This window comes from Mesorhizobium sp. WSM4819, assembly GCF_055811215.1.
The window spans coordinates 122,175-179,482 of the sequence record NZ_JBVVQO010000004.1 but is presented as its reverse complement, the minus strand read 5'-3'; the positions used below and the strand labels follow the sequence as shown (position 1 = coordinate 179,482).

Sequence of the window (57,308 nt, the reverse complement as noted above, 5' to 3'; positions counted from 1 at the left end):
CTCGGCGGCCTGGCCGTGGTCGGCGGCCTCGCTTACAAGGCCTACCAGAACTACAAGAACGGCAAGGCGCCGGCTGAAACGCAAGTTGCCGGTGAACCGGAATTGCTGCCGCCGCCCGCCGACACCAGCTTTCATCCCTCGCAGGCGCCGCAAGGCGAGGACGAATTCACCCTGACCCTGGTGCGCGCGATGATTTCGGCGGCGAAGGCCGACGGCCATATCGACGACGACGAACGGCAAAAGATCGCCGGCAAGCTCAGCCTCGCGGGCATCGACGCCGACGCGGAGAAATTCCTGTTGTCGGAACTGGAAAGGCCGCTCGACCTGGATACGCTGGTCGCCGGCGCCCAAACCGACGCCCAGAAGCTCGAGCTCTACACCGCCTCGCGCCTCGCCATCGATCCGAATACACGTGCCGAACGCGGCTATCTCGATCTGCTCGCCGGCCGCCTAAGCTTGCCCGATGCCCTGCTCGACCATGTCGAGGCGACAGTGTCGGCGGCAAAAGTGCCGGCGCCAGAGGTGCCGGGATCGGGCAAGGCAACCGCCAATTCGCGCTGGTAGGCTTCAGGGCCGCGGAGAGCGGGAATCCGGCGTCCATTCGCGTTAATGTCTCGTTTACCCAGGAAGCGCATGATTTTAAGCAGTCGGATCGGCTTTCCTCCTCCCAGCCGGTTCAGATCAGGGCGGCCGCCAATGGCCGCCCTTTTTGTCGCAGCCGGTTAGCGCATGAGCCGAAATCGGAATCGATTTTTGCAGGCGATCATGCGCAAATTCAAAATTGCTCAAAATCATGGTGCTATAGCGTCCTTGCGGGCATGCGGCGCTATAGGAGGACAGTTATGACAGACTACAAAACAGCCATCGTCACTGGCGCCGGCACGGGCATCGGTAAAGCCGTCGCCACGGCGCTGCTCAGGGCCGGCTGGAATACGGTGTTCTGCGGACGCCGCAAGCCGGTGCTGAACAAGGCAATCGCTGATGCCGGATCGACACAAGCCAAGGCGCTGGCGGTCGCCTGCGACATCAGCAAGGCCGACCAGGTCGACGATCTGTTCGAGACGGTGGCGGCGGCTTTCGGTCGTGTCGACCTGCTCTTCAACAATGCCGGCACGGGCTACAAGTCGACATTGATCGACGAGATCCCCGTCGAGGTGTGGGACGAAATTGTCGGGGTCAATCTCACCGGCTCGTTCCTGTGCGCCCGCGCCGCCTTCGGCGCCATGCGCAGGCAACAGCCGATGGGCGGCCGCATCATCAACAACGGCTCGGTGTCTGCCTACGCACCGCGTCCGGGTTCAGTGCCCTACACCGCGACCAAGCACGCCATTACCGGGCTGACCAAGACGCTGGCCCTGGACGGCCGGCCTTATGACATCGCCTGCGGCCAGATCGACATCGGCAACGCCTTGACCGACATGGCGCAGGCGATGACGGTCGGAGTACCGCAAGCCAATGGCTCCATCGCCGCCGAAGCGGTGATGGATGTCCAGCAGGTCGCCAATGCCGTCCTCCATATGGCCAGCCTGCCGCTCGACGCCAACGTGCTGTTCATGACCGTGATGGCGACGAAGATGCCGTATGTCGGGCGAGGGTGAGCGGCCGGTTCGCGTCAGCGAATTCATCGTTGCCAGTGGCACGATGAAAGGCCGGCGAACGCCGGGCGGACCCGGCCGGACGGCGTTCAATTTTGGCTAATGCATGTCGCGCAAAAGTGCGCAGCGGTTTTGCGATAACGACATGCATAAAACAAGAACTAAAGCGCGTCGCATCCTTCAAACGCGATGCGCTTTAGGACTGCGTCACCGAAAGCGGCACGCCCGGAAGATATAACGAAATAGGGCGGATTTCGTAGACGGCCGTCGGATTGACACGGCGAAAGTCGCGCGCGATCGCGATCGCGGCGTCGCGCGTGGCGCAGTCGACGACGTATAGTCCCAACAATTGCTCCTTGGTCTCGGCGAAGGGTCCGTCAATGACCATTCCGGCGCCTGGCCCGCGCAAGGTGCACGCGTCTTGGGTCGCCCCGAGCCGCGCCGCCGGGCCGAGGCTGCCATCCCGGTAAAGCCGTTCGTGGATATTGAGCAGGTCGGCCATCAGCGCCGCGTCCTCCTCCGGCGTCAGCGCCGTGATCACTTCTTCCACGTGATAGGCAAGGATGGCATAGAACATCTGACATCTCCTTTCGTCGGTCGCGTACCCGCCCTCACTTGCCCAGAAACGCCTTGATCCGTTCCAGCGCGCGCAGGATGTTCTCTTCGGAATTGGCGTAGGACAGCCTGATATAGCCTTCACCGAGAACGCCGAAATCAGGTCCGCCGATCAGCGCCACGCCGGCATCCTCAAGCAAAGCCGAGGCGAGTTTCTTGGCCTTCCAATCAGTTTTTGAGACATTAGGGAAGGCATAGAAAGCGCCTTTCGGCGTGATGCAGGAAACGCCCGGCAAAGCGTTCAGCCCTTCGACCACGACCTTCCTGCGGCGGTCGAAGGCGCGCATCATCTTGTCGACGTCGTCCTGCGGACCGTCGATGGCCGCGATGCCGGCATACTGGCTCGGCGCATTGACGCAGGACCAGCAATTGACCGCCAGCTTGCGCACCTTGTCGTAGAGGTGGGCGCCCTTGTCGCCGTTCGGCCAGATCGACCAGCCCATGCGCCAGCCGGTCATCGCCCAGGTCTTCGACCAGCCGTTGAGCACGATCAGTCGGTCGCGGATTTCGGGGAAATTGAGCAGCGAAAAGTGCGTCTCGCCGTCATAGGTCATCACGTCGTAGATCTCGTCGGAGAGGATGGCGACGTCCGGGTGCGCTTCCAGCCCCTTGACCAGCTTCTCGATCTCGGCGCGCGGGGTGACCCCGCCGGTCGGGTTGGCCGGCGAGTTGAGGATGAGCAGCCTGGTCTTCGGCGTGATCAGCGCCAGCGTCTCCTGCGCCGAGAAGGCAAAGCCGTTCTCCTCGCGCATCGGCACCGGTATCGGAGCAGCACCGGTGAACTCGATCATCGAGCGATAGATGGGAAAGCCGGGATCGGGATAGAGGATCTCGGCGTCCGGTTCGCCGAACATCAGGATCGCGGCGAACATGGTCGGCTTGCCGCCGGGCAGGATCATCACCGCCTCGGGCGACACCTCCACACCGGTTGTGGTCAGCGTGCGGCGCACCACCGCCTCGCGTGTCGCCAGCAGGCCGTTGGCCGGCGTATAGCCGTGGTGGCCGTCACGCAGCGCCTTGATCGCGGCCTCGACGATGTGCTGCGGCGTCTTGAAGTCGGGCTGGCCGATGCCGAGATTGACGATATCGCGGCCCTGATGGGCGAGCGCGGTGGCACGAGCCAGCACCGCAAAGGCGTTTTCCTCGCCGAGACGATCGAAGGCCGAAATCGTGTGGAGCATTTTTCCCGTCCCTGTGGTTCTTTCACCGAGCGAGCGTTTTTGTGAGCGTCCTTTCGCAAAGTCAAACGGATTGGAGCTTTGGGTGTCGGAAAATCTCAAGAATTGGCAACCGCGCCCGCGGCCGGAACGCAAGGTGCTGGAGGGGCGCACTGTCAGGCTTGAGCCGCTGACCTCCGAAAAGCATGGCGACGGCCTGTTCGAGGCGTCGTCGGTGCCTGATGTCGACGGCCGCTTCGCTTGGCTGCCCGATTATCCGCCGCAGACCCGCGCCGCCTTCCAGCCGTGGCTGGACAAGGCCGAAGCCAGCGAGGACCCGCTGTTCTTCACCGTCATCGACAAGGCCAGCGGCAAGGTCGCCGGACGCCAGACGCTGATGCGCATCGACCCTGCCTATGGCGTGATCGAGATCGGCAACATCTATTGGGGTCCGCTGATCTCGCGCAAGCCGGCGGCGACTGAAGCGCAATTCCTGTTCATGAAATACATCTTCGACGAGCTTGGCTATCGCCGCTACGAATGGAAATGCAACAACCGCAACGAGCCGTCGAAGCGCGCGGCGGAGCGTTTCGGCTTCAAGTTCGAGGGCATTTTCCGCCAGCATCTTGTGGTCAAGGGCGAAAACCGCGATACCGCGTGGTACTCGATCATCGACAAGGAGTGGCGGGCACTGCGCAGAGCCTATGAGGCATGGCTCGATCCGGGCAATTTCGATGGCGACGGCCGGCAGAAGCGACGGCTCGAGGACTTCCGCGCCGAGTTCGGCGCCTGACCATGATCCAGGACCACGATCCCGAAAAGTGAAGGCCGAGTTTTCGGGCAAGATCGTGGTCAAACAGGAAGAACCATGATCCCGAAAAGTGGAAGCCGGTGTTCGGGCAAGATCATGGGCAAACAGGAACACAGAGCCTCCCCACGGATTCTGCCGGGATGGATCAGCTCTGACAGGAGTTCGCAGATGGCGCATGGTACGCAAGGGCATGGTCACAGCCACGGCGCCGGTCATGTGCACGGCTCGACCGACAAGAAACGCGTGCTGATCGCGGCCTGCCTGACCGCCGGCTTCATGGTCGTGGAAGCGCTTGGCGGTCTCTTGACGGGATCACTGGCGCTGCTGGCGGATGCCGGCCACATGCTTGCCGACAGTATCGCGCTCGGCCTTGCCTGGTATGCTTTTCATCTGGCTGGCCGGCCGGCCACCGTTCGCCTCACCTACGGGTTCGGCCGGGTCAAGACGCTGGTCGCCTATACCAACGGCATCGCCATCTTCGCCATTGCGCTGTGGATCATCTATGAGGCCTGGGAACGCCTGCTGACGCCTGCGCCCGTGCTCGGCGGGCCGATGCTGGTCGTCGCGATCGCGGGTCTGCTGGTCAATATCGGCTGCTTCTTCGTGCTGCATGGCGGCGACCGCGACAGCCTGAACATGCGCGGTGCCATCCTGCACGTGCTCGGCGATCTGCTTGGCTCGGCGGCGGCGATCATCGCTGCGCTGATCATCCTGGCGAGCGGCTGGACGCCTATCGATCCGATCCTGTCCGTCCTTGTCTCGCTGCTGATCCTGTCCACCGCCTGGTCGCTGATGCGTGAAGCGGCCCATGTCCTGCTCGAAGGCGTGCCGGCGAGCCTCGATCGCGACCTGATCGCCAGGGACATAGAAGGGACGGTGAACGGCGTGCGCGAGGTGCATCACATGCATGTCTGGTCGCTTGACGGGTCAAGCAACATGGCGACCTTGCATGCTTGCCTCAACGATGGCGTCGATGCCCACAAAGCGGTCAGTGCCATCAAGAAGCGGCTTGCCGCGCATGGCATTGCCCACGCCACCGTAGAACCGGAATTCGGCCATTGCGCCGATGATAAGCATGATGGCGAGCACGACCATGCGCATGATGCGGGTCCGCATCATCGCCACTATCACTGATCCCAGGAGTTCCATGGCATGGTAACGAAGTTGACGAATCCCCGCCGTGTCAGGGCCGCGTGATGGATCGTGACACGCGCAATGCGGCGATCGGCGCGCTGTGGGTGCTGCTGCTGTTCGGCATCGCCGCCTACTATTTGCCAACCGTGATGCTGGCGGTCGGCCGCGTGTCGACCATTCTTGCCGCTATTATTGCCGCTGTCTTCATGGTGGCCATTTTCGTCGTGTTTTGGTTGCGTGGCCGCAGCCAGCGCAAAAAGGATCATTGATATGCGTGTTTTGATTACCGGCGCGGCAGGCATGGTCGGCCGCAAGCTCATCGCCCGGCTGGCGAAGGATGGAACGCTCAGCGGCCGGAAGGTCGCCGCGCTCGACCTTCACGACATCGTGCCGCCGCAGGCGCCGACACTGGATGGCGTCGACGTCACCATCCATACAGGCGATCTCGCCGCGGCGAGCGCGATGGAACGGCTGGTCGCGTCGCGCCCAGACGTGATCTTTCATCTCGCCGGCGTCGTGTCGGGCGAGGCGGAGGCCAATTTCGATCTCGGCTATCGCGTCAATCTCGACGGCACAAGGGCGCTGTTCGATGCCGTAAGACTGGCGGGGTTTGCGCCGCGCGTCGTCTTCACCTCGTCGATCGCCGTGTTCGGCGCACCGTTTCCGAACATTATATCAGACGAATTCCACCCGACGCCATTGACCTCCTACGGCACGCAGAAGCTGATGGGAGAAGCGCTGCTCGCCGATTATACGCGGCGCGGCTTCTTCGACGGCATCGGCATCAGGCTGCCGACCATCTGCGTCAGGCCGGGCAAGCCCAACAAGGCGGCTTCAGGCTTTTTCTCCGGCATCATCCGCGAGCCGTTGAACGGCCAGGAGGCGATATTGCCGGTGCCGCGCTCTGTCGTACACACCCACGCCAGCCCGCGCTCGGCGGTGAATTTTCTGATCCACGCCGCAGCGATCGACGGCGACGCCGTCGGGCCGCGCCGCAATCTGACGATGCCCGGCGTCGCCGTCACGGTCGGCGAGCAGATCGAGGCCCTGGAACGCATGGCCGGCGCCAAGGCGGTGAAACTGATCCGCGAGGAGCCCGACGAAACGATCTGGGCGATCGTCAAGGGCTGGCCGACACGGTTCGAGGCGCGGCGGTCGAGGGAGCTTGGCTTTGCCGCCGAAACCAGCTTCGACGACATCATCCGCGCGCATATCGAGGACGAGTTGGACGGGAAGTTTTAATTTGCGTTGATATTCGGGTCTTTCCAGTACTACGCCAATTGTCGACCTCGGCGCCGCCCCTCATCCGCCTGCCGGCACCTTCTCCCCGTATAGTGACGGGGAGGGGGCTGGCCGCACCCTCGGCGCTTTTTTGCAGCGCTGGATATTGGCGAAATCCTCTGCGAAGGCGCCCTTCTCCCCGTCACTATACGGGGAGAAGTGCCCGGCAGGGCGATGAGGGGCGGCGCCAACACCAACAGTTTTGCCCGTCCGATCGAGGCGCTATCCGCCAGTCAGGCTCGCCGACAACAACAGCAACCCAAACAAAAAGACGAAGGCTGCGCCGCCGATCTCGACGATTGAATGGATGCGGTTGCCCATGCGGCCGTCACCGGCGAAATACACCGCCCAGTTCTTGGCCGTCACCGCCAGCGTCGCCAGGATCGAGACGGTGATCGCGGTGCCGAGTGCCATCGCCAGCACCGACAGGATGCCGCCGAACCACAGCCCGTTGAGCATGGCAAAGCTCAGCACGATCAGCGCGCCCGAACACGGCCGGATACCGACCGCGGCCACCGCAGACCAGGCAGTGCGCCAGTCGAAGCGGTCGCCGGAAAGCAGCGCCGGGTCGGGCGCGTGTGAATGTCCGCACGTCGCGCAGACTTCGCCCGCCGCATGGTGATGGTGCCCGCCATGGTCATCGTGTCCGCCATGGTCATGGTGATGGTCGTGTGCGCCATGATCCTGGTTATCGTGGCCGTCATGGCCATGTGCGTGAAGCGCATGCACCGAATGCGCATGTGCAGGATGGCCCGTTTGCGAATGGCCGGCATGGGCCGCCGAAAGACTATAGGCAGGGTTTGCACCGAACAGGCGAAGGATGGCAGGGCCGGCCTTGCGCCACAAAAGCCAGGCGCCGAACAGGGTGACAAAGACAAAACTCGTGACTTCGAGGAACCATGCCGCGTCGGTCATCGATATGGTGGTGCCGCGCAGGACGAAGTAGGCGAGCATCATCACCAGGATCGCCGTCACCGCCTGCAGCAGGGCCGAGACGAAGGACAGCATGATGCCGCGCCTGAGCGCGACTTCGTTCGCGACCATGTAGGACGAGATCACCGCCTTGCCGTGACCGGGGCCGGCGGCATGGAAAATACCGTAGGCGAAGGACAGGCCGATAAGCAGCCACAGCTTGCTGCCGTCCTCACGCATCGCCTTCATCGCACCGGCAAGCGCGCGGTAGAATTCCTGCTGACGCAGATTGATCCACATCAGGATCTGGGCGAACGGGCCGGTGGTGGGAGCCATCCCGTCATTGGTGCCGATGCCGAGCGAGCTCTGGGCGTGGGCGGAGCCGAGGACGTGCGTCATGACAAGGGCGGCGGCCAAGAGGCCGAAAGCCAAACGCAGGGACGGTTTCGTCACCGGATTATCCTTTTGGCTGACAGTTCAGTTCAAGCTTGGTCGCAAAGATCTTGCTCATATCGGTGCCTGTCGGATCATTGAAGAAGGCGTCCGTCAGGTTCTTCTGGTTCGCGGCGATCGCCTCGTCGGGGTTCGGACGAACGACCTGGCTCGTGCATGTCGACGGCAAGTCGGCGACCTGCATATTGGCATCCTCGGTGAAATCGATCGCCGTGTAGAAGGTCGGGTCATAGACGCCGATATCGATCTTGCCGGCCAGCCTGGTTGGCGCCTTGGGTTCGGATTCGAACAGGATAATGAGCTGGTCGTTGTCGAAATTCGCCATCAGCTGCGGCGGCGGGCTCATCGCCTCATCCTTGCCGTCGACGGTGACGAGCTGGAAGTAATTGAACTCCGCCAGCGAAGCGTGGACGGTGTCGGCGACTTCCTTCAGCTCCTTGTCGTCAAGCTTCAGGTCGGAATTCTTGTCGAACTCCATCATCACCGTGCTCGAAAACAAATCGTCGAAGCGCCAGACATGACGCAAGGCCTTCACGCTTTGGTGATCCGGGCTGAGGATCACTTCGAGGCGAGCCTCGGCGAAGACGTGGGGATGCACGTCGGCTGGCCCGACCGTGGCAAAAGTCGCCGCCATGGCCGAAGCCATCATGATTGCTTGCCGCTTCAGGTTCATTCTGGGTGGTGATTCCATCGACTTGGGTGACTGTCGAGAGTTACCAGAAAGCGGGCGAAAATGGGACCCCCGGCGGCCAAAAGCTCATGCATAGTCAATCGTCTTGAACCACAGCACCAGGAAATCGACAAAGACGCGAACTTTCGCAGGCAAATAGCGCCGGTGCGGATAGACGGCGAAAATCCCGCCACCCGGCAGGATGCGGTCATCCAGCGCGGTCACCAGCCGGCCACTTTCGATATCGGGCGCTGCGATGAAATCCGGCAGGATGGAAAATCCCAATCCCGCCACCGCGGCGGCCCTTGCCGCCATCGGACTGTTGACCTCGATCGGACCCGAGACCGAAACGGTCACCGTGTCGCCGCTGTCGCCCTTGAACGGCCAGTTGGTCAGCCAGCGGCCATTGGTGTCGATGATGCAGGGCATGCGGCCAAGGTCCTGCGGCCGCGCCGGCATGCCGTGCCTGGCGATCAGGTCGGGAGATGCGCACAGCCGCACCGAGAACGGCGCCAGGCGCCTGGCGATCAGCGAGGAGCTTTCCAGCCGCGAAATGCGCACGGCGAGATCGAAACCTTCCTCGACCAGATCGACGAAGCGGTCGTCGAGATGAATGTCGAGCACGATGTCGGGATGCTGCTTGGCGAAGTCGATCAGCGATTGGCCGATCGGCGCATCGGCAAAGGTGCGCGGCGCCGACAGCTTGATCCTGCCGCGCACGTCGCCGGAGGATTCGCGCACCGCATCGGCCAGGCTGTCGACCTCGCGGACGATTTCCGAGGCGCGGCGGTAATAGGTGTGGCCGGCCTCGGTCAGTGAGAACTGCCGGGTGGTGCGGTTGAGCAGCAGCGCGCCGAGCTCATCCTCCAACTCGCGCACATATTTCGACAGCAGCGCCTTGGAGCGGCCGATCTTGCGCGCCGCTGCCGAAAATCCTTCGGCCTCGACGACGTCGATGAAGGCGCGCATGCGGGTCAGCGTATCCATGTCATGCGCTCCTCTGGTGGGCTGAAAGGATGCGCGCGGCAAGCGCCATCAGCTGCCGGTCGCTGTTTTTGGGTCCGAGCAGCGAGAGGCCGAACGGGGCGCCGTCGACCAGGCCCAGCGGCAGGGTGATCTGCGGAAAGCCGGACAGACCGGAAAGACACAACAGTCTCAGCGCGCGTTCGCGATAGGTCTGCAAATCGTCGAATGAGGCGGCCTTGAGCGGCGCGGCACCCGGAGCGGTCGGCAGCACAAGGACGCCGTCCTCGCCAAGCAGGTCGGCAAGCTCAAGACGAAACGAAACGCGACGTTCCGTTTCGAATTGCGCGGTTGCCGCGTCGATGGCTGCGCCATGCTCGAAGCGCTCCTTGACGCCGGGGCCGAGCATCCGATCGCCGCCGGCGATCCAGGCACCATGATTTTGCCACGCCTCGTACCCCTGCAGCTTGCGGAAGCACCAATAGATATCGTCGGTGGAATGCGACAGCGGGGCAACGGTGCGCGGTGCGCCCAGCACCGATGCGACAGCGCGGACCATGGCGCGATACTCGTCGGCTTCCTGCGGGCCGAGCACGAGCCCGTCCAGCGCATCCAGCGCGAGGGGGCGCTGCAATTCGTGGGTGTGCGGATCGTCGCCGAGCAGCACCGCGCCGACCTTGTCATAGGTGGCCGTGTCCCTGGCGAACCAGCCGAACGTGTCAAGTGAAGGGGCCAGCGGCATGGCGCCTTCGAGCGAGATGCGGCCATGCGTGGTCCTCAGGCCGATCAGCCCACAAAAGCTTGCCGGGGCGCGAATCGAGCCGCCGGTATCGGATCCGGCGGCGATGTCGGCCAGCCCGCCGGCGACCGCGGCGGCGGAACCGGAGGACGAGCCGCCGGTGACGCGATCAGGTGCTGCCGGATTGACCGGCGACGGGAAATGCGCGTTCAGCCCCATCAGCGAGAAGGCCAGTTCGTCGGTCTGCGTCTTGCCGACGAAGCGCGCGCCCGAATCAAGCAGCGCCTGGACGGCCGGCGCCGTCGCCGGGGCGGGTGAAGCCTGCTGGTATTTTTGCGGATTGCCGCAGCCGGTGCGGTAGCCGGCGACGTCGTAAATATCCTTGACGGCCAGTCGCAGGCCGGCAAGCGGGCCGGACTGCGCATTGGATACAGGTATACCATCGAGGTCGAGAAAAGCGTTCAGAGGGCCGCGAGTGCCTGCCATGCGTTCGATATCCGGATACAGTTGTTGCAACATTGTTCGACGCCAGGAATTTTACAACCTGGCGTACGATTTTTATTGATTGTGAAATCCATCGACCTTATATCGCGCTTGCCCAAAGTCGCACGTGCCTGTGGGTGTCCGCCGATCCTCAAAATGGTGAGGGATATCGGTAAGGTAACTGGAGCTAACCCCTCCAGTCGGTTTAGCGGCCAACTGCCAGACCGAGGACACCTTGAAGCAACGACGGTGCGGGCCTTTCTGGTGTTCTGCCGGTCGTCCAAAGACCGGGGTTACTGAAGAGGCACACCTTCATTGCCGGCAGTGCGGAACGGGTTCTCCCAATCCAAGCCAAGGCAGACAAAGCGAACCGAGGCCGGGCAAGGCCAAGGTTCACCGCCGCGAGACGGCGCTTCATGGTTCCGGGGTCTCCACCGGCTGGTTCCATGGATTGACGTCCCGCCTTTGTCCACCGCGTGTTCGCGAGGTCGATGACCCGCGTCCGCAGCCTTTGTGCGCGCCGAAAGGCGCTATGGAGAGACCCCGATGGCTACCCAGCGCATCCTTGACTTCCTCGCCACCCGACGTCCGAACGGCCCTTGCCTCGTCGTCGATCTCGATGTCGTGCGCGACAATTTCCGCGCCTTCGAGAAGGCGCTTCCCGATTCGAAAATCTACTATGCGGTGAAAGCAAATCCGGCGCCGGAAATCCTGCGCCTGCTTGCTGCGATGGGCTCGTCCTTCGATACCGCTTCCGTTGCCGAAGTCGAGATGGCGATGGACGCCGGCGCGCCGGCGGACCGCATCTCCTTCGGCAACACCATCAAGAAGGAGCGCGACATCCAGCGCGCCTATCAACTCGGCATCCGGCTGTTCGCGGTGGACTGCGTCGAGGAGGTCGAGAAGATCGCCCGCGTTGCACCCGGCGCCCGTGTGTTCTGCCGCGTGCTGACCGACGGCGAAGGCGCCGAATGGCCGCTGTCGCGCAAGTTCGGCTGCGTGCCGGCGATGGCGGTCGACGTGCTGCGCCACGCGAGGGCGCTCGGGCTGGACGCCTATGGCGTGTCGTTCCATGTCGGCTCGCAGCAGACCGACCTGACCGCCTGGGACCGCGCGCTCGGCGACGCCAAAAAGGTGTTCGCTACGCTCGCTGACGAAGGCATTGTGCTCAAGATGGTCAATATGGGCGGCGGTTTCCCGACCCGTTACCTCAGGGACGTGCCGGTGGCACAGGCCTATGGCCAGGCGATCTTCTCGGCGCTGCGCAAGCATTTCGGCAACGCGATTCCCGAGACCATCATCGAACCGGGCCGCGGCATGGTCGGCAATGCCGGCGTCATCAAGTCGGAAGTCGTGCTGATCTCGAAGAAGGCCGACAACGACAATGTCCGCTGGGTCTTCCTCGACATCGGCAAGTTCGGCGGTCTCGCCGAGACGATGGACGAGGCGATCCGCTACCCGATCGTCACCGCGCATGACGGCACCGAGACCGCGCCGTGCGTGCTCGCCGGCCCGACCTGCGATTCGGCCGACGTGATGTACGAGAAGACGCCGTATCCGCTGCCCCTGTCGCTGACCATCGGCGACGAGGTGCTGATCGAGGGCACCGGCGCCTACACGACGACCTACGCCTCGGTCGCCTTCAACGGCTTCGAGCCTCTCCGATCCTACGTGATCTGACGGCTCGCAAGAGCCGGTCAGATCACCCCGAGGTGGGCGCCTGTCGCCCGCCCGGGCTCGCCTGTGGAACAATCCGCTCGTGAAGGATCGCGGAAATGGAAATTGTGGATTTCATCGTTGAGGGCGCCGCGCGCGGAATCTCCCCCCTTGAGGGGGAGATGGCCACGAAGTGGCCAGAGGGGGTCGTCTCGCGTGAAGCGCCGACGTCCTTCGCCCACGACAGGGTGTCGCGTCAGGACGTGCCGCCCCCCTCTGTCGGCTTCGGCGACATCTCCGCCTCGAGGGGGGAGATTGCCAGCGCTTTCGTCATCACCGCCGAAACCGCTGCCGACGCCCCGGCGCGCGAAGCCTTGCTCGACCGCGCCATGGGGCCGAAGCGCCGGAGAAAATCGTCGGAAAAGCTGCGGCGCGGCCGCCGGCCTTCGGAAGGCCTTGCCTTTGTCGCACGTGACGCGTCGGGCGCTGTCACCGGCACCGTGCGGCTCTGGGATGTCGTGCTGGGCGAGGGCGGTAGGTCCGCCCTTCTGCTTGGCCCGCTCGCCGTCGATCCCACAATCAAGAATGCCGGCATCGGCTCGGCGCTGATGCGCCATGCAATCGCTGAAGCCGCGCGCCTCGGCCATGCGGCGATCCTGCTGGTCGGCGATGCGCCCTATTACGAGCGCTTCGGGTTCTCGGCCGATAAAACCGGCTCGCTGGCCATGCCGGGACCTTATGAGCGGCACCGCCTGCTGGCGCTGGAACTGGTGGAAGGCGTGCTCGCCGGCGCACAGGGCACGCTGAAGGCGGCCGGGCGCAAGCTGAAGGCACAGCGGCTGTCGCTCGCTGCCTGACGGATCGGAAACAAGCCGCTGCCATCGGGCGGCGGCTTGTTTCCATCCAGGATTGGAATGGGTCAGCCGATCAACTGGCTCAGCGCCATGGCGACGCTCATGTCGCCTTCGACCTTTATCTTGCCGGACATGAACGCCATGGTCGGGTTGAGATCGCCTGATATCAGCGATTCCAGATCGTCGAGCGAGAGCTTTATCGTGCAGTCGGCCGGCGCGTCGGTGGTCGATACAGCAGCGCCGTCGATGACGATGACGCCGTCGCCTCCGGTGTCGAATTTCACGGAACGATCGAACCCGGCACTCGCCACGCGCGCGCTGATCTTGTCGGCAATTTCCTGAACGCCCATGGCCGTTCTCCTCGTCTCGTTGCGTTTGTCGCACCCCATTGCACTTCGGTCTGGGGCACTTCGGTCTGGGGCACTTCGGTCCGGCCGAAGTCGCCATCTTGCGCATTTCGCGATCAAGGTCGCCGGCGCATATAGCTTCGGGTTGACGTATACGTCAACGCGGTTCCCGATATGATGATGGTTTTATCGCCGCAGTGAAGCTGGGTTGTCGGCGAGGGCAGCCCAGAGGGGGATGGCGGTCCCATTGCATTTAGCTGGACACCGCCGGCAAATGACGGCTACCATCGCTGTGTGCACCAGATTTCAGCTGGAGCCAGGTTTCACCTGGAGATCGAGTGCTCGATGAACCGAACAGAAATCCCGGATCCCATCGTTATGGGAAGCCGAGCTTGTGGTGGCCACCACCTCTGGGTTGATGGCTTGCGGGCCCGATCCAATCTGAAGATTTAATTTCGTGTTCAGAGAGACACAATCATGAATACCATGCTTTCCGTGGAAGCCCGGGAGACCGAGCTTGCCGTGACGTTCTCGTCAGGCGAAACAGTCTGCTATCCCTGGCTTTGGCTAAAGGATAATGCGCCATCGGCGTTTCACCCACAGACCCAAGAACGAATATTCGACCTGACCAGCGTTGACGCCTCGCTCAGACCCCTCAACGTCCAGGACAGACGCGGCGCTGTGAGCATTGTCTGGCCGAACGGCCTGGCTGAGGAGGAAATCCCGGGCCATTTCTTTGAATCCTACCGCCCAGGCAGAAAGCGGGACGATCCGGCCGAGATCGCTCCGAAACTCTGGGACGGCTCGATCGATCTTGAAACCATACCGCGCTACTCTGCCGGGGGCCTTTTTCAAAGCGATGCCGATCTGCTTGCCTGGCTGAGGGCGACGGCTGCATACGGGCTCTCCATCGTCGAGGGGCTTGGCGATGATCCCGACGCCGGGCGGCGTGCGGCCGAGCGGGTAGGTTTCCTGCGCCAGACAAATTTCGGCACTATGTTCGAAGTCGTGTCGATGCCGAACCCGAACAACTTGGCCTACACCCCTGTCGCCTTGCCGTTACACACCGATCTCGCGAACCAGGAGGTGCCGCCCGGCTATCAATTCCTGCATTGTATCGCGAATGAAGCTGAGGGCGGTGGATCGGTCTTTGCCGACGGGTTTGCGGTTGTGGCCGCATTACAGGCGGAAGATCCGCAAGCATACCGTCTCTTGTGCGAGGTCGATATCCCCTATCGTTTTCACGACGAAAACTACGATCTGCGCGGTCGGTTTCCTGTGATCGTAACTCGACGCAATGGAGACGTGACAGAGTTGCGGTTCAACGCCCATCTTGTCGATGTCATCGACCTTCCCTCCGAGATATGCACCCCCTTCTATGCGGCTTATCGCAAGCTGATGATGATGATCCGCAGCTCGCGTTTTCAAATAGCCTACCGCCTCAAGGCCGGCGAAATGGCGGTCTTCGATAATCGCCGGGTGCTTCACGGCCGCCAATCGTTCAACCCAAATACGGGGCTGAGACATCTGCGGGGATGCTATGTCGATCGGGGTGAGTTTCAGAGCCGCATTCGCGTCCTCTCCCGATAGCGGCACGACGATGATCGCTGACGTACGGTCAGTTGCTGTCGGTGCAAGGCCTCCGGCGGACGTTCCGACGGTGGTTGTTTGCCCGAAAGCCGGCGGCAATCAGGGCAGTTCCAAGGTTTGCATCATTCAAACAGACGAGGACAGTGGCCAAGCCTGTCCCTAGCGTGGGCTCGCCTCATGCGCCACCGCGCGATCAGGGGGAGGGGTAACCCGTGTCCGGGAGGCGAGGATCGAGACCCCAGATGGCGTTACAGTAGGGGATGTTCAGTCATGAAAATCAGAAGTCTGATCAAGCGTGCCGAGACGGTGGACAGAGCATTCAAGGAACTCGAAGCCGATTTGGCGGATGCGTTCGATGAGTGTCTCAACCTGGACGACCAATCGCCGTTGGACAACGTTCCGGATGAGAATCTCGCGGCAAGGAATGACAACTCTCAGCCCGAGGACGATGCCGACGCTCCCGAGATCGCACGGCGGCTGACCTCCCACACACAAACCCGCCTGGCTGCGCTAGATGCCGTTGAGGGGCTGTTTGACGATGCGCGCGAGTATCTGCAGGAGATCAACACGAAACTGTCGGAGATCGCGACCTCGCATCACCTGACAGGCGAATTCCTGAAGCTGCTTCACGGGGACATTCTTCGCGCCAACGAACTGGAACTGGCAAATGGCAGCCTGACCACGCAGCAAAGAGTGCTATCGGAGCAGTTCCACGATGCGACCAGAAAGCAGCGCGAGCGCGAAAGCGCCGTCGAGGCCCTGCAGCAGCGCGAGATAAGCCTGGCCGAGGACAAGGAGGCACTTCGCAGTGCCCTTGCTGCAGCAAAGCTGGAACTCGTCGTGGCAGGCAATGCGAGCGCAGAGCGCGAAGCGGAGTTCGGCGACCTCGTCAAAACGCTTTCGGCCAGAACGGCCGAGGCCAACCGATGCGCGCGCGAGAACGAGATATTGCGGGAAAAGCATGTCAGCCTGTCGATCGACTTCGACAAGGCGCTGAAGCGGGAAGCTGAGGCGCGGCACCGGCTGGACGAGCTCTCGACGACTCATGCCAGTGACGCGGCGCGACTTTCGGAACTGCTGTCTGCGCTCGGCAAGAGCGAACAAGAGGAGATGCGGCTGCAGAAATCGCTCGATATCGCGCAAGCGAAGCTGTCGGAAATGACCGAAGCGGCCCGTATCATGGAAGGTGACAGGGAAGCCGAGCGTGCGCGTAGTTTCGCTGAGATCGGCGGCCTGCGTTCTGAAATTCGCAACCTCCAGTCACGATTTGAAGTCGCCTCGAACGAGAACAATCAAGCCGCGAGTGAGATCGCCAATCTCAAGGCTCAATGGAGCGACGCTGTCGCCGAAAAGCAAATTGCGGAGGAAAGGTTGTCGGTTCTCAGAAAGGAGAACGAAAACGACAAGATGCACCTCTCGACCGTGAGCGCGAATTTTTCGCAGCTTTCCCTGCAACAGGCATCCGAACAGATACAGCTCGATGTCCAGAGGCAGGAATGCGAGGACCTGCGAGCCGAAGTCGCGGTGCTCGACGCCCGGGTCAAGGAACTGTTGCCCTATGAGCGTCTCCACAAGGTCACAAACGCCAAACCGCATGAGAACGGCGTGGTCGAGATCACCGGTGTCGTGGCGGAGAAGTCCCGCGCCACAAGCAGGCGGCGCGTCCGTACGAGCCTGCGCGCCGCATCCTGAGCCGCGGCGTCGACACGTCGCAATGTTGTTTGCCTTACGGCGGTATTGCCCGTCAGGTTAGCGCATGGATCGAAAGATCATTTGCTCACCAAACGGACGCACCGGCACGGCCTGATCAGGCATCGAGGAAGTCCAGGGCCTTTTCCACGAAGGCGCGGTGATACTGGAAAATGGCCGTATGCCCGCCGTCCTCATACAGGACCAGCTCGGCATTGGGGAAGCGTCGTGCCAGGTCGACGGAATTGCTGGTGGGCACCATTCTGTCGTGATCGCCATTCACCACGAGCACCGGGTGGCGGACACGCGATAGGTCGGCAGGGCGCTCAAGGCCAAAGGCACGGACTGCCTTGAGCTGCTGGCTGAAAGCGCCGAGGGCGATGGGCTTGTCGCGGTCATCGGTCCGTTCCTTCAAGCGCTGCAGAAACTCGCGCGCCGCCTTCTTACCGTTGGGGCTTTGGGTGAAGAAGAGGTAGTTCTTTGGGTCCCTGATGGTCAGCGCGGCGCGGATCATGTCGAAGATGGTGACTGATGTCACCCTGTCGATGCCGGTACCCCCGGCTGGGCCGGTTCCCGCGAGGATGATCTTGCGAACCAGATTAGGCTCCAGCTGAACAATCGCCTGGGCGATGAAGCCGCCAAGAGACAGGCCGAGCAGATCGACCTGCTCGAAGCCGAGGGCCCGGATGAAGGCGATCGCGTCGCGGGCCATCGCCTCCACCGTGTTGGGAGTGGACCCGCCTGATGCGCCAACACCACGGTTATCGAAGGTGATAACGTGCCGTTTTGCGGCAATGCCATCGACGACCCGGGGATCCCAATTGTCGAGTACCGCACTCAGATGAGTAAGGAAGATCACCGGTACCCCGGTTGTGGGCCCGAGCTCCCGGTAGGCGAATTTCGTACCGCCGAGGTCGACCGTTTTTGTCGGCACGTCCCTGTGTTTGACGATCGCGGCAGGTCGCGACAGATGATGCACGTTCATGATGGTTTCCTTTCTTCTGGCTTGTCGCTGTCGCGGGGCTGGAGCAGCGCCTTCGCCGCTGCCGCGCCAGCCGCAAGGATGCGATCGGACAGTTCGGTCCCGTTCACCGCGCGCGATAACTCAAGCGTGCCGATCAGGGTCGCGAAGACGCCGAACGCGACATCTTCGGGGTCGCGGGCGTCGGGTGTCAGTTCGGCCGCCACCGGGCGTACGAGCTTGAGCAGGTGCTCGGCGTAAACCTGGCGCGTCTCGACCGGCTCACGCGCAATTTCGGGCAACAGCGCGGCTGAAGCGCAACCGTGGCCTGGATTGTCTCGGTGTTCCGCCGACAGATACGCGTCGATGGCCATTGGCAGGCCACCGGCAGCCACCGCCTCCTGAATCTGGGTCGCCTGAACCTCCAGGGCCGCCGCCACGCTCTCACGCACGAGCGCCGCCTTGGATGGAAAATGCGGATAGAAAGCTCCATTGGTCAGTCCCGCCTCGCCCATGATGCCGGCGATACCTGATGCAGCGATGCCGTCGGAGCGAAACCGTTCGGTCGCCACATCCATGATCCGCTGCCGCGATGCTTCCCTCCGGCCTTTCTCGTAGCGCATGTTTTTCTCCTTCGATCAGCTATTGCATTACGACCATATTATCATTAATTGACCATAATGCAATAGGGCGAGGCACCGGAGATGTCGATCGGGCGCTCCTGGTCTCCTCAATTTAGGAAAGCTGCAATGAAGGCCTTCTTCGTCGATCGATATGCAAAGAAAGCTCGCCTCCGGCTTGGAGAGGTTCCAGAGCCGGAAGCAGGGCAGAATGACGTGCTGGTGCAGATCCATGCCGCCAGCGTCAATCTGCTGGACTCCAAGATCAGGGACGGAGAATTCAAGCTCATCCTGCCCTACCGCCGGCCTTTCGTCGCAGGCCATGACGTGGCCGGAACGGTCATTCGCGTCGGCGCGAAAGTCCGACAATTCAAACCGGGCGACGAGGTCTATGCGCGAGCGCGCGACGGTCAAATCGGAGCGTTCGCTGAATACATCGCCATTAATGATGCCGACGTGGCCCTGAAGCCAAAAAACCTCAGCATGGAAGAGGCTGCGTCCATTCCCCTGGTGGGTCTAACCGCCTGGCAGGCGCTGGTTGAAAAAGCGAAGCTGAAGAAAGGACAGAAGGTCTTCATTCAGGCCGGCTCCGGTGGAGTGGGGACATTCGCCATCCAATTGGCAAAGCACCTCGGCGCGACGGTCGCCACGACAACAAGCTCCTCGAACACGGATATGGTCAGGAAGCTGGGCGCCGATGTCATTGTCGACTACAAGAAGGATGACTTCGAGAAAGTCCTTTCGGGCTACGATGTCGTCCTGAACAGCCAAGACAACAAGATCCTCGAAAAGTCCCTGCGTGTGTTGAAGCCAGGTGGCGTCGCCGTTTCGATCTCCGGTCCGCCCGATCCTGGGTTTGCCAGGGAGAAAGGGCTGAACTGGGTGCTGAACCTGGTCATGCGCGTTTTGAGCGCAGGCATCAGGAGGCGGGCGAAACGCGCAGGTGTCCGATACTCGTTCCTGTTCATGGCGGCCAATGGCGAGCAGTTGACAAAGATAACGTCGCTCATCGAAACGGGCGTCATCCGCCCGGTCGTAGATCGTGTCTTTCCGCTTGAGCAGACAAACGAGGCATTGGCATACATTGAACAGGGCCGGGCCAAGGGCAAGGTTGTCATTAAGGTGAAATGAAATAGCATTTGCAATGCTTCAGGCGACAACGTCCGCTTCTGGGCGCAATGCGGGCCCAGCGAATGAGCTTGCGCGTGCTTCTTCCACAGCCCTACGTCAACCTAATGCTCGATCGGTCCTTTCGGCATGACGATTGTCGTGCCGGCGGTTGTCGGACGCTCGATCATGCGGCGGACGCGCGGCGGCTCGTCGCCGCTGTGCAGCGCCCGCACGCGCTCGCCGACAACGGCGTCGGCATGGGTGGCCCGCTTGTTGTGGCGGATGTATTCAAGCCATGTCGGCGTGTGATAGTGCTCGATCCATATTGCGGGATTTTCGAGATCGCGCGCCAGCGTCCAGTTGCGGGCGCCGTCACGGCGGCGGATGCGGCCGCGTTCGGCCATGGTGGCCAGGAATTCCGGCACGTCCTCCTCGCGGATAATGTACTCAATCATGATGGCGATCGGCCCGCTGCGCAGTTTCAGGTCGAGTGCAAGGTGCGGCTCCTTGAAACGGTTCAGCGGATCGAGGTTGAGCACCGCCTGCTGCGGCAAAGGCAGCAAGAGGCCGATCGCGCCGCCCGCCAGCATCGCGACGGCGGCCGCGATCAGCGCGAACTCGGCGCCATGCGAATCAGCGACGACGCCCCAAATCCAGCTGCCGAGGGCGATGCCGCCGAAAGTCGCCGTCTGATAGACCGAGAGCACCCGGCCGACCACCCAGCGCGGCGTCGACATCTGCACCGTGACGTTGAAATGCGCCAGCGCGACCACCCAGCAGGCGCCGCCGATGAGCAGCCCGAGCGACGTTTGCCAGGCCTGGTCGCTGACGGCGGCATTGAAGGCGCAGAGCGCAAAGCCCGCGAATGCCATGCGCACCATCGCCTCGCTCGACAGCATCTGCCTCAGCCGGACGCTGATCAGTGCGCCGCCGACGGCGCCGATGCCGAAAGCACCGAGCATGATGCCGTAGGTCAAGGCATCGCCCTTGACGACATCGCGCGCCACCAGCGGCAGCAGCGCCAGAACCGCGCCGGCGCTGAAGCCGAAGGCCGCACCCCTTACCAGCACCTTGCCGATATTGGGCGACATGGCGACGTAGCGCAGGCCAGCACCCATCGCCGCGCCCAGCGTCTCGCGCGGCAGTGTCGAGGCCGGCAATTCCGGCTTCCAGCGGGCCAGCACGATGATCAGCCCGACATAGCTCAATGCGTTGGCGGCAAAGGCCGCTGCGGTACCTGCGGCGGCGACGATGATGCCGCCGATCGCCGGGCCGACGCTGCGCGTTAGGTTGAAGCCCAACGAATTGAGCGCGACGGCAGCCGGCAGCTTGGCGCGCGGCACCATGTCGCCGACAGAAGCTTGCCATGACGGGTTGTAAAGCGCCGTGCCGCTGTTGATCAGGAAGGCGAAGGCGAGCAGCGTCCACGGCGTCATCAAGCCAAGATAGGTGAACACGGTCAGCAGAACCGAGACGACCAACATGAAGATCTGGGCAATCAGCATGACCTTGCGCCGGTTGAAGCTGTCGGCGATGGCCCCGGCAACGAGCGCAAACAGCATGATCGGCAAGGTGGTCGAAGCCTGGACCAGCGCAACCTGATAGGACGAGGTGGCGATCGTGGTCATCATCCAGGCGGCGCCGACGCCCTGGATCAAGCCACCGAAATTCGAAACCAGACTGGCGGACCATACGGCGCGGAAAATGCCGTGTCGGAACGGCGCCAGCGCCGAGACGCGTTCGCTGTCCGGCTCGTCGTCGATCATGGATGCTTCCCCGACTTCAAATGCTGCGTTCTTCCAGAATCGGTGCCCTCATGCCGTCCCTAGAAGTAGAGCAAGACCTCGCAAAGGGCGAACGCCTTTTCAAAGAAGATCATGGTCCAACAACAAGATAGCCGTGGCTGCAACAGGTCAGCGGCCATTCTTGCAGGCGGCGTGAGGCGCTTCGGCCGCCTGCTTCCAGAAATCGGCGCATTGGGCAAAAAATACTTAGCGACTTGACGAAGTTTTCGCTTGCGCCACCGGCAAATTGGGCGATAGTTAGCGATATGGCTAAGCATGATCTTGATCTCTCGCTGCTCTTCCACGCGCTCGCTGATCCGACCCGCCGGTCGATCCTGACCCGGCTCGCCGAAACACCTGCGCGGGTAACGGATCTGGCTGGGCCCACGGGACTGCGGCTGCCCACGGTGATGCGGCACCTTTCCGTGCTGGAGGAGGCAGGGTTGATCACCACGTCCAAGGACGGGCGCATACGCACCTGCGCCATCGTACCCGAGGCTCTGGATCCAGCGCGAACATGGCTCAATGAACAGCGGGCCATCTGGGAGGCCCGGCTCGACCGGTTGGACGCATTTGTGATGAATGTGATGAAGGAACGCGCAGAATGACACAGAACCTCGCTACAAACAGTGCGACCCCTACCATGCCTGATGACAGGAAAGGCGGTTTTGCGACGCTGACCTTCGAACGGGACGTGGCCGCGCCATTGGCCGTGCTGTGGGAGGCTTGGACGGCCCCAGCCGCGCGGGCGATCTGGGCTGCGCCATCGCCCTCGGTCACCGTGGAGTTTTTGGAGGCCGACACCAGGGTGGGTGGTCGCGAGATCTCGCTCTGCAAGGCAGAGGGCCAGCCGGACATCCGCTGCGAGTGCGGCTGGCTGGTGTTGCAGCCAGCGCTGTGCAGCGTGAACTACGAGGTGGTCTCGTGCGAAGGCGTGACGCAATCAGCAGCGCTGGTGACGGCAGATCTCTCAGGCACGCACGAGCGCAGCCGGCTGGTCGTGACGGTGCAACTTTCCTCGCTGGCGCAGGACATGGAAGCAGGTTACCGGGCGGGCTTCGGTGCCGGCCTGGACAACCTCGCGGGCGCGGCCGAACGAACCATGGTGCTGCAGCGGGTGATTCAGGCGCCGCGGTCCATCGTCTGGGGCGCGTGGATGAACCCTGAAACGCTGCCGCAATGGTGGGGGCCGGAAGGCTTCTCCTGTCGAACGAAGAGGATCGACTTGCGAGCGGGCGGCGAGTGGGTATTCGACATGATCGCGTCTGACGGCACGGTTTTCCCGAACCACCATCTCTATAACGAGGTCCGGCCAGAGGAGAGGATCGGCTATACGCTGCATTGGGGCGAGAACGGGCCGAAACATGCCGACGCCTGGGCCTCGTTCGAGGATCAGGACGGGGCCACGAAGGTAACGCTGGGCATGGTATTCAGCACGGCTGCCGAGTTCCAGGAGGCGAAGGGCTTCGGTGCCGTGGAACTGGGACTGCAAACTTTGGGCAAACTGGAACGCTTCGTCGCATCCCGCTGAAATGCTGCGATTTCCCGTCGGCCCGAATCAGGGCTTGTCGACGAGGTCCTCCTCCATGTCGCCCGTCCTCAATGGCGACGGCATCCGCCGCTTCAGTCAGAACGGCATGGTGCCGATCAGGCTGGAGAAGACCGAGCTCTCGAAAGCGGGGCAGATCACCAACATGCGCTTCCGCTTCACGCGATAGGCCGAGAATTCACAAAGGGATACACGAAGAGGAGGGTTCTATGAGAAAGCTGATCATATGGGACATGGTGAGTGTCGACGGCTTCTTCGAAGGTCCGGACAGGGACATCAGCTGGTTCGTCTTCGAAGAAGAACTCGAGGACTACATTCGTGAGACCCAGGAAAAGGCCGACACGCTGATCTTCGGCCGGGTGACCTACGAGCTCATGGCGGCCTATTGGCCGTCCGAGCAAGGCTGGATCGCGGATTTCATGAACAAGATCGAGAAGTTGGTCTTCTCGCGCACGCTGAAAAGCGCCGACTGGAACAACACGAAGCTCTTCAACGGCAATGTCGCGGAAGAAGTCTCCAAGCTGAAGACCAGGGACGGCGGAGACATCTTCGTGTTCGGCAGCGCCGACCTCACGGCGACCCTGATGGAGCACGGCCTGATCGACGAGTATCACCTCGGGATCAACCCCGTTATTCTCGGGAGAGGCACGCCGCTCTTCAAGGGCGGCCCGAACCGGATACGCCTGAAGCATCTCGAGACGAGGACGCTCAAGTCAGGTGTTGTCATCCTCCATTACGCGCCGGAGAGCAGACAATGACGATCGATCCGCTGTTTCCCGTCAACCACTTGTCGAATTGGGAGGGCCCGGGAAGCGACGCGTTCCAGAGGATCGGCGGCCAAGTGGCGTAGCTGCCATCACCGCTGCGCTCTCTCGGGTCTAACGCCTGGGCAGCCCTTTGGGCGACATGCATTACCGATCTTCGAATCCGGTCAGCACGCCGACCGCATTGATGCCGATTTCCTCGACGGCGTAGCCGCCTTCCATGACGAACAGCGTCGGCAGGCCGAGCTTGGCGATGCGACGGCCAATCCTGGGATAGTCGGCGCTTTTCAGCTTGAACCTGCTGATCGGGTCCTTCTCGAACGTGTCGACGCCGAGCGAGACGACAACGATCTCGGGGGCGTAAGCTGCAAGTTTTGCGCAGGCGTCCTCCAGCGAAGCATTCCAGGCATCCCATGTGGTGCCGAACGGCATGGGGTAGTTGACATTGAAGCCTTCGCCGGCGCCGGCGCCGCGCTCGTCGGCATGGCCAAGGAAGAACGGATATTCGGTCATCGGGTCGCCATGCAGGTTCAGCACCTGCACGTCGCCGCGGCTGTAGAAGATCTCCTGCGTGCCGTTGCCGTGATGGTAATCGACATCGAGGATCGAGACACGCCTGGCGCCCTGGTCGCGGAACCATTGCGCGGCAACCGCGGCGTTGTTGATGTAGCAATAGCCGCCCATGAAGGCAGCGCCGGCGTGATGGCCGGGCGGGCGGCAGAGCGCGAAGGCTGATCTCTCGCCGCCCTTGACCAGGGCGGCTGCGGTCAGCGCCACATCGTAGGACGACTTGATCGCCTCCCAGGTGCCTTTGACGAAGCCGGCGCCGCCGTCGAAGGAGTAAAAGCCAAGCAGCGCATCGATGGTCTGGGGGCGCACATCGCCGCGCAGGCCGCGCGTCGGCCAGGTGAAGGGGAGGGCCGTGCCAGTCCGTCCCGACGCTTCCCAGAGCGGCCATACGGTCGGCAGGAAATCGATGTAGTCGCTGGTATGCACCTGCTTGGCGGCTGCGAGGTCATGACTCTGGGGCGGCAACACGGGGCCGAGTTTTTCGCTCTCCACCCTCGCCTTGATGAACTCGGCGCGCGAGGGCTTCTCAAAGGCCGGCACGATGGCGCCGGCGATCAATTCGACATTGCCGGAATGGCCGGCATGGAGGGGCGAAAAGACAGTCTTCATGAAATTGTTCCGTGGTGAGATGCGGCGACCCTAGCCGTCTTGCACTGCCTTTCACAAGGCGCTGGGCCAACCAGCCATGGCTTGCTGGCACGGCAGCTACTCGTCTAGCCTGTCGGTAGCGCAACCGAACCGCGGGTAATCATGAGTTCAAATGCCGACCTGATCGTCATGAATGCCCGTGTGCTGACCATGGACGAAGGCAATCCGACGGCCGAGGCGGTGGCGATAAAGGACGGCAACATCCTCGCGGTTGGGGATCGCCGGACGATTGAGGTGCTGAAAGGGCCGGCCACGAAGATTATCGATGCGCAAGGCGGGTCGATGGTGCCGGGCTTTATCGAAGCGCATATGCATCTTTTCGGCGGCGCGGCCGAACTCGACAATCTGCACCTTCAGGGCGTGCATGGCTTCGATGCACTGAGCGACGCGATCCGCGCCTATGCGGCGGCACGGCCGAACGCCAAATTGCTGCTTGGGGCCGGCGTCGACTACACCATCCTTTCCAAGGAAGAGCCGGTCACCCGCCATCATCTCGACCGCATCATCGCCGACCGGCCGTTCGCCATGTCGGCTTCCGATCATCACACGATGTGGGCCAACACCAAGGCGCTGGAGCTGGCTGGCGTCCTGCACGGCAAGCAACTCGGTCCCGGCAACGAGATCGTCATGGGAGCGGATGGCCTGGCGGCGGGCGAATTGCGCGAGGGGGAGGCGTTCGGGCCAATCCTCGAGCTTTCGGGGCAGAACCGAGTGCGGCTCGGCATTGCGACAGGCGGAGAGCCCGAGCCGTACCCTTCCGCCGCCGAAGTCGCGGCCGATCGTGACCTGATGCATCGCGGGTTGGAATGGTGCGCCCGCCACGGCATCACCTCGATCCAGAACATGGACGGCAATCTTTACCAGCTAGAGCTGCTAGCCGGGCTGGAACAGGAAGGGCGACTGCTCTGCCGCACCAAGATACCTTTTCATTTCAAGAACTTCATGACGCTCGACAGGCTGGAAAAGGCATCGAGCATGGCCAACTCCTACCAATCGGAATGGCTGTCGTCCGGCATGGTCAAGATGTTTTACGACGGCGTGCTGGAAGGCTGGACCGCGGTGATGATCGACGACTATGCCGACCGGCCGGGCTGGCGCGGTGAGCCGCTGTTTACGCCGGAGCATCTCGCCGAGGTGGCGGGGGAGGCCGACCGGCGCGGGCTGCAGGTCGCCGTGCATTCGATCGGCGATTGCGCGGTGCGCGCGGTCCTCGATGGTTATGAGGCGGCGCGGCGGAAGAACGGCAGGCGCGACAGCCGGCACCGGGTCGAGCATATCGAGGTGGTCACTGCCGCCGACATACCGCGCTTCGCAGAGCTTGGCGTCATCGCCTCGATGCAGCCGCCGCACCCGCCCGGCGCCATGGACTTCCCGCTGGAGCCGACGCTTTCGCGCATCGGCCGCGAAAGATGGCCGCTGAGCTATGCCTGGCGGACGCTGAAGCAGGCGGGCACGCATGTCGTCTTCGCTTCCGACTGGCCGGTGTCGCCGATCGATCCGATCCTGGGCATTCAGGCGGCGGTGCTGCGCAAACCTTGGGCAGAGGGCGATCCCGACCAGAGCTTTTCGCTGCATGAATCACTAGCGGGCTACACGGTGGAAGGCGCCTATGCCGAGTTCATGGAGCACCGCAAGGGCCGCCTGAAGCCAGGCTTTATGGCCGATCTGGTGGTGCTCTCAGGCGACATCGAGGCGACCGCGCCGGAAGCGCTGCATACGGTGCGGCCGGTGACGACGATCTGCGGCGGCAAGATCACCTACCAGGCCTGACGGTGGCACGGGAATTGCGTCCTAAATCGACGTTCAGATGTATGATCGACATTCAGATGTGTGCTTGCCAAGCCATGCGCCGTGTGCTGACAATCGAGTGGGAACTGGATCCGCCAGAAGAGCGGACACAAGAATGGGGTAATCGTGCCGGAACAACCGGGTAAAAGTGCAATTGAAGTTCGTGGCGTCCGCAAGGTCTTCGGTAGCGGGGAGTCACAGGTCGCCGCCCTCGACACGGTTTCGGTGTCGATCCGCGAAAATGAATTCTTCACGCTGCTTGGTCCGTCCGGCTGCGGGAAGACGACGCTTTTGCGGCTGATCGCCGGCTTCGATTTCCCCAGTGCCGGCGAGATCCTGCTGCATGGCCAGGACATCGCGCCGCTGCCGCCGTTCAAGCGGCCGGTCAATACCGTGTTCCAGAACTATGCGCTGTTCCCGCATATGACGGTGGCCGAGAATATCGGCTTCGGCCTCGAAATGCTCGGCAAGCCCAAGGCCGAAGTGAAGGCGCGGGTCGCCGAGATGCTGAAGCTGGTCAAGATGGAGGCGCTGAGCAACCGCCGCACCAGCCAGATTTCCGGCGGCCAGCAGCAGCGCGTGGCGCTGGCGCGGGCACTGGCGCCGCAGCCGAAAGTGCTGCTGCTCGACGAGCCGCTGTCGGCGCTCGACTTCAAGCTGCGCAAGGAGATGCAGATCGAGCTGAAGCGGCTGCAGCACGAGACCGGCATCACCTTCATCTTCGTCACTCACGACCAGGAAGAAGCGCTGACCATGTCGGACCGCATCGCGGTGATGTCGGCGGGCAAGATCCTGCAGGTCGGCACGCCCTGGGATATCTATGACAAGCCGGCGGAGCGTTTCGTCGCCGACTTTATCGGCGAAACCAATTTCCTGACGGCGGCCATATCAGGAATGGGCAACGGCAAGGCACGCGCAACGCTCAAATCCGGCGCGACCATCGACGCCACCGTGGCTGAAGGCTTCCAGCCGAAGGACAATGCAACCGTGGTGGTCAGGCCCGAACATGCCAAGCTGACCAGCGGCAAGGGCGACCTATCGGGCACGGTCGAAAACATCGTCTATTTCGGCACCGACACCCACATCCATGTTCGCCTGGACAGCAGCGAGAGCTTCACCGTGCGCCAGCAGAACACGCGCAGCGCCGGCTGCGGTTTCGAGCGGGGCGACAAGGTCGGCATATCGATCGGCAACGACGCCGCGCAAGTGCTGAGGGACTGATGGCGAGCGCGGAACAAGTCGCTGAGGAGGCCGAGCGCCGAGAGATCCGCGATCGCTGGCTGCTGTCGGCGCCGGCGCTGATCATCATCTTTCTCGCCGCGAGCGGACCACTGCTGATCGTCGTGATCTATTCCTTCCTGACGCCGGGGCCCTATGGCGACGTGGTGTGGAAATTTTCTACCGACGGCTGGCTGTCGGTGTTGATGCAGCGTGACATCTTCGACGACACTCTGGCCTTCGCCGATGCGCATTTGTCGATCTTCTGGCGTTCGATAAGCCTGTCGTTCTACACCACCGTGCTGACGTTGTTCTTCGGCTTCCCCACAGCCTATTTCATCGCCACGCGACCGCCGAAGACGCGCGAGGTCTGGGTTTTCCTCGTCACCATTCCGTTCTGGACGAATCTCCTGATCCGCACCTTCGCTATGCAGCAGGTGATCCGCAACGAAGGGCTGGTCAACACGGCGCTGATGGCGCTCGGCATCATCAAGCAACCGCTGCAGATCATGAATACCGACGCCGCCATCTTGTTCGGCATGATCTATATCTACCTGCCTCTGATGGTGCTGCCGATCTACGCCTCGATGGAGAAGCTCGACTTCCGGCTGGTCGAGGCCGGATATGACCTCTACGCCGGTCGCTGGCAGGTTCTGCGCCGCATCATCTTCCCATTGATCAAGCCCGGCGTCATAGCCGGCTCGATACTGGTCTTCATTCCCTCGCTTGGCGCCTATGTCATTCCGCGGGTGCTGGGCGGCGGCAAGAACATGATGCTCGGCAACCTGATCGAACTGCAGTTCGGCGCGGGCCGTAACTGGCCGCTTGGCGCGGCCATCTCAATTACGCTCATGGTGCTGGTGATGATCGCGCTCCTGTTCTACGTGCGCAACGCATCCGGGTCGCAGGGCGCCCATGGCTAAGCGTCCGTTCGACATCCAGGCGCAACCCGGCTTCGGGTTCATGGCGCTTCTGACCTTCTTCGCGCTCTATCTGCCGATCGCGGCGCTCGTCACCTATTCGTTCAACACGGCGGATTCGCTTTCGCGCTGGGACGGCGTCTCACTGCGCTGGTTTATTTCGGCCTGGCACAATTCGGCCGTGCAGGACGCCTCCGTCCGCTCGCTCGTGCTGGCGGTCTCGGCCGCCGCGCTGTCGACGATCGCCGCCACCATGGCTGCGCTGGCCACGACCCGCACGCGGCCCTATCCCGGCCTTACCTTCAAATACGCCTTCATCAACCAGCCGCTGATGGTGCCGGAGATAGTCACCGGCGTCGCGCTCCTGATCGTGTTCTCGCGCATCAAGGTCTGGACCGGTTACTCAGGACTCGGTTACCTGATCGCCGCGCACACCGCCTTCTGCATCCCGTTCGCTTACCTGCCGATCCGGGCGCGGCTGGACAGCATGGACCTGACGCTGGAGCGCGCAGCCGCTGACCTATACGCCACGCCCTGGAAAGCCTTCCGTTTCGTGACGCTGCCGCTCTTGAGGCCGGCCATCATCGCGGGCTTCATGCTCGCCTTCGTCATTTCGCTCGACGATGTGGTCATCACCGAATTCGTCAAGTCCGGCGGCCAGGATACGCTGCCCACCTACATGCTCGGCCAGTTGCGGCGCGAAACGAGCCCGGAAATCAATGCGATCGCCACGGTATTCCTGGCGCTGTCGGTGGTGCTCGTAACCGTGTTCTACTTCGTCAACCGGCGCAAGCCATGACCAACGATTGCCAAAACGGGAGAATAGCAATGAAATGGAAGACCACGGCTGCCACGGCGGTATTCGCAATGTTTGCCTTTGCGGGCAGCGCGTATGCGGAAGGCGAACTCAACATCTTTAATTGGGGCGACTACACCAGCCCCGAGATGATCAAGAAGTTCGAGGATACCTATAAGGTCAAGGTGACGATCACCGACTACGACTCCAACGACACCGCGCTAGCAAAGGTACGCGCCGGTGGTCATGGCTTCGACATTGTGGTGCCGTCGGCCAACTACGTGCCGATCTGGGTGAAGGAAGGGCTTCTGCTTGAGGCCCGGCCCGACCAGATGGAGAACTTCAAGAATGTCGACGAGCGCTGGGTGAACGTTCCCTGGGATCCGGGCCGTCATTATACGGTTCCGTGGCAGTGGGGCCTGACCGGTATCGGCGTCAACACAAAGGTCTATGACGGCGACCTCAATACCTCGGCCATCTTTCTCGATCCGCCGAAGGAACTGGTTGGCAAGATCAATGTCGCGCCGGAAATGAACGACGTGCTGTTCGCCACCATCAAGTATCTGGGCGGCGACTGGTGCACGGACGACAAGGAACTGCTCAAGAAAGTGCGCGACAAGCTGGTGGAGGCCAAGCCGAAGTGGCTGGCCATGGATTATAGCGTGACCGAGAAGCTACCGGCCGGCGACTATTCGGCCGTCTACTACTGGAACGGCGCCATCATGCGCTCGCGCATCAAGAACCCCGACATCAAGTTCGGCTACCCGAAGGAGGGCTTCCCCTTTTTCATGGACAGTGTTGCCATCCTCAAGGATGCCAAGAATGTTGACAACGCCAAGCTGTTCATGAACTTCACTATGGATCCCGAGAACGCCGCCATGATCTCCGCCTTCGCCAAATATGCGAATGGCGTCAAGGGCTCGAAGACATTCATGCCAGCCGACATGAAGGATGCGCCCGAACTGGTGGTACCGCCAGAACTAGAGAAAGCGGGCGAGTTCCTCACCCCTTGCTCGCCCGATGTGCAGCAACTCTACACGCGCATCTGGACGGACGTTCAGAAATAACGGCACTCCGCCTTTTTCCGCGCGAGCGGGAAGAAGGCGGGTCAAGGGCCGGATGAGGGGTAGCGCTGAATTCGCAGCGTTCGCGCCGCCCCTCACCTGGCCTGCCGGCACTGCCCTTCGCCATGGCGTCGGGCGTTCGTCACTCTAAAGGCCCATTCGGGGGCTTTTTCGTCCGCTGTGCAGACCGCTCCTCATCCAAGTGAACCGAAGAGCGGCATGCGGCGGCAGGGAAATTCTCATGCAGTCTTACCGCAACTCCGATCCGCGGCCGCCGATCATGCAGGGCTCACCGCCCAAGATGGTGCCGCCGAAGCTCGACTGGGACAGGGGACCCTGGAATCGCTGGGCATTCCAGCACATCCGCGAAATTCTGCCGACCGTCGAAGTCTGGCGCGGCAATGGCCATCGCCGCCGCTTCGAGCAGACCGAGGTCGATCTCGACGCGCTGCCGGTGAGCGACAGCACGGGGAAGCCTACGACGCTGGCCGGGCTGCTGGACGAAACCTATACGGATGGGTTCCTCGTGCTCAAGGATGGCAAGATCGCCTATGAGCGCTATTGCAACGGCATGACCGAGCGCACGCTGCATTTGTCGCAGTCGATGGCGAAATCGGTCACGGGCTCGGTGTTCGGCATACTCGCCGGGCGCGGCCTGATCGATCCCGCCATGCCGGTGACGACCTATCTGCCGGAGCTGGAAGCTACCGGCTGGGCCGGCGCCAGCGTGCAGCATGTGCTCGACATGACGTCCGGCGTGCGTTTTTCCGAGGAATACACCGACCGCTATTCCGATATCGGTCAGGTCGATGTCGCCAGCGGCTGGAAACCGGTGCCGCCGGACAGCGACCCGGCCTTCGAGTGGCCATCGCATATGTTCGAATTGATCCTGCGGCTCAAGAATGCAAGCCGGCCGCATGGCTCTGCGTTCGAATACCGTTCGATAGAGACCGACGTGCTCGCCTTCATCATGGAACGGGTGACCGGCAAGCGGCTGGCGCAACTGGTTTCGGAAGAACTCTGGCAAAAGCTCGGCGCGGATGAAAGCGCCTGCTTCACCGTCGACAGCGCCGGCTACGCCATCGCCGATGGCGGCTTCAACGCCACGCTGCGCGACTATGGCCGTTTCGGCCAGCTGATCCTCGACAATGGCGGCGGCGTCGTGCCGGCCGACTGGATCGAGGCGACGCGCACCGGCAGGCATGGACCGGACTTCAATCCCAGCCTGCCGCAAGGCAGCTACCGCAACCAGTTCTGGATCGAGGACCCGCGTTCGCGCGCGCTGATGTGCCGGGGGGTGTTCGGGCAGCTGATTCATATCGACTGGAACAGGAGAATGGTCGTGGTGAAGCTTTCGAGCTACCCGGATTTCACCAGCATCGCCTTTTCGGTGGCGACGATGAAAGCCGTCCACGCGATCGCCGCCGCGCTTGGCTAAGTGACCGTTTGGAAACTCTACTCTGGCGGCCATCTGATTTCGAAACAGTCTCTAAGTTCCTAAAAACCGGAAGGAAAAGCTATGACCGGTAAGACCGCGTTCGAGACCAGACATGGCTTTGCCCGCAACAAGGTGCTGCTCGGCAACTGGCGCGAAAGCCCGTTCAGCCGGTGGTCGTTCCAGAATGTCGGCGAGTTGGTGCCGAGCGCACGTGTCGCTGCAGCGTCAAGCGGCAGTGAGGCGCCGGCACAGGATCTTGACGGGCTGCTTGACGAAAAGGTCGCGCTGACCGGCGGCGCCGAGACCGTTGCGGCCTTTCTCGCGCGCTCCGACACCGACGCGCTGACGATCATGAAAGCCGGCAAATTCGTCGGCGACTGGTTCGCACCGCATATGGAGTTCGGCGCGCGCCACATCATCTTCTCGATCAGCAAGTCGCTGACCGCCATTCTGGCCGGCATATTGGAAGGCGAAGGAGTTTTCGACCCGCAGGCGCCGGTGACCCGCTATCTGCCGGAAGCTGCTGGCTCGGCCTATGGCGATGCCAGCGTGCGGCATGTGCTCGACATGAGCGTCAGCCTCGACTTCGAAGAAGCCTATCTCGATCCGGAAAGCGCTTTTGCCCGCTATCGCCGCGCGACGCTGTGGAATCCGGGCGGCGGCATGGAAAGCCTGGCCGACTTCATCCTGACGCTGCAGCGCCTTAACGAGCCGCATGGCCGGACGTTCCGCTACCGCTCGCCCAATTCCGACCTGCTCGGCATCCTGCTCGAACGCGCGTCCGGCCAGCGCTTCGCCGAGTTGATGCACGGGAAATTGTGGCTGCCGCTTGGTGCAATGAGCGAAGCCTCGGTGACAGTCGACATGGCCGGCACTGCGCGCACGGCCGGCGGCATTTCGGTGACGCCGCGCGATCTGGCCCGGGTCGGCGAGACGATGCGGCAGGGCGGCATCGCCCATGGCCGCCGCATCGTGCCGGAAGCCTGGGTGCGCGACACTGTCAGCACAGGCGGAGACACGGACGCCTGGCAGCGTGGCGCGATGGCGTTCCGCTTCCCGCAAGGCCGCTACCGCAACAAATGGTACCAGACCGGCGCGGCCAGCGGCGCTTTTTGCGGTATCGGCATCCACGGCCAGTGGCTCTACGTCGATCCCAAGGCGGAGGTGGTTATCGCCAAGATGTCGTCGCAGCCTGAGCCGGTCGACGAGCCGCTCAGTGTCGATATGGTCACCTTCTTCGATGCGCTGAGCCGGATGGTCTAGCAGGGCAATCGTATCCGACTGGCAATGTCAGCGCTGCCCCTCATCCGCCTGCCGGCACCTTCTCCCCGTATAGTGACGGGGAGAAGGGGGCTGGCCGCACCGCGGCGCTATTTTTTGCAACGCTGGTCGTTGGCGAAACCCTTTGCGAAGGCGTCTTTCTCCCCGTCACTATACGGGGAGAAATGCCCGGCAGGGCAATGAGGGGCAGCGCGCACGTGTGAAAGGCACGGGCAAATCCAGGCGTGGGCGCGTTCTGCCATGCGAATTTCCAACTTGCTTTCCTGTGGAACTATCCGGCGGTTGAAAACGCCCCGGTTGGCGGAGCGACGCTCTGCGCCTATGGTCGCCGCTCTTTTTGACAGGACAGCAGGAACGACATGGCATCCGAGCGCATCGCAGCAGTCATCGCAGCCGAGATCGCGGCCCGGCCCGAACAGGCCGCGGCGGCGATTGGACTGCTGGACGAAGGCGCGACAGTGCCGTTCGTGGCGCGCTACCGCAAGGAGGTCACCGGCGGCCTCGACGACACGCAACTGCGCCTGCTGGCCGAACGGCTCGTCTATCTGCGCGAGCTCGATGCGCGCCGCGACACCATTCTCGGTTCCATCCGCGAGCAGGGGAAGCTGACCGAAGAGCTTGAAACCAAGATCGCTGCGGCCGTCACCAAGGCGGAACTCGAAGACATCTATCTGCCCTACAAACCGAAGCGCCGGACCAAGGCCGAGATCGCGCGCGAGCGTGGGCTGGGACCGCTGGCCGAGGCGATCCTTGCCGACCGCGCGGCGGCGCCCAGCGAACTGGCGCTGGCCTACATCACTGAAGAGGTGGCCGACGCCAAGGCGGCGCTCGAGGGCGCGCGCGACATCCTGTCCGAGCAGTTTGCCGAGAATGCCGATCTGGTCGGCAGGCTGAGGAGCTACATGAAGGAACGCGCCTTCATGCGGTCGCGCGTCGTCGACGGCAAGCAGGAGGCCGGCGCGAAATTCTCCGACTATTTCGACCATGTCGAGCGCTGGGCCAATGTGCCGAGCCATCGCGCCCTGGCGATGCTGCGCGGCCGCAACGAAGAGGTGCTGTCGCTTGATATCGAAGTCGATGCCGACGACGCGTCGCCGGTGAAGCCGGTCGAGCGGATGATCGCCGATGCCTACGCCATCGGCCGCCAGTTGCTGGGCGACCGCTGGCTGATGGAGGTGGCGGGCTGGACCTGGCGCGTAAAGCTGTCGCTGCATCTGACGCTCGATTTGATGCGGGATCTGCGCGAGCAGGCCGAGGAGGAGGCGATCCATGTCTTCGCCCGCAATCTGAAGGACTTGCTGCTCGCTGCCCCGGCCGGCTCGCGCGCCACGATGGGGCTCGACCCCGGCATCCGCACCGGCGTCAAAGTGGCGGTGGTGGACGGCACCGGCAAGCTGCTGGCGACGACGACGGTCTATCCGTTTCCGCCAAGGAATGACGTGCGCGGCACGCAGGCCGAACTCGCAAACCTCATCCGCCTGCACAAGGTCGAGTTGATTTCCATCGGCAACGGCACCGGCAGCCGCGAGACGGAAAGGCTGGTCGCAGACATGCTGGCCGACATGCCTGCCGAGTCCGGGCCGAAGCCGCTCAAGGTGATCGTCAGCGAGGCGGGCGCCTCGGTCTATTCCGCCTCGGCAACAGCAGCGGCGGAATTCCCCGGCCTCGACGTGTCGCTGCGCGGCGCGGTGTCGATCGCGCGGCGGCTGCAGGATCCGCTGGCCGAACTGGTCAAGATCGAGCCGAAGTCGATCGGCGTCGGCCAATACCAGCACGACGTCGACCAGTACCGGCTCGGCCGCTCGCTGGAAGCGGTGGTCGAGGACGCGGTCAATGCCGTCGGCGTCGACCTCAACACCGCCTCGGCGCCGCTTTTGGCGCGGGTTTCGGGTCTTGGCGCATCGCTGGCCGAGGCGATCATTGCGCACCGTGACGCGGCGGGTCCCTTCGCCAGCCGACGTGACCTGTTGAAGGTCTCGCGCCTTGGACCCCGGGCCTTCGAGCAATGCGCCGGCTTCCTGCGCATTGCCAACGGCACCGAACCGCTCGATGCCTCGGCCGTGCATCCGGAAGCCTATGGCGTGGCGAAAAAAATCGTTGCGGCCTGCGGACGCGACCTCCGCTCGCTGATGGGCGACAGTGCCGCTCTCAAGGCGCTCGATCCGCGTGTCTTCGTCGATGAGCGGTTCGGCCTGCCGACGGTGCGCGATATCCTGGCGGAACTGGAAAAGCCCGGCCGCGATCCGCGCCCCGGCTTCAAGACCGCGACCTTCGCCGACGGCGTCGACGACATCAAGGATTTGAAGCCAGGCATGCTGCTGGAAGGCACCGTCACCAATGTCGCCGCGTTCGGCGCCTTCGTCGATATCGGCGTGCACCAGGATGGACTTGTGCACGTGTCGCAACTGGCCGACCGTTTCGTCAAGGATGCGCATGAGGTGGTGAAAGCCGGCGACGTGGTCAAGGTGCGCGTCGTCGACATCGACATCAAGCGCAAGCGCATCGGCCTGTCGATGCGCAAAGATGGTGACGGCGGTACACCGAAGCCGCGCGACAACGGCAACAGACCGGTGCCGCGCACGCCGGCGCCGCTGCGTCAGGCGGAAAGGCCGGTGCAACAAGGCGCATTCGGCGCCGCGTTGGCCGATGCGTTGAAGCGGAAGTAGCTACTTCTCCGGCGGCACATGGCGCAGCAGCCAGTCGCGAAAACTGGCGACCGGCGGATGGCCGAACTTGTCGTGCGGCACGACGAGATAATAGGCGCTGCGGCTTTGCATCGGCCGACCCGGTGCCGGCACCAACTGGCCGCGCTGCAATTCGCCTGAGATGAGCACCTGCGGCAGCAGCGCCACGCCGAGCCCGGCCATACAGGCCTGGGCGGCAGTGCCGAACTGCTCGAACTGCATGCCCGGTCCGGTCGGTGCGCTCAAACCCTGATGCTCGAACCACTCGGTCCATGCGCCGGGCCGCGTTGCCATGTGCAACAGCGGCAGACGGCCGATATCAGCAGGCGTGGCAATGGCGCGGCCGGCCAGAAATTCGGGCGAGACGACTGGCACCACCGTCTCGCGCACCAGCAGCGTCGAGTCGGCATCCGGCCAGTCGGGCAGGCCGAAATGGATGGCGGCATCGAGCCGTTCGCGGGAGAAGTCGAAGCGGCCGATGCGGGTGACGAAATTGATGGTGATGTCAGGGTTGTTTTCGACGAAATCCGGGATGAGCGGCATCAGCCAGCGTGTGCCGAAGGTCGGCAGGATCGCAAGGTTCAAGATGCCACTATGCCGATTGCTCATCAATCCAAGCGCTGCGTCGCGCAATTGACCCAAGGCGGCGCGCACCGCTTCGGCATAGATCTCACCGGCCGACGACAGCCTGACATTGCGGCTGTCGCGTTCGAACAGCTGGCGGCCGAACTGGTCCTCCAAAAGCTTGATCTGGCGGCTGACGGCGCCTTGGGTCAGATCGAGCTCTCTTGCGGCGGCGGTAAAGCTGCCCAGCCGGGCGACCGCCTCGAAGGCGGCAAGGGCGCTGATTCCAGGCAAGAGGCGGCGCTGCACGTTCATGATCCATTACTAACGCTCATTGAATGGCGAAGCAATTTCGTTTGATTTTTTCGACCTGGAAGCCGATAAGCCGCCCAATTCATGTTGTTGTTTGTGCATGTCGTTATCCCAAACCGCCGGACACCTTCGGGTCAGGCCCGAGGGCAAGCTTTTGGGCGACATGCAAGAGTTTGGGAGACCGAGGCCATGGCCGCCGACAAGAACGCATTCGTCTGGGATGATCCTTTCCTGATCGAGAACCAGCTGTCGGAAGACGAACGGATGGTGCGCGATGGCGCAGCGGCATTCGCCGCCGACAAGCTCGCTCCCAGGATCGAGGAAGCCTATCTCGAGGAAAAGACCGATGCCGGGATCTTTCGCGAGATGGGCGAGGCGGGTCTGCTCGGCATCACCATTCCGGAAGAATATGGCGGGCTCGGCGCCAACTACGTCACCTATGGGCTGGTGGCGCGCGAAGTCGAGCGCATCGATTCGGGCTATCGCTCGATGATGAGTGTGCAGTCGTCGCTGGTGATGTATCCGATCCATGCCTATGGCTCGGAGGCGCAGCGCAAAAAATACCTGCCGAAGCTGGCGTCAGGCGAATGGATCGGCTGCTTCGGCCTGACCGAGCCGGATGCCGGTTCCGACCCTGGCGGCATGAAGACGCGGGCCGAGAAGACGGCGAACGGCTACAGGATCTCCGGCTCGAAAATGTGGATATCCAACGCGCCGATCGCCGACGTGTTCGTCGTCTGGGCAAAGTTGTCCGACAAAAGTGGCGGCGGGCATGACGGCGAGATTCGCGGCTTCGTGCTGGAAAAAGGGATGAAGGGGCTGTCGGCGCCAAAGATCGACGGCAAACTCAGTCTCCGCGCGTCGATCACCGGCGAAGTGGTGATGGAAGGCGTCGAGGTCGGTGAGGACTCGCTGCTGCCTGACGTGTCGGGCCTGAAGGGGCCGTTCGGCTGTCTCAACCGGGCTCGCTACGGCATCTCCTGGGGTGCGATGGGTGCGGCGGAAGATTGCTGGCACCGGGCCCGCCAATATGGCCTTGACCGCAAGCAGTTCGGCAAGCCGCTGGCCGGCACTCAGCTGTTCCAGAAGAAGCTCGCCGACATGCAGACCGAGATCGCGCTGGGGCTGCAGGGCAGCTTGCGGGTCGGGCGCCTGATGGATGAGGGCAAGATGGCGCCCGAGATGATCTCGATCGTCAAGCGCAACAATTGCGGCAAGGCGCTCGACATCGCCCGCCAGGCCCGCGACATGCATGGCGGCAACGGCATCCAGATCGGCTACCACGTCATGCGCCATGCGCAGAACCTGGAAACGGTCAACACCTATGAGGGCACGCATGACGTGCATGCGCTGATCCTCGGACGGGCGCAGACCGGGTTGCAGGCGTTTTTCTGAGCCGGCCCCTGGGCCGGCAACGCTGCTTAAATTAGATGCACCGCAACATCTCTGCTTGGAGAATGGCCAGCATTTGTGTCAGGGTTCGGCGAGTTCGTTTGAAACGCCCACTTTCGGGGTCCCATGGCAATTCTGGCAGCCGTCTACCACCTGACCCATTACAAATATGACCGGCCGGTCGTCCTCGGCCCGCAGGTCATCAGGCTGCAGCCGGCGCCGCATTCCCGCACCAAGGTGCTCAGCCATTCGTTGAAGGTCGGGCCGGCGAGCCACTTCGTCAATCTGCAGCAGGATCCCTACGGCAATTTCCTGGCGCGCTTCGTGTTTCCGGAACCGGTGGCGGAACTGAAGATCGAGGTCGACCTCGTCGCCGACATGACGGTCTACAACCCATTCGATTTTTTCGTCGAGCCGGCGGCCGAGACCTTGCCGTTCGAATACCCGGAAGAGATCAGCGCCGATCTCGCCATCTACCGGACGCCGGAACCGGCTGGACCGCTGCTGTCGGCGTTCCTGCAAACCATCGATCGCCACCCAACCAATACCGTCAATTTCGTCGTCGACCTCAATGCCCGCCTGCAGCGCGAGGTCGCCTATATCGTGCGCATGGAAACCGGCGTTTTTTCGCCGGAGGAAACGCTGGCCGCAAAGAATGGCTCGTGCCGCGATACGAGCTGGCTGCTGGTGCAGATCCTGAGGAACCTCGGCATCGCCGCGCGCTTCGTTTCCGGCTACCTGATCCAGCTGAAGCCCGACCTCGTCGCGCTTGACGGACCGCCTGGCACCGCCGTCGACTTCACCGATCTCCATGCCTGGTGCGAGGTCTATCTGCCGGGCGCCGGCTGGATCGGCTTCGACCCGACCTCCGGCCTGCTCACCGGCGAAAGCCATGTGCCGTTGGCGGCCACGCCGCATTTCCGCAACGCCGCGCCTATTTCCGGCATGGCGAGCTTCGCCAATGTCGAGTTCGGCTTCGACATGCGGGTCGACCGCATCGCCGAGCACCCCCGCATCACCAAGCCATTCTCCGACGAAAGCTGGCAGGCGCTTGACGCATTGGGCAGGCAGGTCGACGCCGCACTCGAAGCCGGGGACGTGCGGCTGACCATGGGTGGCGAGCCGACCTTCGTGTCGATCGATGATTTCGAGGCGGAGGAGTGGAACACCGCCGCCGTCGGCCCGACAAAACGCGAAAAGGCCGATGCGCTGATCCGCCGGCTGCGTGAGCGTTTCGCGCCCGGCGGCTTCCTGCACTACGGGCAGGGCAAGTGGTATCCGGGCGAAAGCCTGCCGCGCTGGACCTTCTCGCTGTACTGGCGCGCCGACGGCGAGCCGGTGTGGAGCGACCCGTCGCTGATCGCGCGGGAGAACAGCGAAGCAGATGAAGCAGGCGAAGCAGACGTGGGGCCGAAGCAGGCTGAAAGCCTGCTGACGGCGATTGCCGATGAACTCGGCATCGACAAGTCAATGGTCAGCGAAGCCTATGAGGACCCGGCTGAGTGGCTGCTCAAGGAAGGCAAGCTGCCAGAGAATGTCGATCCGTCCAATTCGAAGCTGGACGACCCCGAGGAGCGCAGCCGCATGGCGCGGGTGTTCGAACGCGGCCTGACTAAGCCGTCGGGCTATGTACTGCCTGTCCAGCGCTGGAACAGCCAGGCGTCGGGACCGCGCTGGCGTTCGGAGAAGTGGAAGACGCGGCGCGGCAGGCTGTTCCTGGTGCCGGGCGATTCACCGGTCGGCTACCGCCTGCCGCTCGGCACGCTTCCCCATGTGCCGCCGGCGCAGTTCCCCTACATCGTGCCGGTCGATCCTTCGCTGCCGCGCGGACCATTGCCGGCGCGCGAGGCTATTTTGCCTGAAGCCGCTTCTTTGCCGGAGGCTGCCCCGGCCGAACTTGAAGGCGCTGACGAAATGGCGCGCCGCCAGCAGGCGGCGTCCTTCACCGCAGCGACCGGCCAGCAGGACCGTGTCGAACAGGAGATTACCGAGATCGGTGGCGCGGGGCGCACCGCGCTGTCGGTCGAGCCGCGCGACGGACGGCTTTGTGTATTCATGCCGCCGGTCGAGGCGCTGGAGGACTATCTCGAACTGGTCGCGGCGGCCGAGAATGCGGCAAAGGTTATCGGCCTGCCGGTGCATATCGAGGGCTATGGCCCGCCGCACGATCCGCGCCTCAACGTCATCCGCGTGGCTCCGGATCCCGGCGTCATCGAGGTGAACATCCATCCGGCTGCAAACTGGCAGGACTGCGTGGCGACGACCACAGCGATCTACGAGGAGGCGCGGCAGACGCGGCTCGGCGCCGACAAGTTCATGATCGACGGCCGTCATACCGGCACCGGCGGCGGCAACCATGTCGTCGTCGGCGGCGCAACACCCAACGACAGTCCGTTCCTGCGCCGCCCCGATTTGCTGAAGAGCCTGGTCCTGCAATGGCAGCGCCGTCCGTCGCTGTCTTATCTGTTCTCAGGCCTGTTCATCGGCCCGACCAGCCAGGCGCCGCGTTTCGACGAGGCGCGCCACGATTCGCTGTACGAGCTTGAGATCGCCATGGCGCAGGTGCCGCATCCGGACAGTGGCAGCGCCCCGTTGCCGTGGCTGGTCGACCGGCTGTTCCGTAACCTGTTGACCGACGTGACTGGGAACACCCACCGCTCGGAAATCTGCATCGACAAGCTGTTTTCGCCCGACGGCCCGACCGGCCGGCTGGGGCTGGTCGAGTTCCGCGGCTTCGAGATGCCGCCCAATGCGCGCATGAGCCTGGCGCAGCAATTGCTGGTGCGCGCCATCATCGCCCGCGCCTGGAAGAACCCGCTCGATGGCCGCTTCGTGCGCTGGGGCACGTCACTGCATGACCGTTTCATGCTGCCGCACTATGTCTGGGCTGACTTTCTCGACGTGCTGGACGACCTCAAGCTGAACGGCTTCGAGTTCCGTCCCGAATGGTTCGACGCGCAGCTTGAATTCCGCTTCCCGTTCTGCGGCGAGGTCCAGCATGCCGGCATCAAGCTGGAGCTGCGGCAGGCGCTGGAGCCGTGGCATGTCATGGGCGAGCAGGGCGCGATCGGCGGCACCGTGCGCTTCGTTGATTCCTCGGTCGAGCGGCTGCAGGTGAAGACCGAAGGGCTCAATCCGGAACGTCATGCGGTCGTCTGCAACGGCCGCATCGTGCCGATGAAGGTGACCGACTCCAGAGAGATCGCGGTGGCCGGCGTCCGCTTCAAGGCCTGGCAGCCGTCATCGGGGCTGCATCCAGCACTGCCGGTCAACACGCCGCTGGTTTTCGACATCTTTGATCGCTGGTCGGGCCGGGCGGTCGGCGGCTGCGTCTACCATGTCGCGCATCCCGGCGGGCGCAGCTACGACACTTTCCCGGTCAACGGCAACGAAGCGGAGGCGCGGCGGCTCGCCCGCTTCGAGCCGCGCGGCCATACGCCGTCCGCCTACGTGCTGCGCGACGAACAAGCCTCTGAGGATTTCCCGATGACCCTTGACCTGCGGCGGCCTGCAAGACTCTGATCAGCAATGGCAAAGGGGAATCACCAGGAAATACGCGGCAGGCCGCATAACCTGCTGGAGCACTACCAGCCGATCGACGGCGTCCTCGACGAGATGGTCGATGCATCAGGCAACCCCCGTCCGGTCTGGAAGGAGTTCATCGAGGCGCTGGAAGATCTGGGGCCTGAAAAGCTCGCCCAGCGCTTCGCCCGCGCCGACCAGTATCTGCGCGACGCCGGCGTCTATTACCGTCTCTACGATCAGGCCGGCGCCAATGAGCGCGAATGGCCGCTCGCGCATGTGCCTCTCCTGATAGAGGAGCAGGAATGGGCCGCGATCAGTGCCGGCCTGGTCCAGCGGGCCGAGTTGTTCGAGGAAACGATTGCCGATATCTACGGGCCGAGCCGCCTGGTCGAGAAAGGCATCCTGCCGGCGGGGCTGATCGCGGCCAGCCCGGAATATTTGCGCCCCGTCGTCGGCACCAGACCGGCCAGCGGCCATTTCCTGCATTTCTGCGCGTTCGAGCTCGGCCGTGGACCGGATGGCCGCTGGTGGGTGCTGGGCGACCGCACCCAGGCGCCGTCAGGTGCCGGCTTTGCGCTGGAAAACCGCGTCGCCACCACCCGTGCGCTGTCCGACGTTTATGGCGAGATGCATGTGCACCGCCTTGCCGGCTTCTTCCGTCGCTTTCGCGACGCGCTTAACGGCATGGCCAAGGGATCGGGCGGTCGTGTCGCCATCCTGACGCCGGGGCCACTCAACGAAACCTATTACGAGCATGCCTATATCGCCCGCTATCTCGGCATCATGCTGCTCGAAGGCGAGGATCTGACCGTCTCCGGCGGTCGATTGATGGTGCGCACGGTTTCCGGGCTGATGCCGGTCAGCGTGCTGTGGCGGCGGCTCGACGCCGCCTTCGCCGATCCGCTGGAGTTGCGGCCGGAATCGCAGATCGGCGCGCCAGGGCTGGTCGAGGCGATCCGCCGGGGAGCCGTCTCAGCCGTCAACGCGCTCGGCTCCGGGCTGATGGAAACGCGGGCGCTGTTCGCCTTCCTGCCAAAAATTTCGCGCGAATTACGGAGCGAGGAGCTTCTCTTGCCGAGCGTCGCGACATGGTGGTGCGGGCGGGACGCGGACCGTGACCATGTGCTGGCCAACCTCGACCGCATGGTGATCGGTCCAGCGCTGTCGACGCGGCTTGCCTTCGAGGATGACGATTGCACCAGGCTGGGCTCGGCGCTGGTTGCCGGGGAACGGGCCGAACTGATAGCCCGGATCGAACGGGACGGCGGCGCCTTCGTCGGACAGGAAGCGGTGACGCTTTCGACCACGCCGGTCTATGTCGGCGGCTGGCTTGAGCCGCGGCCGGCAGCGCTGCGCGTCTATCTGGCGCGAACGCCAGAAGGCTGGACGGTGATGCCCGGTGGTTTTGCCCGCGTCGGCTTTTCGCTCGACCCGACCGCAATCGCCATGCAGCGCGGCGGCCAGGCTGCGGATGTATGGGTGGTCAGCGACAGGCCGGTGGAACGCGAGACGCTGCTGCCCCAGGAGCACGACAGCTTCATCCGCACCTCGCCAGGCAGCCTGCCCAGCCGCGCAGCGGAAAACCTGACATGGCTCGGCCGCTACATCGAGCGATCGGAAGGCACGGTGCGCATCCTGCGCGCCTATCACGTGCGGCTGGCCGAAGCCTCCGACCCGGACATGCCGCTGCTTGCCGATATCAGAGACCATCTCGAACCGTTCGGCATCGACGTCGCGGCGGCGATCCCGCCAGGACTGATCGGCACGCTGGACAGCGCCGTCTACAGCGCCGGACAGATCCGCGACCGCTTCTCGCCCGACGGCTGGCTGGCACTGAAGGATCTGTCGAAGACCATCCATCAATTCGCGACAACGGTGGCGCCGGGCGATGATGCGACGCGGGCGATGACGGTCATCCTGCGCAAGCTCGCCGGGTTTTCCGGCCTGCTGCATGAGAATATGTATCGCTTCACCGGCTGGCGCTTCCTGGAGATCGGCCGGCGATTGGAACGCGGCATCCAGATCGCCCGCACGCTGGCCCGGCTGACCGGGGCTGCGGCGCCCGAAGGCGCGCTCGACATGATGCTGGAGATCGGCGACAGCGTGATGACCCACCGACGGCAGTATCCGGTGCAGGCCGGCAGGCGCACGGTGATCGACCTCCTGGTACTCGATCCGCTCAACCCGCGCTCCATCCTGTTCCAGCTCGAGCGGCTGAAGGCCGAAATCGCGCTGTTGCCTGCTGTCGGCGGCGAGGGGCATATGTCGCCGGCGGCGAAAGAGATACTGCAGCTCAATACGGCAATCGCCATCAAGGAGCCCGCGGACATGACGGCCAAGGCCCTGGACGATCTCGCCACCGAGATCGGCGGCCTCTATAACCGCCTCGCCCAGGCTTATTTCGGGTAAGGCCTATTTCGGCTAAGGACGGGACCCGGAGGCTGGCATGCACTACGACATCAGGCTCAATCTGCGTTACGACTATGATGCTGCAGCCGGCGGCGGCCGCCATCAGGTGCGCGTGCTACCGCCGACGATATCGGGCGTGCAGCGCGTGATCGCCGCTTCGCTGTCCTTCGCGCCGGCGCCGAGCGAACGCTCCGACTTTTCCGATTTCTTCGGCAACAATGTCACGTCGATCGCCTTTCGCGATGCCCATGATACGCTCGACATCAGGATGAGCGCGCGCGTCGCCGTCTCGCGGCCGGAACCCGGGCTTGACGTGTCGCCCGGCATTAGCCGGCTGCGGGAGCAACTCGAAGCGGTGCGGTCGCTGTCGCCTGATACACCGCATCACTTTCTGGCCGCCAGCGACCATGTCGGCGTCGATGCTGATATAACGGGTTATGCGCGGAGCAGTGCCGGCAGTTCTGTCGTCGGTACCGCCATGGACCTGTGCAACCGCATTCATCGCGATTTCACCTACGATGGCGAGGCGACCACGGTGCAGACCCGGGCGAGCGATGCTTTCAGCCTGAAGCGTGGCGTCTGCCAGGATTTTTCGCACATCATGATCGCCGGCCTGCGCGGCCTCGGTATCCCCGCCGGCTATGTCAGCGGCTTCCTGCGCACCATTCCGCCGCCCGGAAAACCGCGATTGGAAGGGGCCGACGCCATGCATGCTTGGGTCAACGTGTGGTGCGGGCGCGACACCGGATGGCAGGAATTCGATCCAACCAACGGCATGCGGGCAAGCAACGACCACATCACCGTTGGCCACGGCCGCGACTATTCGGATGTAGCGCCGATCGTCGGCGTCCTGAAGACGACGGGCGGACAGGTCGGCGAGCAGGCGGTCGACGTCATTCCGGTCGTGCTGGAAAAGGCATGACGGCAAGCGAGGCCGCGATCGATTTGTAGGCGCCGAAGGTAGACAGAGACGGCCCGTCGAACGCACATGCGGTGCGCTGACATCATTCTGAAGCCACACGCGGAACCAGCAGCCGTTGCTGCGCTTATCTACGGGAAAATTTCTCGTGGAGAGGACATGCTGGACAAATCCGGATCGTCGACTGGCCGGTCGGCTGCCAAGGAGGGTGCACCAAAAAACGGGGCGCCGAAGAATGGCGGAGAGGCCTCGGCCGATCGAGCCTCGCTCACCTATGTCACCGATACCGAGCCCGGTATCCGCCGTTTCAGGACCGGCAGGGGATTTTCATACAAAGGACCTGACGGGCAGGGCGTCGACGAGAACACCATGGCCCGCATCAAGGCGCTCGCCATCCCACCGGCGTGGACGGATGTGTGGATTTCGCCCGTTGCTGACGGTCACATCCAGGCGACCGGCCGAGACCAGCGCGGACGCAAGCAGTATCGCTATCATCCGCAATGGGCCGAGGAGCGCGACGGCGTCAAATATTCGAGCCTGGTTGCCTTTGCAGAGAGTCTGCCTGAACTGCGACGCCAGATCGACGCCGACCTGCGCCGTCACGGCCTGCCCTTGGAACGCGTTGTCGCCGCTGTGGTCTGGCTGCTCGACAACACGATGATTCGCGTCGGCAATGCCGCCTACGCCCGCGACAACAACAGCTTTGGGCTGACCACGCTGCGCGACCGCCATGTCGACATCAAAGGCTCGAGCCTGCGTTTCGCTTTCAAGGGCAAGTCCGGCAAGGAATGGAAGCTGAAGCTCGTCGATCGCCGGATCGCCAGGATTGTGCGCGGGGCGCAGGATCTGCCGGGCCAGAAGCTGTTCCAGTATGTCGACGAGGACGGAAGCAGGCGACCAATCCGTTCCGACGACGTCAACCGCTATATCAGGGAGACGGCAGGGGCAGATGTCAGCTCGAAGCATTTCCGAACCTGGGGCGGCACCATCCATGCGGCGTCGTTGTTTGCGCAAACCGAACGACCCGAAAGCCAGGCACAACAGAAGCGGGTGATGAACGGCGTCATCGACAAGGTGGCCGAGCGGCTGGGCAACACGCGCGCCATCTGCCGCAGCTGTTACATCCACCCACAGGTTTTCGAAGCCTGGTCCGAAGGTCGGCTGCTCAGCGAAATGGCGGATGCGAACAAGCGGAAGCGATCGATAGCCGGCCTTGATGACGAAGAAGCCGTCGTTCTGAGATGGCTGAAGGTGCAGGAAAGCTGAACCGAACAGAGCAGCCACAGGCCTTCATTGTGCTCGCAGCACGTGATTTTTTTATCGACGTTGTGTCGGGATCGGTCCTACTGTTTCGTCCTTTGACAGAGAAAAGGACGCACCCATGCTCTACGCAATCCTCTGCTATGCCTCCGAAGACGTCGTCTGCTCGTGGAGCAAGGAACAGGACGATGCCGTCATGGAAAAACTCCTGGGCGTGCAGGAAAAATACGCTCAGGCCGGCCGGCTTGGCCCGGTGGCGCGGCTGCTGCCGACGACCGCAGCGACAACGCTGAGAAAGGTCAAAGGCGAATCGGTCGTCATCGATGGCCCGTTTGCCGAGACCAAGGAACAGTTCCTCGGCTTCTACACGCTCGAATGCGCCGATCTCGACGAGGCCGTCGACTTTGCGCGCGAGCTTTCCGAGGTGAACCCGAGCGGCGGCTCCTACGAGATACGGCCGGTTTCGCTCTTCAATCCCGCCAAGGTTTCAGCATGACCGACCTTACCTGGATCAGCACAGCGATCAGCACCGCCCGCCCACAGGCGATGGGCGCGCTGCTGCGCTACTTCCGCGATCTCGACGCGGCGGAGGAAGCTTTCCAGGACGCTTGCCTGCGCGCTCTGAAGAACTGGCCGACAAACGGCCCGCCGCGCGACCCGGCGGCCTGGCTGATCTTCGTTGGCCGCAACAGCGGCATCGACGCGGTGCGCAAGCGTGCCAAGCAGGCGCCGCTGCCGGAAGAGCACCAGATCTCCGATCTGGAAGATGCCGAAACCGATATCGCCGAACGGCTGGACGGCGCGCACTACCGCGACGACATATTGCGGCTGCTGTTCATCTGCTGTCATCCCGACCTGCCGGCGACGCAGCAGATCGCCGTGGCGTTGCGCATCGTTTCAGGCCTGAGCGTCAAGCAGATCGCCCGCGCCTTTCTCGTCGGCGAAAGCGCCATGGAGCAGCGCATCACCCGTGCCAAGGCGCGCATCGCCGATGCCGGCGTGCCGTTCGAGACGCCCGGCGCGGTCGAGCGCTCCGAACGGCTCGCCGCGGTTGCCGCCATGGTCTACCTGATCTTCAACGAAGGCTATTCGACCAACAGCGGCGAGGCGCCGGCGCGCGCGCCGCTCTGCGAAGAGGCGATCCGGCTGGCCCGGCTGCTGCTCAGGCTGTTCCAGACCGAGCCGGAGATCATGGGCCTGACGGCGCTCTTGCTGCTTCAGCATGCGCGTGCGCCGGCGCGTTTCGACGAGAACGGCGAAATCGTGCTGCTCGAAGACCAGGACCGCAGCCTGTGGAGCCGCAAGATGATCGACGAGGGGCTGGCGCTGGTGGACAAAGCGCTGCGCCACCACAAGCCCGGTCCCTACCAGGTGCAGGCGGCGATCGCCGCCCTGCATGCGCGCGCGGAAAGGCCCGAGGACACGGACTGGAACGAGATCGAGCTGCTCTACAGCCTGCTCGAGCAGATGCAGCCGTCGCCGGTGGTGACGCTCAATCGCGCCGTCGCGGTCGCCAAGGTGCGCGGGCCGGAAGCCGCACTTGCCATGATCGAGCCGTTGGAACAAAGGCTTTCCGGCTATTTCCACTTCTTCGGCCTTAGGGGTGGCCTGCTGATGCAGCTCGGTCGTGGTGAGGAGGCGCGCATCGCCTTCGACCGCGCCATTGCGCTTGCCAATACGGCCGCCGAGGCCGCCCATATCCGCATGCACATCGACCGCCTGATGAAGGAAGGCGCCGTGCGGGGCGCGCAGGCAGCGCGCTGAGACGACTCGCTGGTTCAACGGTCTGCCTTTGGCTTAGACCATGCCGGGGTGGCGATTTTTCCCTGAAACGAGTAATGCCACGCCATGACAGCGCCTGATGTGCCGATCGGTGCAGGGACGGCATGGTGCAAGGGTGCATGTCCCAAAACCGCTGCGCACTTTGGGGTCAGGCCCGAGGGCATGCTTTTGGGCGACATGCATAGTTGAGCGACGGGTCTGAAAGGGAAAGAAAATGACGATTGCGAAGGAAACAGCCGGGCTGCTGGCGAAACTGGGCGTTGCCGAGGCTGCGCTTTCAGGCGGCGATCTCATCGTGCGCAGCCCGGTGACAGGTGAGCAGATCGCCGCGCTGAAGACGATCTCACCGGCCGGTGCGGCAGAGACCATCGACAGGGCGCATAAAGCCTTCCAGGCATGGCGGCTGGTGCCGGCGCCGAAGCGCGGCGAATTGGTGCGGCTGCTAGGCGAGGAACTGCGCGCGCATAAGGCAGAGCTTGGCCGGCTGGTGTCGATCGAGGTCGGCAAGATCCCGTCCGAAGGGCTCGGCGAAGTGCAGGAGATGATCGACATCTGCGATTTCGCCGTCGGCCTCTCCCGGCAATTGTACGGCCTGACCATCGCCACCGAGCGCCCGGGTCATCGCATGATGGAAACCTGGCACCCGCTGGGCGTCGTCGGCGTGATTTCGGCCTTCAACTTCCCGGTCGCGGTGTGGTCGTGGAACGCCGCGCTGGCGCTGGTCTGCGGCGACGCGGTGGTTTGGAAGCCGTCGGAAAAGACACCGCTGACGGCGCTCGCCTGCGAGGCGATCTTCAAGCGTGCGGCAGAACGTTTCGGCGACGCTCCGGAAGGCTTGATTTCGGTGCTGATCGGCGATCGCGCCGTCGGCGAAATTCTGGTCGATCATCCTGATGTGCCGCTGGTCTCGGCCACCGGCTCGACCCGCATGGGCAGGGATGTCGGTCCACGGCTGGCGAAGCGCTTTGCCCGCGCCGTGCTGGAGCTCGGCGGCAACAATGCCGGCATCGTCTGCCCGACGGCCGATCTCGACATGGCCTTGCGCGCCGTCGCCTTCGGCGCCATGGGCACCGCCGGCCAGCGCTGCACGACGCTCAGGCGCCTGTTCGTGCATGAGAGCGTCTACGACCAACTCGTTCCGCGCCTGAAAAAGGCCTATGAAAGCGTCTCTGTCGGCAATCCGCTGGAGACATCAGCGCTGGTCGGACCGTTGATCGACATGGCAGCCTTCGACAGCATGCAGCATGCGTTGAAGGAAGCCGCCGTTCACGGCGGCAAGGTCACCGGCGGCGCGCGGGTCGAGAATGGCCATCCCGACGCCTATTACGTTCGTCCGGCGCTGGTCGAGATGCCCGAGCAGGTCTCGCCGGTGACGGAAGAGACCTTCGCGCCGATCCTCTACGTGATGAAATACTCGGACTTCGACGCCGTGCTCGACGAGCACAATGCGGTCGGAGCGGGGCTGTCGTCGTCGATCTTCACCCGCGACCTGCAGGAATCCGAGCGCTTCCTCGGCGTCGACGGGTCCGACTGCGGCATCGCCAACGTCAACATAGGCACGTCGGGGGCCGAGATCGGCGGCGCCTTCGGCGGCGAGAAGGAGACCGGCGGCGGCCGCGAGAGCGGTTCCGACGCCTGGAAGGCTTACATGCGGCGCGCCACCAACACGGTGAACTTTTCCAAGGCGCTGCCGCTGGCCCAAGGCGTGTCCTTCGACATCGATTAGGAACGCCAGGGCTCCTCTTGTGGCGGCACCCATGAGCCCGGGTGGCTCTATGGAGCGGCTGATGTGGCCCACCCCATGTCGTTGAAACGTCATCCGTGCCGACCCATATGAGCATTGCGTCGGATGTTTTCCTCCCATTGCGTCCGGCGCGTTCCCCTCTGGAGGTTTTGAACCTTCATGCCTGGCCGGACTTTAACAGTCCGGCCTTTTTTTCTTTTGGCCCTGTGAAGCTGCGCTGCCGCGAGCGAGATGTAGAACCGCCGTAGGTCAGAGCATCCACGACCGGCAGGCCGTCGTGGTGCTGGCAGCGCGGACGGGCGCCCAACCGGCCTAGCCAGCCCAATGACCGAGAAATGGCCAATTTCGTCACGCTCGACAGCGGCTTGGCAGTAGGGGGTGCGACGACGGAAGCTGCCATTTTGTCAGAAAATCCACTAGTCTCGCTTGGTTTGCGAGGCGGCGAGAGATGCCCGACCTGAAACAGATGCCCGATATGAAGCAAATGAGATTGCTCGGCATCGTCGCCGCGACGGCGATCGGCCTGTATGTCTGTTATCTCCTGGCGTTGCCTTTTTTGCCCGCACTGACCTGGGCGGTGGTGTTGGCAATCATCCTGTATCCGGCTCGAGGAAAGGCTCAGGAACAAGAACCTAGCTGCACTGATGTCTGTCAGCATCGCGGCGGTGGCGGTCGGCCTGCCGCTCATCTTCGTGGCCCAGCAGCTTGTACGCGAGACGGTAAACGGCGCCACCTATATGGAGGAGGTCATCCGGGGCTGGAACACAGATGCCTTCATGTCGGGCTATCCCAGGCTTTCGGCGGTTGCCCAGTGGATCGAGAACCAAATCGATCCGGCCGGCACGGTCGCCGCATTTGTTCAATGGCTGACGGCACAAAGCACATCGCTGTTGCGCGGCTCGATCAATCAGGCCGTGATGTTCGTGCTGACATTCTATCTGCTGTTCTATTTTCTGCGGGACCGTGAATCCGCCCTGCGCGGGATCGAGCGTCTCTCGCCCCTGCGTACCGCGGAGACGGCATACACGCTGTCCCGCCTTGCCGAGACGGTCCATGCGATCCTGATAGGCACCGTGCTTGTCGCCGCTGTGCAGGGAACGCTGGGCGGCCTGATATTCTGGTGGCTCGGCCTGCCCACTCCGGTCTTCTGGGGCTTGGCAATGGGACTTCTTGCCATCGTGCCGGTGCTTGGCGCATTCCTGATCTGGGTGCCGGCAGCGATCTATCTCGCCCTGGAAGGGGCTTGGGCGAGCGCAGCGATCCTGACCGTCTGGGGCGGCGTGGTCGTCGCCGGCATCGACAATCTGCTCTATCCAATACTTGTCGGGAATCGGTTGCGGCTCCACACGGTGATCGCCTTTGTCGGTGCTGTCGGTGGTATCGTCCTCTTCGGAGCATCCGGGCTCGTCCTCGGCCCTGCGGTGATTGCGGTCACCGTCAGCCTCATTGACATCCTCAAGAAACGATTGAACGACCAAACCGGGGCGGAACTGACGCCAAAGCGCGACACAAAGCCATCACGTCAGTCGAGAGCCGCGCCTGGTCGCGAATAAGTACCGCTACGTGCCACGAGTTCGATTCGAGGCCTAAAGACGTGGAAGGCCGTATCACTCGCGAAAGGCGCGCTTACCCCCGGCGTCGACCCCTCCGAACCTGCAGCAAAGACATCGCGTCCCCGATGAAGCTTTGCAGGTCGATCCAATAATCGAGGCTGGCCGAGGCAAGCGGGTTGGCTTTCTGTCATGCGCCAACCGGCCTCATGGGGTGGAGTTGCAAGTCTGCGGCCGACCCGTGAAACCTCCAGAGGAGGTGGGGCGCAGTCCATTCGATCGGGTGCGGAGAAAAGCGTCGATCGGGTGGACAGTTTCCCGTTCGTCGTCCCATTATCGATGCCAGGCGTTTGGTGAGTTGTGGAAGCATGAAGATTGCATGCGTTGTAGGCGGCGGGTTTCTCTTTTATCGAGTACATCCGCGCCTTGTTGGAGAGCCAAATGCAGGAATTCCTTCTTTTTGCGATCGTAGGGTTTTTAGCTCAGGCTGTGGACGGCGCTCTCGGCATGGCCTACGGCGTGATTTGCTCGACAACACTACTGGGGTTCGGCGTGTCTCCTGCACATGCTTCGGCTTCAGTTCACGCGGCCGAGCTGTTTACCACGGCGGCCTCGGGTTCGGCTCACCTCTATCACCGCAATATCGACTGGAAGCTTTTCTGGCGGCTGATGCCGTTTGGCGTGCTCGGCGGCGTTCTCGGCGCTTTTGTGCTCACCTCGTTTGAGGGGGCCATCATGAAGCCTTATGTGACCACATATCTTGCGCTCGTCGGAGCCTGGCTCCTGTTCCGTTCCTTCCGACGGATACCAAGCAAGCCGGTCCCTGCAGCCGCGGTGCCTCCGCTTGGGCTTGGTGGTGGATTTCTCGATGCGGCAGGGGGTGGCGGATGGGGACCCATCGTGACGACGGGCCTTCTCGGTTTTGGCGGGACGCCCCGCTACGTGATTGGCACGGTAAATGCCACCGAGTTCCTTACCACGCTGTCGGTGTCCCTGACCTTCCTGTTTGCGTTATTGACCGGCCATTGGGCGGAGGCAGGAGCGCTGGCAGAAAATCTGATCGCCGTTGCCGGCTTGGTCCTTGGCGGGGTGATCGCAGCGCCGATGGCCGGATTGATGGTGAAGTCGATCGCAGAAAAGACGCTTCTCAGGCTCGTTGGCACTCTCATCATACTGCTGGCGGGCTGGCAAACCGCGCAACTCTTCGAATTGGTGTAACAGAGGCACATCGACCGTGCCGGAGACAAAAACTCAATTCCCAAATGGAACGAATAGGCGCCGTTGTTGTTTGGATGCCTTGGGCAACCGGAGGCCGAGTCGATGAGAAAATTGGTTGCAACAGCAGGGTTGGCGCTGGCGGTCGCGATGCCTGCAGCGGCTCAGGACGCCGCGACCGCGAAAGCCGAATTCGTCAACATGGCCGGCGAGAAGAACGGAACGGCCACGCTGACCGAGACGGCGCAGGGTGTGCTGATAGAGTTGGAGGTGACCGGACTGCCGGCGGGCGAATCGGTTGCGTTCCATGTTCATGAGACCGGAAAGTGCGATCATCAGACCGGCCATGACTCGGCCGGTGGGCACTTCAATCCGACGAAAGCCGAACATGGATATCTCGCCGGAAAAGGCCCGCACGCGGGCGATATGCCAAATCAGCGGGTCGGCGCCGACGGGGTTTTGCGTGCTCAGGTTTTCAACAGCATGGTCAAGCTGGATGGTGGGGAAGCGGCGATACGAGGCAAGGCATTGATGATCCACGGTGGGCAGGACAACTACAAAAGCCAGCCTGCCGGTGATGCCGGAAAACGTCAGGCCTGTGCCGTGATCGAGTGAGAAAACCCCAAGGGCGTAGCCGATAGATGATCTGACCGGCGCTACAGTTCGGCGGCCAGGCAGATGGTCGGAGCCTCTGGCATGAGGATAAGCCAGACGGTAAGCTCATGCGCCTGCAGAGGAACTGGCGACGCAGCCATTGCGCCGAGGTTGGCCTTCATTTGCGACTGCCGGATGATTGCATGAACGATACTTCTCCTATGGGTGTGCCCGCCACGGGCCTTGCCCAGTCAGCCATTTCCGCCCGCGGCCTGGTCAAAACCTTCGGCAAGCTGCGTGCCGTCGATGGTATCGACCTCGATGTGCCGCGCGGCATGATTTTCGCTATCCTGGGTCCGAACGGCGCCGGCAAGACAACTCTGATGCGGATGCTTGCGACGCTGTCGCGCCCCGACGCCGGCTCCGCGACCGTGATGGGGCACGATCTCGTGCAGGCCCCGCACGAGGTCCGTGCGGCAATCGCAATGACCGGGCAGTTCGCTTCGCTCGACGAGGACCTGACGGGCCGGGAGAACCTCGTCCTGCTCGCCCGACTCTGGGGTTTTCGCGGTCGCGCCGCGAAAGCCCGCGCGGACGACCTGCTCGCGGCTTTCGGCTTGTCCGACGCGGCGACGAAGCAGGTGAGGGACTATTCCGGTGGCATGCGAAGGCGGCTCGACATAGCCGCCTCGCTGATCGTCACGCCGGGCGTGCTGTTCCTCGATGAGCCGACCACAGGCCTCGATCCGAACGCCCGCAAGGATGTCTGGGGCATGATCCGCGGCCTCGCCGAGGCCGGCGTCACCATCCTGCTCACCACGCAATATCTCGAAGAGGCCGATCAACTCGCGGCACGCATCGCCGTCATCGACCACGGCAGGAAGATTGCCGAGGGCACCAGCCGCGAATTGAAGGCGGCCACCGGCTCCGGTTTTCTCCATGTCGCGCTCGCTGATGTTGCGCGGCTGGACCAGGCGGCGTCGATCCTGGAACGCCGGCTGGAGCACCCTGTCCAACGCAGTGCCGAGGGCGCCGAACTCTCCGTCCTTGCCGGCACGGCGAAGGCCGCCAACGAGGCGCTCGCCGATCTGGTCGCTGCCGACATCGAACTGTCGGATTTCTCCATGGGCCAACCCAGCCTTGAGGAGGTCTTCTTCGCGCTGACGGGCCAGCCGAGCCTGGGTGAAAGCCGGAAGGACGACAAGCCATGATCGACACAACATCCCTGCAGCGGCTGCAAAGGGTCGCCCGACCGAGGTCCCCATCAGCCCTTTCCAACGCGCTGGTCTTCGGATGGCGCGCGGTGCTGAAATTCAAGCATGTGCCGGAGCAGCTGTTCGACCTGGTGATGACTCCGATCATGTTCACGCTGCTGTTCACCTTCGTCTTCGGCGGTGCGCTCGCCGGTTCGCCTGGCGAATACCTGCAGTTCTTCCTGCCCGGCATCCTGGTTCAGACCGTGGTGTTCAACGCAGTCTATTCGGGCATGGGATTGTCGACCGACCTCGGCAAGGGCTTGTTTGACCGCTTCCGATCGCTGCCGATCTGGTCGCTCTCTCCGTTCGCCGGTCTGATGGTGGGCGACATCCTGCGCCATTTGATTGCCGGCTCGATCATTCTCATCATCGGGCTGATCCTCGGCTACCGGCCGGAGGCGGGCATCCTCGGCGTGCTTGCCGCCTTCGCCATGCTGATCGCCATAGGGTTCGGCATGGGCTGGGTATTCATCGTGCTCGGCCTGCTGATCCGCACGCCAACCACAGTGATGACGCTCGGCTTTACCTTCCTGTTCCCGCTCGTCTTCGCCTCCAACATCATGGTCGACCCCGGGACCATGCCGGACTGGCTGCGGGCCTTCGTCGAAGTCAATCCGGTGTCGCTGATGACGACGGCGCTGCGCGGGTTGATGGGTGGCGGGGCGACACTCAGTCAGGTCGTCCTCGCCCTGATCGCGCCGGTGGCGCTGACCGCGATCCTGGCGCCGACGACACTATGGCTGTATCTCAGAAGGTGAGAGGCGTAGCGGGAGAGGTATCCCTACGCGACATGAGCCGTGCGCGGCCTCGGCTTGATCGCGGTGGCGAGCAGCAGGCCGGCGACGATAAAGGCGGCGCCGGCGAGGTCGTAGTCGTGCAAGCTTTCGCCTAGGAAAAGATAAGCGAGCACGGCGACAAAGACAGTCTGCAGATAGAGCAGCATGCTGGCGCGCCCGGCGCCAAGCGTCTCGACGCTGCGGTTGTAGAGGTAATACATCAGCGCGCCGCCCGGGCCAGCGACATAGGCGAGTGCCAGAAGGCCGTTCGCATGCAGCGCCGAACGCTCGCCGGAAAACAGCTCCCAGAGATAGAGGGGCAGTGCGGCCAGCGCGCCGGCCCCCAGCAGCAGGACCACCGTCGGCAGCAGTTCGATGGCGAATTTGGCGCGACGCAGCAGCACGGTGTAGAGGCCCCAGCAAAACGCGCTGCCGACGATCCACAACTCGCCGGGATTGAACTGGAGCCGCATCAGCGCGGTAAGGTCGCCGCGCGCCACGATCACCACCATCCCGACCAGAGCGAGCAGCGCGCCAAGCGCCTTCCAGATGCCGAGGGGCTCGCCGAGCACGAAGCGGGCAAGCACCATGGTCATGATCGGCGACAGCGCCATGATGATGCCGGCGGTCGTCGCGTCGGTGTAATTGAGGCCCGTGTAGATCATGCCCTGACAGAGGGTCAGCCCGATGGCGCCGATGGCCAGCACCTCGATCGCTCGGGACTGGATCAGTGCGAGCATCGCCCCGTGATGATGATGGACGATAGGCAGCAGGATCGCGCAGGCGAGCACCAGCCGCCAGAAGCAGAGCGCCCAAGGCGGCATCTCGGGGGCGACCCACTTGGCTGCGATGTAGACGCCGGCGGACAGGAGCCAGCAGAGCGTCGCGGTGGAATAGGCGAGTGGAAGCGATGCGTCGGCTGTCGTCTTGGCTACACCAGGATGGGCTATCGGCAGCGATTGCATGCCCGTCTCCTCCCACCGCCGATCTTAGCAAGATTGCTGCGCCTTGCCGAGCCGCAATGTCAGCTATGTCACCACTCCCTGTGCGGCCTGTTCCGAGCGCAACATCCAGATGGTGGCGAGTGGCGGATACAGGCGTATCCTCATCGCGCTGAGCCGTGCCGATGCAGCGCGTGAGGCGGACAGGATCGCCGATTTAGACCCAGTCCGCGGCGGCGTGCGGCTGCCTCACCAGCTTGGTTTGCCACACATAGACAAAAAACGATTCAAAACCGCTGCGGAAAAACCCCCGTGTGCGATGTCGAGCGTAAGGTGGCCTCCCATGGCGCCAAGCTGATCAGACCGATCTCTGCTTACCGCCCGCTCATTCTTCAGGTGCACGTGTCGGCACGTATTCGCTCGCGTCGAACACGTGGTGGTGAACGCGTCCGGTGAACATATTCAGCAGCTCGCCGGTAACTTGGCGGCTTTCGGACCGGATGGGGGACTGAAGCGCCAATTCGCACGCCGTCATATCCGGATAGCGGATGGCCAGCGCCATTGCGTAGGCCGGGGCGCCTTCGTCGCGGATAGTTCCGTCGAGGATGCGGATTTCCTCGGCTCCGGGAAACTGCGTCCAGAGCGGGACAAGCCGGTCTTTCACGAACTGGCGGAACTCAGCTTCCCTGCCGCAATGGATTTCGCCTTCGAAGAGCGCGTATCGGATAATCATGGTGTCTCCGGGGTTTCGGCCTGCAACATTTCCCGGTGCGGCCGCGAGGCCGCGCGACCGCCGGATCGGTTGAGGTGGGCTGCTGTGGCCGGGTGAGTCGTGGGGGGGGGGGGGGGGGGGGGGGGCCGCCCCCCCCCCCCGCGGGGGGGGGGGCCGCCAAAAAAATATTTTTTTTTTTTATAAAAAAATTTT

Annotated in this window: 51 protein-coding genes (1 of these 51 only partly in view); 36 read left to right on the top strand and 15 right to left on the bottom strand. The window is 63.1% G+C overall.

Going from position 1 to position 57,308, the window contains the following annotated elements; translation table 11 throughout:
• Positions 1-564, top strand: partial view of a tellurite resistance TerB family protein gene (locus AC0L18_RS06200; RefSeq protein WP_473491084.1) — the 3' portion only. Its footprint begins 189 nt before the window's first position; 564 of the gene's 753 nt are visible here — the last part of the coding sequence; the start codon falls outside the window, past its left edge; the stop codon is at positions 562-564.
• 278 nt (positions 565-842) lie between these two features.
• Positions 843-1,598, top strand: coding sequence for an SDR family oxidoreductase (locus AC0L18_RS06195; RefSeq protein WP_473491083.1), 756 nt, complete (start codon positions 843-845; stop codon positions 1,596-1,598).
• Positions 1,599-1,791: 193 nt separating this feature from the next.
• Here the strand turns inward: AC0L18_RS06195 and AC0L18_RS06190 are convergent, their stop codons facing one another.
• The gene (locus AC0L18_RS06190; RefSeq protein ID WP_023798044.1) at positions 1,792-2,172 is read right to left on the bottom strand and encodes a YciI family protein; all 381 of its coding nucleotides are present in this window, start codon (positions 2,170-2,172) and stop codon (positions 1,792-1,794) included.
• A gap of 34 nt (positions 2,173-2,206) precedes the next feature.
• Entirely contained in the window at positions 2,207-3,391 is a 1,185-nt protein-coding gene (locus AC0L18_RS06185; RefSeq protein WP_473491081.1) for a pyridoxal phosphate-dependent aminotransferase, read from the bottom strand.
• An 82-nt stretch (positions 3,392-3,473) separates the two neighbouring features.
• Between AC0L18_RS06185 and AC0L18_RS06180 the strand changes: the two genes are divergently transcribed.
• The 4 genes from AC0L18_RS06180 to denD all read left to right on the top strand — a co-directional run bounded on the left by AC0L18_RS06180 (position 3,474) and on the right by denD (position 6,554).
• Positions 3,474-4,160: a GNAT family N-acetyltransferase gene (locus tag AC0L18_RS06180; RefSeq protein ID WP_473491079.1), complete on the top strand. Its 687-nt coding sequence runs from the start codon at positions 3,474-3,476 to the stop codon at positions 4,158-4,160.
• A gap of 186 nt (positions 4,161-4,346) precedes the next feature.
• Positions 4,347-5,312 carry a cation diffusion facilitator family transporter gene (locus AC0L18_RS06175; RefSeq protein WP_473491078.1) on the top strand — a complete coding sequence of 322 codons (966 nt, stop codon included), beginning with the start codon at positions 4,347-4,349 and terminating at the stop codon, positions 5,310-5,312.
• A 62-nt stretch (positions 5,313-5,374) separates the two neighbouring features.
• Positions 5,375-5,581, top strand: coding sequence for a hypothetical protein (locus tag AC0L18_RS06170; RefSeq protein ID WP_027153224.1), 207 nt, complete (start codon positions 5,375-5,377; stop codon positions 5,579-5,581).
• Position 5,582: 1 nt separating this feature from the next.
• Positions 5,583-6,554 (top strand): D-erythronate dehydrogenase, encoded by a 972-nt coding sequence (gene denD, locus AC0L18_RS06165; RefSeq protein WP_473491077.1) that lies wholly within the window; start codon positions 5,583-5,585, stop codon positions 6,552-6,554.
• Positions 6,555-6,815: 261 nt separating this feature from the next.
• Here denD and AC0L18_RS06160 read toward each other — a convergent pair whose 3' ends face one another.
• The 4 genes from AC0L18_RS06160 to AC0L18_RS06145 form a co-directional block, all read right to left on the bottom strand.
• Positions 6,816-7,958 (bottom strand): nickel/cobalt transporter, encoded by a 1,143-nt coding sequence (locus AC0L18_RS06160; RefSeq protein WP_473491075.1) that lies wholly within the window; start codon positions 7,956-7,958, stop codon positions 6,816-6,818.
• Between the two features lie 4 nt (positions 7,959-7,962).
• Entirely contained in the window at positions 7,963-8,631 is a 669-nt protein-coding gene (locus tag AC0L18_RS06155; RefSeq protein WP_473491073.1) for a DUF1007 family protein, read from the bottom strand.
• An 84-nt stretch (positions 8,632-8,715) separates the two neighbouring features.
• On the bottom strand, positions 8,716-9,615 hold the full coding sequence (locus AC0L18_RS06150; protein WP_473491071.1) for a LysR family transcriptional regulator: 900 nt from the start codon (positions 9,613-9,615) through the stop codon (positions 8,716-8,718).
• 1 nt (position 9,616) lies between these two features.
• Positions 9,617-10,816 (bottom strand): amidase, encoded by a 1,200-nt coding sequence (locus tag AC0L18_RS06145; RefSeq protein ID WP_473491070.1) that lies wholly within the window; start codon positions 10,814-10,816, stop codon positions 9,617-9,619.
• A gap of 543 nt (positions 10,817-11,359) precedes the next feature.
• Here AC0L18_RS06145 and odc2 point away from each other — a divergent pair.
• Together odc2 and AC0L18_RS06135 are read left to right on the top strand one after the other, a co-directional pair.
• The gene (gene odc2 / locus AC0L18_RS06140) at positions 11,360-12,493 is read left to right on the top strand and encodes an ornithine/lysine decarboxylase (protein ID WP_091594841.1); all 1,134 of its coding nucleotides are present in this window, start codon (positions 11,360-11,362) and stop codon (positions 12,491-12,493) included.
• Positions 12,494-12,651: 158 nt separating this feature from the next.
• Positions 12,652-13,326 carry a GNAT family N-acetyltransferase gene (locus tag AC0L18_RS06135; protein WP_473491069.1) on the top strand — a complete coding sequence of 225 codons (675 nt, stop codon included), beginning with the start codon at positions 12,652-12,654 and terminating at the stop codon, positions 13,324-13,326.
• Between the two features lie 62 nt (positions 13,327-13,388).
• Here the strand turns inward: AC0L18_RS06135 and AC0L18_RS06130 are convergent, their stop codons facing one another.
• Positions 13,389-13,673 carry an SCP2 sterol-binding domain-containing protein gene (locus tag AC0L18_RS06130; RefSeq protein WP_023798033.1) on the bottom strand — a complete coding sequence of 95 codons (285 nt, stop codon included), beginning with the start codon at positions 13,671-13,673 and terminating at the stop codon, positions 13,389-13,391.
• A gap of 474 nt (positions 13,674-14,147) precedes the next feature.
• On the opposite strand from AC0L18_RS06130, the gene AC0L18_RS06125 reads away from it, so the two are divergent.
• On the top strand, positions 14,148-15,260 hold the full coding sequence (locus tag AC0L18_RS06125; RefSeq protein ID WP_473491068.1) for a TauD/TfdA family dioxygenase: 1,113 nt from the start codon (positions 14,148-14,150) through the stop codon (positions 15,258-15,260).
• A gap of 270 nt (positions 15,261-15,530) precedes the next feature.
• Positions 15,531-16,952, top strand: a complete 1,422-nt coding sequence (locus AC0L18_RS06120; protein ID WP_473491165.1) for a coiled-coil domain-containing protein — start codon at positions 15,531-15,533, stop codon at positions 16,950-16,952.
• A 115-nt stretch (positions 16,953-17,067) separates the two neighbouring features.
• Here the strand turns inward: AC0L18_RS06120 and AC0L18_RS06115 are convergent, their stop codons facing one another.
• Positions 17,068-17,934, bottom strand: a complete 867-nt coding sequence (locus AC0L18_RS06115; protein ID WP_473491066.1) for an alpha/beta fold hydrolase — start codon at positions 17,932-17,934, stop codon at positions 17,068-17,070.
• The gene (locus AC0L18_RS06110) at positions 17,931-18,533 is read right to left on the bottom strand and encodes a TetR/AcrR family transcriptional regulator (protein WP_473491064.1); all 603 of its coding nucleotides are present in this window, start codon (positions 18,531-18,533) and stop codon (positions 17,931-17,933) included. Before AC0L18_RS06110 ends, AC0L18_RS06115 begins: the two co-directional genes overlap by 4 nt.
• A gap of 126 nt (positions 18,534-18,659) precedes the next feature.
• Between AC0L18_RS06110 and AC0L18_RS06105 the strand changes: the two genes are divergently transcribed.
• On the top strand, positions 18,660-19,661 hold the full coding sequence (locus AC0L18_RS06105; RefSeq protein ID WP_473491063.1) for an NADP-dependent oxidoreductase: 1,002 nt from the start codon (positions 18,660-18,662) through the stop codon (positions 19,659-19,661).
• Positions 19,662-19,762: 101 nt separating this feature from the next.
• On the opposite strand, the gene AC0L18_RS06100 is transcribed toward AC0L18_RS06105, so the two are convergent.
• Positions 19,763-21,406, bottom strand: coding sequence for an MFS transporter (locus AC0L18_RS06100; protein ID WP_473491061.1), 1,644 nt, complete (start codon positions 21,404-21,406; stop codon positions 19,763-19,765).
• Positions 21,407-21,690: 284 nt separating this feature from the next.
• Here AC0L18_RS06100 and AC0L18_RS06095 point away from each other — a divergent pair, with 284 nt between their 5' ends.
• Genes AC0L18_RS06095 through AC0L18_RS06080 form a run of 4 tightly spaced genes read left to right on the top strand, consistent with a single transcriptional unit; the run spans position 21,691 to position 23,731 of the window.
• Positions 21,691-22,032 (top strand): ArsR/SmtB family transcription factor, encoded by a 342-nt coding sequence (locus AC0L18_RS06095; RefSeq protein WP_473491059.1) that lies wholly within the window; start codon positions 21,691-21,693, stop codon positions 22,030-22,032.
• Positions 22,029-22,955, top strand: a complete 927-nt coding sequence (locus tag AC0L18_RS06090; protein ID WP_473491058.1) for an SRPBCC family protein — start codon at positions 22,029-22,031, stop codon at positions 22,953-22,955. The genes AC0L18_RS06095 and AC0L18_RS06090 overlap by 4 nt, the downstream gene beginning before the upstream one ends.
• A gap of 55 nt (positions 22,956-23,010) precedes the next feature.
• Complete coding sequence (locus AC0L18_RS06085; RefSeq protein WP_473491057.1) at positions 23,011-23,142, top strand: hypothetical protein; 132 nt, start codon at positions 23,011-23,013, stop codon at positions 23,140-23,142.
• 40 nt (positions 23,143-23,182) lie between these two features.
• Positions 23,183-23,731: a dihydrofolate reductase family protein gene (locus tag AC0L18_RS06080; RefSeq protein ID WP_473491056.1), complete on the top strand. Its 549-nt coding sequence runs from the start codon at positions 23,183-23,185 to the stop codon at positions 23,729-23,731.
• A 153-nt stretch (positions 23,732-23,884) separates the two neighbouring features.
• Here the strand turns inward: AC0L18_RS06080 and AC0L18_RS06075 are convergent, their stop codons facing one another.
• The gene (locus tag AC0L18_RS06075) at positions 23,885-24,916 is read right to left on the bottom strand and encodes a histone deacetylase family protein (RefSeq protein ID WP_473491054.1); all 1,032 of its coding nucleotides are present in this window, start codon (positions 24,914-24,916) and stop codon (positions 23,885-23,887) included.
• A gap of 141 nt (positions 24,917-25,057) precedes the next feature.
• Between AC0L18_RS06075 and AC0L18_RS06070 the strand changes: the two genes are divergently transcribed.
• The 8 genes from AC0L18_RS06070 to AC0L18_RS06035 all read left to right on the top strand — a co-directional run bounded on the left by AC0L18_RS06070 (position 25,058) and on the right by AC0L18_RS06035 (position 36,126).
• Positions 25,058-26,725 carry an amidohydrolase gene (locus AC0L18_RS06070; RefSeq protein WP_473491053.1) on the top strand — a complete coding sequence of 556 codons (1,668 nt, stop codon included), beginning with the start codon at positions 25,058-25,060 and terminating at the stop codon, positions 26,723-26,725.
• A gap of 144 nt (positions 26,726-26,869) precedes the next feature.
• A complete protein-coding gene (locus tag AC0L18_RS06065; RefSeq protein WP_287240468.1) occupies positions 26,870-27,964 on the top strand; it encodes an ABC transporter ATP-binding protein in 1,095 nt (364 codons plus the stop codon).
• Positions 27,964-28,884 carry an ABC transporter permease gene (locus AC0L18_RS06060; protein WP_091594809.1) on the top strand — a complete coding sequence of 307 codons (921 nt, stop codon included), beginning with the start codon at positions 27,964-27,966 and terminating at the stop codon, positions 28,882-28,884. The genes AC0L18_RS06065 and AC0L18_RS06060 overlap by 1 nt, the downstream gene beginning before the upstream one ends.
• A complete protein-coding gene (locus AC0L18_RS06055) occupies positions 28,877-29,680 on the top strand; it encodes an ABC transporter permease (protein WP_127268194.1) in 804 nt (267 codons plus the stop codon). Before AC0L18_RS06060 ends, AC0L18_RS06055 begins: the two co-directional genes overlap by 8 nt.
• Positions 29,681-29,709: 29 nt before the next feature.
• Entirely contained in the window at positions 29,710-30,744 is a 1,035-nt protein-coding gene (locus tag AC0L18_RS06050; RefSeq protein ID WP_473491052.1) for an extracellular solute-binding protein, read from the top strand.
• 238 nt (positions 30,745-30,982) lie between these two features.
• A complete protein-coding gene (locus AC0L18_RS06045; protein ID WP_473491050.1) occupies positions 30,983-32,179 on the top strand; it encodes a serine hydrolase domain-containing protein in 1,197 nt (398 codons plus the stop codon).
• Between the two features lie 81 nt (positions 32,180-32,260).
• Positions 32,261-33,442, top strand: coding sequence for a serine hydrolase domain-containing protein (locus tag AC0L18_RS06040; RefSeq protein ID WP_473491049.1), 1,182 nt, complete (start codon positions 32,261-32,263; stop codon positions 33,440-33,442).
• Positions 33,443-33,819: 377 nt separating this feature from the next.
• A complete protein-coding gene (locus AC0L18_RS06035) occupies positions 33,820-36,126 on the top strand; it encodes a Tex family protein (RefSeq protein WP_473491047.1) in 2,307 nt (768 codons plus the stop codon).
• On the opposite strand, the gene AC0L18_RS06030 is transcribed toward AC0L18_RS06035, so the two are convergent.
• Positions 36,127-37,023 (bottom strand): LysR family transcriptional regulator, encoded by an 897-nt coding sequence (locus AC0L18_RS06030; RefSeq protein WP_473491045.1) that lies wholly within the window; start codon positions 37,021-37,023, stop codon positions 36,127-36,129.
• 186 nt (positions 37,024-37,209) lie between these two features.
• On the opposite strand from AC0L18_RS06030, the gene AC0L18_RS06025 reads away from it, so the two are divergent.
• From AC0L18_RS06025 to amaB, 8 genes are all read left to right on the top strand, one after another.
• Positions 37,210-38,415, top strand: coding sequence for an acyl-CoA dehydrogenase (locus AC0L18_RS06025; protein ID WP_473491044.1), 1,206 nt, complete (start codon positions 37,210-37,212; stop codon positions 38,413-38,415).
• Positions 38,416-38,538: 123 nt separating this feature from the next.
• On the top strand, positions 38,539-41,934 hold the full coding sequence (locus AC0L18_RS06020) for a transglutaminase family protein (RefSeq protein WP_473491042.1): 3,396 nt from the start codon (positions 38,539-38,541) through the stop codon (positions 41,932-41,934).
• A gap of 6 nt (positions 41,935-41,940) precedes the next feature.
• A complete protein-coding gene (locus AC0L18_RS06015; protein ID WP_473491040.1) occupies positions 41,941-44,346 on the top strand; it encodes a circularly permuted type 2 ATP-grasp protein in 2,406 nt (801 codons plus the stop codon).
• A 37-nt stretch (positions 44,347-44,383) separates the two neighbouring features.
• Positions 44,384-45,268: a transglutaminase family protein gene (locus AC0L18_RS06010; protein WP_473491038.1), complete on the top strand. Its 885-nt coding sequence runs from the start codon at positions 44,384-44,386 to the stop codon at positions 45,266-45,268.
• A 156-nt stretch (positions 45,269-45,424) separates the two neighbouring features.
• Complete coding sequence (locus AC0L18_RS06005) at positions 45,425-46,531, top strand: DNA topoisomerase IB (protein ID WP_473491037.1); 1,107 nt, start codon at positions 45,425-45,427, stop codon at positions 46,529-46,531.
• 115 nt (positions 46,532-46,646) lie between these two features.
• Positions 46,647-47,021 (top strand): YciI family protein, encoded by a 375-nt coding sequence (locus AC0L18_RS06000; protein WP_287064616.1) that lies wholly within the window; start codon positions 46,647-46,649, stop codon positions 47,019-47,021.
• Positions 47,018-48,289: an RNA polymerase sigma factor gene (locus AC0L18_RS05995; RefSeq protein WP_091594781.1), complete on the top strand. Its 1,272-nt coding sequence runs from the start codon at positions 47,018-47,020 to the stop codon at positions 48,287-48,289. The genes AC0L18_RS06000 and AC0L18_RS05995 overlap by 4 nt, the downstream gene beginning before the upstream one ends.
• 232 nt (positions 48,290-48,521) lie before the next feature.
• Positions 48,522-50,033 carry an L-piperidine-6-carboxylate dehydrogenase gene (gene amaB, locus AC0L18_RS05990; RefSeq protein WP_473491036.1) on the top strand — a complete coding sequence of 504 codons (1,512 nt, stop codon included), beginning with the start codon at positions 48,522-48,524 and terminating at the stop codon, positions 50,031-50,033.
• 175 nt (positions 50,034-50,208) lie between these two features.
• On the opposite strand, the gene AC0L18_RS05985 is transcribed toward amaB, so the two are convergent.
• Positions 50,209-50,679: a hypothetical protein gene (locus tag AC0L18_RS05985; protein WP_473491035.1), complete on the bottom strand. Its 471-nt coding sequence runs from the start codon at positions 50,677-50,679 to the stop codon at positions 50,209-50,211.
• A 16-nt stretch (positions 50,680-50,695) separates the two neighbouring features.
• Between AC0L18_RS05985 and AC0L18_RS05980 the strand changes: the two genes are divergently transcribed.
• From AC0L18_RS05980 to AC0L18_RS05960, 5 genes are all read left to right on the top strand, one after another.
• Positions 50,696-51,604 (top strand): AI-2E family transporter, encoded by a 909-nt coding sequence (locus AC0L18_RS05980; RefSeq protein ID WP_473491034.1) that lies wholly within the window; start codon positions 50,696-50,698, stop codon positions 51,602-51,604.
• 438 nt (positions 51,605-52,042) lie between these two features.
• Positions 52,043-52,819: a sulfite exporter TauE/SafE family protein gene (locus AC0L18_RS05975; protein WP_473491033.1), complete on the top strand. Its 777-nt coding sequence runs from the start codon at positions 52,043-52,045 to the stop codon at positions 52,817-52,819.
• 102 nt (positions 52,820-52,921) lie between these two features.
• On the top strand, positions 52,922-53,431 hold the full coding sequence (locus AC0L18_RS05970) for a superoxide dismutase family protein (protein WP_473491032.1): 510 nt from the start codon (positions 52,922-52,924) through the stop codon (positions 53,429-53,431).
• A 182-nt stretch (positions 53,432-53,613) separates the two neighbouring features.
• Positions 53,614-54,621 (top strand): ATP-binding cassette domain-containing protein, encoded by a 1,008-nt coding sequence (locus AC0L18_RS05965; protein WP_473491031.1) that lies wholly within the window; start codon positions 53,614-53,616, stop codon positions 54,619-54,621.
• Positions 54,618-55,424, top strand: a complete 807-nt coding sequence (locus AC0L18_RS05960; RefSeq protein WP_473491030.1) for an ABC transporter permease — start codon at positions 54,618-54,620, stop codon at positions 55,422-55,424. The genes AC0L18_RS05965 and AC0L18_RS05960 overlap by 4 nt, the downstream gene beginning before the upstream one ends.
• Positions 55,425-55,447: 23 nt before the next feature.
• On the opposite strand, the gene AC0L18_RS05955 is transcribed toward AC0L18_RS05960, so the two are convergent.
• Positions 55,448-56,407: a DMT family transporter gene (locus AC0L18_RS05955; protein WP_473491028.1), complete on the bottom strand. Its 960-nt coding sequence runs from the start codon at positions 56,405-56,407 to the stop codon at positions 55,448-55,450.
• A gap of 361 nt (positions 56,408-56,768) precedes the next feature.
• Positions 56,769-57,116: a hypothetical protein gene (locus tag AC0L18_RS05950; RefSeq protein WP_473491026.1), complete on the bottom strand. Its 348-nt coding sequence runs from the start codon at positions 57,114-57,116 to the stop codon at positions 56,769-56,771.
• Positions 57,117-57,308: the final 192 nt, after the last annotated feature.

Coding starts and splice junctions, on each gene's coding strand:
- AC0L18_RS06195 (WP_473491083.1), top strand. CDS start 843: ATGACAGACTACAAAACAGCCATCGTCACTGGCGCCGGCACGGGCATC.
- AC0L18_RS06190 (WP_023798044.1), bottom strand. CDS start 2,172: ATGTTCTATGCCATCCTTGCCTATCACGTGGAAGAAGTGATCACGGCG.
- AC0L18_RS06185 (WP_473491081.1), bottom strand. CDS start 3,391: ATGCTCCACACGATTTCGGCCTTCGATCGTCTCGGCGAGGAAAACGCC.
- AC0L18_RS06175 (WP_473491078.1), top strand. CDS start 4,347: ATGGCGCATGGTACGCAAGGGCATGGTCACAGCCACGGCGCCGGTCAT.
- AC0L18_RS06170 (WP_027153224.1), top strand. CDS start 5,375: ATGGATCGTGACACGCGCAATGCGGCGATCGGCGCGCTGTGGGTGCTG.
- denD (WP_473491077.1), top strand. CDS start 5,583: ATGCGTGTTTTGATTACCGGCGCGGCAGGCATGGTCGGCCGCAAGCTC.
- AC0L18_RS06155 (WP_473491073.1), bottom strand. CDS start 8,631: ATGAACCTGAAGCGGCAAGCAATCATGATGGCTTCGGCCATGGCGGCG.
- AC0L18_RS06150 (WP_473491071.1), bottom strand. CDS start 9,615: ATGGATACGCTGACCCGCATGCGCGCCTTCATCGACGTCGTCGAGGCC.
- AC0L18_RS06145 (WP_473491070.1), bottom strand. CDS start 10,816: ATGGCAGGCACTCGCGGCCCTCTGAACGCTTTTCTCGACCTCGATGGT.
- odc2 (WP_091594841.1), top strand. CDS start 11,360: ATGGCTACCCAGCGCATCCTTGACTTCCTCGCCACCCGACGTCCGAAC.
- AC0L18_RS06135 (WP_473491069.1), top strand. CDS start 12,652: ATGGCCACGAAGTGGCCAGAGGGGGTCGTCTCGCGTGAAGCGCCGACG.
- AC0L18_RS06130 (WP_023798033.1), bottom strand. CDS start 13,673: ATGGGCGTTCAGGAAATTGCCGACAAGATCAGCGCGCGCGTGGCGAGT.
- AC0L18_RS06125 (WP_473491068.1), top strand. CDS start 14,148: ATGAATACCATGCTTTCCGTGGAAGCCCGGGAGACCGAGCTTGCCGTG.
- AC0L18_RS06120 (WP_473491165.1), top strand. CDS start 15,531: ATGAAAATCAGAAGTCTGATCAAGCGTGCCGAGACGGTGGACAGAGCA.
- AC0L18_RS06115 (WP_473491066.1), bottom strand. CDS start 17,934: ATGAACGTGCATCATCTGTCGCGACCTGCCGCGATCGTCAAACACAGG.
- AC0L18_RS06110 (WP_473491064.1), bottom strand. CDS start 18,533: ATGCGCTACGAGAAAGGCCGGAGGGAAGCATCGCGGCAGCGGATCATG.
- AC0L18_RS06105 (WP_473491063.1), top strand. CDS start 18,660: ATGAAGGCCTTCTTCGTCGATCGATATGCAAAGAAAGCTCGCCTCCGG.
- AC0L18_RS06100 (WP_473491061.1), bottom strand. CDS start 21,406: ATGATCGACGACGAGCCGGACAGCGAACGCGTCTCGGCGCTGGCGCCG.
- AC0L18_RS06095 (WP_473491059.1), top strand. CDS start 21,691: ATGGCTAAGCATGATCTTGATCTCTCGCTGCTCTTCCACGCGCTCGCT.
- AC0L18_RS06090 (WP_473491058.1), top strand. CDS start 22,029: ATGACACAGAACCTCGCTACAAACAGTGCGACCCCTACCATGCCTGAT.
- AC0L18_RS06085 (WP_473491057.1), top strand. CDS start 23,011: ATGTCGCCCGTCCTCAATGGCGACGGCATCCGCCGCTTCAGTCAGAAC.
- AC0L18_RS06080 (WP_473491056.1), top strand. CDS start 23,183: ATGAGAAAGCTGATCATATGGGACATGGTGAGTGTCGACGGCTTCTTC.
- AC0L18_RS06075 (WP_473491054.1), bottom strand. CDS start 24,916: ATGAAGACTGTCTTTTCGCCCCTCCATGCCGGCCATTCCGGCAATGTC.
- AC0L18_RS06070 (WP_473491053.1), top strand. CDS start 25,058: ATGAGTTCAAATGCCGACCTGATCGTCATGAATGCCCGTGTGCTGACC.
- AC0L18_RS06060 (WP_091594809.1), top strand. CDS start 27,964: ATGGCGAGCGCGGAACAAGTCGCTGAGGAGGCCGAGCGCCGAGAGATC.
- AC0L18_RS06055 (WP_127268194.1), top strand. CDS start 28,877: ATGGCTAAGCGTCCGTTCGACATCCAGGCGCAACCCGGCTTCGGGTTC.
- AC0L18_RS06050 (WP_473491052.1), top strand. CDS start 29,710: ATGAAATGGAAGACCACGGCTGCCACGGCGGTATTCGCAATGTTTGCC.
- AC0L18_RS06045 (WP_473491050.1), top strand. CDS start 30,983: ATGCAGTCTTACCGCAACTCCGATCCGCGGCCGCCGATCATGCAGGGC.
- AC0L18_RS06040 (WP_473491049.1), top strand. CDS start 32,261: ATGACCGGTAAGACCGCGTTCGAGACCAGACATGGCTTTGCCCGCAAC.
- AC0L18_RS06035 (WP_473491047.1), top strand. CDS start 33,820: ATGGCATCCGAGCGCATCGCAGCAGTCATCGCAGCCGAGATCGCGGCC.
- AC0L18_RS06030 (WP_473491045.1), bottom strand. CDS start 37,023: ATGAACGTGCAGCGCCGCCTCTTGCCTGGAATCAGCGCCCTTGCCGCC.
- AC0L18_RS06025 (WP_473491044.1), top strand. CDS start 37,210: ATGGCCGCCGACAAGAACGCATTCGTCTGGGATGATCCTTTCCTGATC.
- AC0L18_RS06020 (WP_473491042.1), top strand. CDS start 38,539: ATGGCAATTCTGGCAGCCGTCTACCACCTGACCCATTACAAATATGAC.
- AC0L18_RS06015 (WP_473491040.1), top strand. CDS start 41,941: ATGGCAAAGGGGAATCACCAGGAAATACGCGGCAGGCCGCATAACCTG.
- AC0L18_RS06010 (WP_473491038.1), top strand. CDS start 44,384: ATGCACTACGACATCAGGCTCAATCTGCGTTACGACTATGATGCTGCA.
- AC0L18_RS06005 (WP_473491037.1), top strand. CDS start 45,425: ATGCTGGACAAATCCGGATCGTCGACTGGCCGGTCGGCTGCCAAGGAG.
- AC0L18_RS06000 (WP_287064616.1), top strand. CDS start 46,647: ATGCTCTACGCAATCCTCTGCTATGCCTCCGAAGACGTCGTCTGCTCG.
- AC0L18_RS05995 (WP_091594781.1), top strand. CDS start 47,018: ATGACCGACCTTACCTGGATCAGCACAGCGATCAGCACCGCCCGCCCA.
- amaB (WP_473491036.1), top strand. CDS start 48,522: ATGACGATTGCGAAGGAAACAGCCGGGCTGCTGGCGAAACTGGGCGTT.
- AC0L18_RS05980 (WP_473491034.1), top strand. CDS start 50,696: ATGTCTGTCAGCATCGCGGCGGTGGCGGTCGGCCTGCCGCTCATCTTC.
- AC0L18_RS05975 (WP_473491033.1), top strand. CDS start 52,043: ATGCAGGAATTCCTTCTTTTTGCGATCGTAGGGTTTTTAGCTCAGGCT.
- AC0L18_RS05970 (WP_473491032.1), top strand. CDS start 52,922: ATGAGAAAATTGGTTGCAACAGCAGGGTTGGCGCTGGCGGTCGCGATG.
- AC0L18_RS05965 (WP_473491031.1), top strand. CDS start 53,614: ATGAACGATACTTCTCCTATGGGTGTGCCCGCCACGGGCCTTGCCCAG.
- AC0L18_RS05960 (WP_473491030.1), top strand. CDS start 54,618: ATGATCGACACAACATCCCTGCAGCGGCTGCAAAGGGTCGCCCGACCG.
- AC0L18_RS05955 (WP_473491028.1), bottom strand. CDS start 56,407: ATGCAATCGCTGCCGATAGCCCATCCTGGTGTAGCCAAGACGACAGCC.
- AC0L18_RS05950 (WP_473491026.1), bottom strand. CDS start 57,116: ATGATTATCCGATACGCGCTCTTCGAAGGCGAAATCCATTGCGGCAGG.